A 57671-nucleotide genomic window follows, 5' to 3' on the forward strand; every position below is an offset into this window, starting at 1 on the left:
GCACCGTGCGCACCAGCACATCACCCTGCTCGTTGTTGGGGAAATGCTCATGGTGGATGCCGCCGAAATACGGAAAACCGACCCTGGCGCTATCGTGGCTGGGCGCATCGCCTTCCATCACCGACAGCTTGAGCGTGACCTCGTCGCCGTTGCGGGCTTCCTTGGCTTCCAGATTCCACTGACCGGCGTCGGCACGGCCATCCGGGCCCCAGCGAAAGCCGATGGCGCCGTGCGGCAACACGACCTTGCCTTGCGCGTCGAAGGCGACGGTTTTCCATTCCGGGTTATTGGCCTGGCCCAGTTTGCCGTTGAAGTCGGACGCCCGCACATAACGATCCGGCACCATGACGGTCTCGCCGTTTTCCAGCTGGTGTTCTTTCAGCATCACCAGCATGGGCAGGTCGGTGTAGCGGCGCGCGTAGTCGTCGAAGTAGGCCGAGCGCGGCTTGCCGTTGCCGCCGAAATAAAAGTCTTTCAGAATCACATGGCCCATGGCCATGGCGACGGCGGCGTCGGTGCCCTGCTTGGGGTGCAGCCACAAGTCGGACAGCTTGGCCACCTCGGAGTAGTCGGGTGTGATGGCCACCGTCTTGCAGCCCTTGTAGCGCACCTCGGTGAAGAAGTGCGCATCGGGCGTGCGCGTCTGCGGCACGTTGGAGCCCCAGGCGATGATGAAGCTGGAGTTGTACCAGTCGGCCGACTCGGGCACGTCGGTCTGCTCGCCCCAGACTTGCGGGCTTGACGGCGGCAGGTCGCAGTACCAGTCGTAAAAGCTCATGCAGACGCCGCCAATCAGCGACAGGTAGCGCGAGCCCGAGGCGTAGCTGACCATGGACATGGCCGGAATCGGCGAGAAGCCGATGATGCGGTCGGCGCCGTGCTTTTTGATGGTGTGAATGTTGGACGCGGCAATGATTTCGTTGACCTCGTCCCAGCTTGAACGCACAAAACCGCCCAGGCCGCGCACGCTCTGGTAGTCGCGCCGCTTGGCGTCGTCCTGCACCACGGCGGCCCAGGCTTCGACCGGCGCCAGCGTCAAGCGCGCCTCGCGCCAGTGCTTGAGCAGGCGCGCCCGCACCATGGGGTACTTGACGCGGTTGGCGCTGTACAGGTACCAGCTGTAGCTGGCGCCGCGCGAGCAGCCGCGCGGTTCGTGGTTGGGCATGTCCCAGCGGGTGCGCGGGTAGTCGGTTTGCTGGGTTTCCCAGGTCACGATGCCGCCCTTGACGTAAATCTTCCACGAGCAGGAGCCGGTGCAGTTCACGCCGTGGGTGCTGCGCACGATCTTGTCGTGCGCCCAGCGGTTGCGGTAGGCGTCTTCCCAGGTTCGGTCTTCGGCGGTGGTGACGCCGTGGTCGCCCGAAAACGATTCACGGGGATTGGAAAAGTGGTTGAGACGGTCGAGAAAATGGCTCATTTGATGCTCCAGAAATTCGGTAAGAAGGCGGCGAAACGATGCTTCAGGGGTTCTTGATCTCGGCGCCCGCGCGCAGATAGAACCACCAGTTCAGCACCAGGCACAGGGCGTAAAAAATGGCAAAGCCGTACATGGCGTTTTCAGGCGTTCCGGCCTTGATCTGCACGCCAATCACCACCGGGGCGATGAAAGCGCCATAAGCGGCGATTGCCGAGGTCCAGCCCAGTACCGGACCGGCCTGCTGGCGGTCAAAAATCACGCCAATGGTGCGAAAGGTCGAGCCGTTGCCGATGCCGCTGGCGGCGAACAGCACCACGAACAGCAGCATGAAGATCAGGAAATACTGCTCGGGCGCGGCTGACCGGTAGGCCAGCAGCATGACGTAGCCCACCGCCACCGAAGCGGCGACCATAATGGCGGAGACAACCTGGGTGACGATGGAGCCGCCCACCTTGTCCGAAATCCAGCCGCCTATGGGCCGAACCGCCGCGCCCACGAAGGGGCCTATCCAGGCATAAGCCAGCACCGCCGGCGCGTTCGGGTTGTTCAGCGTGTGCTGCATCACGCCAGCGGCATCGGGCACATGGCTGACGCCAAAGATCACCTTCATGGCCAGCGGCAGCGCCATCGAAAAGCCAATGAAGGAGCCAAAGGTGACGATGTACAGAACGGTCAGCGACCAGGTGTGCTTGTTGCTGAAAATAGCAAACTGCTTGGCAACGTTTTCCTTCATCGGGCCAAACGCCGTGAGCTTGAGCACCATCAGGGTGCTGACGATGATCAGCGGCATGGCCAGCCACATGTTCAGCACACCCAGGCCGCCGGGCTTGGGCAGGTAAAGGTAGAGGCCAATGCCGGCCGGAATAAAAGACAGGGTGTAGAGCCAGATGATCTTGAGGAAGGCGGGAATCGTGCCGCCAATCGCAGGCGAAACCGTCTTGAGGTTGTTCATGCCAAAAAAGCAGATGATGGACAAGGGCAGCAGCGACAGCAGCCAGGTAAAGCCGGCGTTCTGTATCCAGGTGGGCGTGCCGGGAGGAATGGCGCCGAAGATCCAGCCGCTTTCCTTGAGCAGCGTCATCGGCTCTCCGCCAAAGCTGCCAAAGACGCTCACGGTCATGACCAGCGGAATGACGATCTGCATCGCCGTCACGCCGAAGTTGCCCAAGCCGGCGTTGAGGCCCAGCGCCGTGCCCTGCAGCCGCTTGGGAAAAAAGCCGCTGATGTTGGACATGGAGCTGGCGAAGTTGCCGCCACCCACGCCCGACCACAGCGCCATCAGCTGGAAGGACCAGAGCGGCCATTCGGGGTGCTGCAGCACGATGCCTGTGCCAATGGCCGGCGCCAGCAGCATGGCCGTGGTCAAAAAGATGGTGTTGCGCCCGCCGGCCAGGCGGATCAGGAAGGATGCCGGGATGCGCATGGTGGCGCCGGCCAGGCCGGCGATGGCCGTGAGCGTGAACAGCTCGGCCTGGCTGAACGGATAGCCCAGATTCATCATCTGCACGGTGATGATGCCCCACATGCCCCAGATGGCAAAGCCGCACAGCAGGCAGGGGATGGAAATCCAGAGGTTGCGGTAGGCGATGCGCTTGCCGGTGTTCTCCCAGAAGGTCTCGTCCTCGGGACGCCAGTCGGTGATGTCGGCGCCGGAACCTTTCTCGGGCCGCAAGTCGGCAACGCCGACGCTGGAACTGTTTTTTGTGTTCATGGTGATTTTCCGGGGATGAGTTCGAGATCAGGCGTGGGCGCCGGCTGCGTTGCGGCCCATGACTTCGGTGCGGCGCACTTCGGTCCAGTACATCCAGATCAGCGAGACCCAGACCACGCCGTACATCAGCATGAAGGCACTGGAACGGATGCCGGTGAGGTCCATCAGCGCGCCGAACAGGATGGGCAGCACAAAGCCGCCCAGGCCGCCGGCCAGGCCGACGATGCCGCTGATGGCGCCGATATTTTGGGAATAGTCGTCGCCGATGTACTTGAAGACGCTGGCCTTGCCAAAGGCAAAGGCAATGCCGAGGATGAACATCAGCCCCGTGAACGCATAGATGTTCAGCCCGAGATGAAAGGTAGCGGGGCCGTTGACCGTCAGGATCGTGAAGTCAGTCTGCGGATACGACAACAGGAACAGGCAGACCCAGCTGACCCACATCACCCACCAGGTCACGCTGTGCGCGCCAAACTTGTCCGACAGCACGCCGCCGACGGCGCGCAGCACGCCGCCCGGCAATGAAAAACAGGCCGCCAGCAGCGCCGCCGTGCGAATGTCCAGGCCGTATTCGCCGACGTAGTACTGCACCATCCACAGCGACAGCGCCACGTAGCCGCCAAACACAATGCTGTAGTACTGGCAGTACTTGAGCACCTTGGGGTCCTTCAGCGCCTTGAGCTGGTCACCGAAGCTCACATTGCTGGACACCAGATGCTTGGGGTCGCTGTAGCTGAACAACCAGAACAGCACCAGCGTGCCGAGCATGATGACGGCGTACACCTGGGGCACCAAGGCCCAGCCAAATGCCACCAGCAGCACCGGCGCAATGAACTTGTTGACCGCGGCGCCCGAGTTGCCGGCGCCATAAACGCCCATGGCCGTCCCCTGGCGGCTCTTGGGAAACCAGCGCGCCACGTAGGGCGTGCCGACCGAAAACGAGCCGCCGGCCAGACCGACGAAGAGGCCGATCACGATGAAGTGCCAGTACTCGGTGGCGTAGCTCATCAGCCAGATCGCCGGCACGGTGATGGCCATCAGCACCACCATGACGATGCGTCCGCCGTACTTGTCGGTCCAGATGCCCAGCGGCACGCGCACCAGCGAGCCCGTCAGCACCGGCGTGGCCGTGAGCAGGCCGAACTCGGTGGCGTTGAGGTTGAGCATCTTCTTGATCGGGATGCCGATGACGCCAAACATCATCCACACCATGAAGCAGACGGTGAACGCCAGCGTGCTGACGATCAGCACCGACCACGCTTTTCTTGAATTGCTCAACTCAGAGCCCATGTTTCTTCTCCAGGAGACATGGCATGACTGTCGGCGTTTACCCGGGGTTTGACTATCCACCTATGGAACGTCGGAACGCGCCAAAAGAACGAGGGCGGCCCCGGCCGCCCTCGTTCTGAAGAACTAGGCCCGCGTCAATCCGACGGCGGCTTGATCCAGGTCAAAACGGCTCCTGGCCGGCGGCGTACACGGCGGCGTGCACACGCGAGCTCAATTGCAGCTTGCGCAAAATATGCTGGACGTGAATCTTGACCGTCGTCTCGGCGATGTCGAGCTTGCGCGCAATCACCTTGTTGCTGTCGCCCAGCGCGACCAGGTTCAGCACTTCACGCTCGCGGGCGGACAGCAGCGCCAGGCCTGCCGGGGCGGACGGCGCCGGGCACGGGTCAAGCGCCCCGGCCACCGCCGAAGAGGGCGGCGGCGGTGCGGGCTTGCCGCGAAAGGCCGTCACCAGCTTGGTCATCATTTCCGGGCTGACCACGGACTCCCCGGCCAGGACCTTGATGATGAACTCGGACAGGTGGTCCAGCTCCACGGTTTTCAGTAAATAGCCGTCGGCGCCCGCGTGCAGCGCCGCGGCCAGGTCGTCCGCGTTCTCGCTCACGGTGAGCATCAGGATGCGGGTGCCGGGGGCCGCGTCCTTCAGCGCGGCGATGCCGTCCACGCCCAGCACGCCGGGCAGATGGTTGTCCAGCAGGATCAGGTCGGGCGGGCTGTGCTGGAGGCAGCGCAGCGCCTCGCCAATGTCGCCCGCCTGGCCGCTCACCGTGAAGCGATCGTCCTGCGAAAGCAGCGCGATCAGTCCCCGGCGAAACAAGGTGTGATCGTCAACGACCAGCAGCCGGACCGGCGTCATGGTCGCATCCGAGCAAGTTTAATGCTATCAATACTATAGCTATTTGCGCCCGTGTTTAAAGGGCTGGAGTTCTTTTTCATTGAAATTCCGTGTAAATCATGGCCCCGGCGTCCGCCGCCTGCCGCGTGCCCATCACGGGGTGCGCCGACAGCGTCAGCGTGACCGTGCTGCCCTGGCCAGGCGCGGACACGATGTCCACGGTGGCGCCAATGCGCCCGGCGCGCTCGTGCATGATTTTCATGCCCACATGGGAGGTTCCGCAGCCCAGCGCCATGTCAAAGCCAACGCCATTGTCGCGCACGACGAAGCGCCAGCACGCGCCCTTGGCCACCTCCAGGTCAACCTGCGTGGCCTGGGCATGCTTGCGCGCATTGGAGAGCGCCTCTTGCACCACATGCAGCACCTGCACCTGCACGTCGGCGGGCAAGGGCAGGCCCTCGCCGTGGATTCGCAGCTGGGTCGGCAATCCGGTCTGGTGCTGAAACTTCTGCAGCGTCTCCTGCAAGGCCCGCTCGATGTCGTCGGTGTTGGTGCGCGTGCGGAAATGCACCAGCAGCTCACGCACGTCGCCAATGCTTTCGCGCAGCCCGGTGTCCAGCTCGTCAAGCGCCTGGTACATGGGCTCCACCTGCCCCTTCTCGCTCGCGCTGCGCAGCAACTGCAGCTGAATCTTGAGGAAGGCCAGCGACTGGGCAATCGAGTCGTGCAGCTCACGCGCCAGCAGGGCGCGCTCCTCGGCGACGGCCGCCTCGCGGGCCAGGGCAGCGGCGCGCAAGCTCTCCAGGGCGCTGGCCAGGTGGCTGGCCAGCGCGTCGAGCAGCTCGGTTTCGTCCGCGCTCAGCGTGGCGGGGCGGCGAAAGAACAGGTTGAACTCGCCCAGCAAGCGCTGCTGCAGCCGGACAGGCACGCTGACCACGCTTTCATAACCCACTTTGGCGCAACTACGCACCGGCATCTGGTCATGGCTCAGGATGGGAATGACGCGCGTGCGTGAGTCGGGCTGGAGGTTGCCGCAGGCGCAGGCGCCGGCCAGCAGGCTGCGCTCCTCCTCCAGCATGTCTTGCGGGAAGCAGTCCGAGGCCAGCATCAGGTAGCGCTGGCTGGCATCATCCGACCAGCGCACGGCAGCGGCATCGGCCTTCATGATCGTGCGCACGCGCTGGGAAAACCCGCGCGCCAGCTCATTGAGGCTGCCGGCCTGAGCCACGAAGGCGCTGATCTCGTACAGCGCCGCCAGCCGCCCGCGCTGCGCCTCGATGTCGCGCGTCTTCGCCTCGACCTGGGATTCCAGCCCCTGGTAGAGCGACTGCAGGGTGGCTGTCATGTGGTTGAAACCCGCCACCACCTGGCCAAACTCGTCCTCGGTGTCCACCTCGATGCGCGTCGCGAACTCCCCGGCCTCGACCTGGCGCAGCCCCTGCCTGAGCCGGCTCAGGGGACTGATGACATACAGGTAACCGGTGTAGAGCATGACCACCGCCCCCCCTATGGCCAGCGCCATCATGGCGAACTGAAACAGGTTCAGGATCGCCGTCAGCCGGGACAGATGCCGCTCGATGGCGAGCACGAAGTCGTCAATGGCTTCGACGAAATCACCCGCCGACTGCAGCGAAGCCGGCACCGTGGGCGCGGGCTCGCCCAGCCACTGCTGGCGCTGCACCCGCCACAGCGACTCGACGACGGAAAACCGCGCCTGAACCTGCTCATCCCAGGGCACGAAAAGCGGCCGCGACGCGTCGCCCGTGCGCAAGACGGCCAGGCTCTCGTCGAAACGCGCCACCAGGCCTTGCAGCGCCGGCCGCGGCGTGCCGACATGGACCGCGCTGGCCAGCCGCCAGGTCTGCATGCGCATGCGCCCGGCTTCATTGACGGCCGCCGCGCCCCCTTCCAGTTGCCAGGTGACCCACAGCGTCAGCCCAATGGAGGCCAGGGCGACCAGCAGCAGGCCGGCGCCAATGCGGGTGAGCTTTTTGGACAAGGAGGCGGTGTGGGGCATGCCAAGAGCGTAACCCCGATCACGGCGGCCAGCCAGTCCGCCCTGCGCAGCGCCTTACAAGCCTCTTGTGCCGCCCGCCGGAGGGCGCGCGCCGCGGGCTGTCGGCGACGGCGCGGCGCATTGCGCGCACAGCATGCCGGCGAGCCGGTGCAACGCCTGCCAGCCATCGGCAGGCCAGTCGGGCTGCTTCAGGCCCTTGACGATGCCATCGACCTTGTGAGCGGCCTGCAGCAGATTGACCAGGGTGGTCTCGCTGATACCGGGCAGCACGCGTTCGAACAGCTTTTCCTTGGCGCCCCAGACCCGGTTTTCGCGCAGCGCCATGGGCATGGGGCGACCGGCGTTGATCGCGTCCTTGACTCGCTTCAGATTGCGAATGTCCTCGCTCAGCGCCCAGTGCACCAGCACTTCGGCCTCGCCTTCGGCCTGCAGACCGTCCAGCATGCGCTGCACGCGCAAGGCATGACCGCCCAGCACCGCTTCCGAGAGCTTGAACACGTCGTAACGCGCCACATTCAGCACGGCGTTTTCCACCTGGTCAAAACTGAGAACGCCCTCGTTCTGGGCCGGGTACAACAGTCCCAGCTTCTGGATTTCCTGATGCGCCGCCAACAGATTGCCCTCGACCCGGTCGGCAAAGAACTGCAGCGTACGCTGGCCCTCTTCGCCCGCGGCTACGCGCTGGCCCTGCTGCTGCAGGCGCTGGGCAATCCATTGCGGCAGGTTGCGGCGATCTATCGGCTCAAACTTGACGGTGACGCCGTAGCTGTCGAGCGCAGCAAACCAGGCGCCCTTGGTGCTCATGCTGTCCAGCCTGGGCAGCATGACGATGGTCAAGGTGGAATCATCGCCCTGGGCACGCTCGGCCAGTTGCTGCAGCGCCGCCGAACCATCCTTGCCGGGCTTGCCGCTGGGGATGCGGATTTCCACCATCTGCTTGTCGGCAAACAGGCTCAGCGAACCGCCGCTGGCCAGCACCTCGCTCCAGTCAAAGTGCGCGCCGGAGACGGTATGCACGGTGCGTTCGGTGTAGCCCTGCTCCCTGGCCGCGGCACGCAGGGCATCGGCAAACTCCTGCACCAGCAGGGGTTCGTCGCCATGCAGGGTGTAAAGGCTTTTGAGGCCGCGTTTGAGGTGCTCGGACAGTTGGGCGGGTGCCAGATTCATGGGGCCAAGTTTAGCGGCTGGAGCTGGCCCCTCGCTTTACAGCTTGCTGGTAGACAGCAGCAGGCTGGTCTCGGTGTTGGCAATGCCTTCGAGCAGCCGTATGCGCCCGAGTACCCGGTCAAAGGATTCAAGGCTGTCGGCGCGCAATTCGGCCACGATGTCCCAGCGGCCATTGGTGGTGTGCAGCGCGCTCACGGCCGGGTCACCACGCAGCGCGCTGAGCACAAGGTCAATGCGGTTGCCGTCCACCGCCACCGTCATCAGCGCGCGTATCTGGTGAGCCTCGGCCTGCGGCTTGAGCCTGGCGGTATAGCCGACGATGGTGCCGTCGGCCTCCAGCTTGTTCAGGCGGTTTTGCACCGTGCCGCGCGAGACGCGCAAAGCCTTGGCCAGGGAAGCCACCGAGGCCCTGGCGTTGTCGCGCAGCAATGAGATGAGTTGGCGGTCCGTGTCGTCCATGTCACGATTTTATTAACTTAATGACAATTTACTCTGACTATTTGTACAAAACCATCGATTAATTGAACAGTTTGCTGTCTTTTCTTTAGCACCCGTCCTGCCGACAATGGCAGCCAAGCTGCCGGCTCTGAACTGCCGGCACCACATAACAATGCCCACGCGGCGAAAGACACATCATGGTTGATTACATTGGCATTGAAGGCATACAAGGCATCGTCGGGCGCCTGGGACCGGCACGCTTCATTGAGGGCCTGGCTGCGGAAATCGAGGCCGATTACCGACGCTGGGGCGAGTTTGACAAATCGGCGCGCCATGCCATTCACTCGCCGGTCGGCGTGATCGAGCTGATGCCGACCAGCGATGGCCAGATGTACTCCTTCAAGTACGTCAACGGTCATCCGAAAAATACCGCACGCGGCCTGCTCACAGTGACGGCTTTCGGCGTGCTGGCGGATGTGGAAACCGGCTACCCCTTGCTGTTGTCCGAGTTGACGGTGACCACGGCCTTGCGAACCGCCGCCATGTCGGCGCTGGCCGCACGCTGGATGGCCAGACCGGACAGCCGGGTCATGGCCCTGATTGGCAATGGCGCGCAAAGCGAATTTCAGGCGATTGCGTTTCACCACATGCTGGGCATTCGCGAGTTCAGGCTTTTTGACGTGGACCCGCAGGCCACCCAGAAACTGGCGCGCAACCTGCAGGCGCTGGGCCTGCCTGACTTGCACATGACCCTGTGCAGCTCTGCCGCCGAAGCAGTGGCAGGCGCTGACATCGTCACCACCGTCACGGCGGACAAGCGCAATGCCACCATCCTCACGCCCGAAATGATCGCGCCCGGCATGCACCTGAACGCCGTGGGCGGTGACTGCCCGGGCAAGACCGAGCTGCACGCGGATATCCTGCTGCGCGCCGATGCGCGCGTGATCGTGGAGTACGAACCACAGTCGCGCATAGAGGGTGAGATCCAGCAACTGCCGGCCGACTTTGCCGTGACGGAGTTTGCCCAGGTACTCGGCGGCGACGCACCAGGCCGCGCCTCGCCGGCCGAAGTCACGATTTTTGACTCCGTCGGTTTTGCGCTCGAAGATTACTCGGCCTTGCGCTATTTGTATAAACTGCAGAGAGAGCAGAAGCAACCCGAGGAAATCGATTTGATTCCCCATCTGGACAACCCCAAAGACCTGTTTGGACTGCTGAGCACAAGCAGCGTCAACTCCATTGCCGCGCCCTCTTCCGGACGGACTGTGCCTGGCCTTGCCGCAGAAGTGGCGGCCACATGACCCGACAGATTCGCCTCATTGGCGCTCCCACGGACATTGGCGCCGGCACCCGCGGCGCCTCCATGGGCCCCGAGGCCTTGCGCGTTGCCGGCATACAGGCCACGCTGGAAGGTCATGGCCTTTGCGTAACCGACCAGGGCAATCTCAGCGGCCCGGCCAATCCATGGCAAGCGCCCGTTGATGGCTATCGCCACCTGGCCGAAGTGGCCACGTGGAACCGTGCCGTGCACGAGGCCGTACATGCGGCGCTAAGCGGGGGCGAAATGCCTATTCTGTTGGGCGGCGACCATTGCCTGGCCATTGGCTCCATCAGCGCGGTGGCCCGCCACTGTCGGCAAACCGGCAAGACGCTGCGCGTGTTGTGGCTGGATGCGCATACCGACTTCAACACCAATGACCTGACCCCCACCGGTAACACCCACGGCATGCCGGTCGCCGTGCTGTGCGGCCACGGACCGGACGAGTTGACCCACATAGGCGGCACCGTGCCCGCCATGCCGCCCTCGGCGATTCGCCAGATCGGCATACGCAGCGTGGATGAAGGCGAGAAGCGCTTTGTCAGACAGTCTGACCTGCAGGTGTTCGACATGCGCTACATCGATGAAATGGGCATGAAACGCACCATGGAAGCGGCGCTCGCCGGGATCGATGAGAACACCCATTTGCATGTCAGCTTCGATGTGGACTTTCTGGACGCCAGCATTGCGCCTGGCGTAGGAACCGCAGTCAAGGGCGGACCGACCTACCGCGAAGCCCAGTTATGCATGGAGATGATTGCCGACACCGGTCGCATGGCCTCGCTGGATGTGATGGAGCTGAACCCCGCGCTGGATGTGCGCAACGGCACCGCCGACCTGGCGCTGGAGCTGATTGAAAGCCTGTTTGGCAAAAGCACGCTGATGCGGCGCGGCTGATACCGCCGCTTAAGGCGCAACACACCAGGGAGCGGTGTTGTGCGCCAAACCCATCCACAAGGCCCAGCCTGAGGTCAGCGCCAGGGCCAGGCCGGCTAAACGCACACCCCATTCGCCAGTGCCACCACCTCGCAAACGCAGCAGCAACCAGGGCCCCAGAACAAGGGAGACGCTGCTGCCCAGGGCAAACAGCGCCATGGCCAGCGCGCCATCCAGCGGGCCGCCGCTGAGCGCAGCCACCAGCAAGGCGGAATAAAGGAGGCCGCAAGGCATGAAAGCCCAGAGCGCGCCCATGGCCAATGGCGCGCCGCGGCCCCAGGCTACATTGAGCGCCCGAACTTTACGCCAGATACTGCGGGCCGTGTTGTCAAGCCAGACCGGTTGACGGGCCTGCCATAGCAGCATCAGCCCCAGCAGCAATACCGCCGCATGAAATAGCGTCCAGACCGGCCGCATGACGGCAGTTTGTGTGGTCAACCAGCCCAGCCCCTGCACCGAAGCCGCTGCCACGGCGCCCAGCATCGAATAGCTTGCCATGCGGCCGGCTTGAAAGCCCCAGAGGGCGGCGGTTTGGCGCTCGCCCGCCGCCTGGCCTATGCCGGCGCAAGCGGCGCCGCACATGGCGATGCAATGAGGCCCGCCGGCGAGCCCCATGAACAATGCGGTGATGGCCAGCGATGTTTGCATGCAGCGGTTCTAAATGATCTTGGAAAACCGCGCACGGGTACGGTCAGCCTGCAGATAACGATCAAACACCATCGCCACGCCGCGCACAAAGAACCAGCCCATGGCCGTGACCTGAATGCCGGTATCGTCGAGCTCGACCAGACCCTGCTCCTGCATGCCACGCAGCGCTTCCAACTCTGTTGCGAAGTAGTTTTTGAAATCGACCAGATAGGCCAGATCGATGGACTCGAACTGCAGCTGACCCTGGCACATCAAAGCCATGATGATGGCGCGTCGCACCAGATCATCGCGCGAAAGTGCCAGCCCCCTGACCACGGGCAAACGCCCCTGATCGAGATAGTCGCAATACTCTTCCAGCGTCTTGGCGTTCTGGCTATAGGTGGCGCCAACCCGGCCAATGGCCGATACGCCCAGAGCGATCAAGTCACAGTCCGGCTGGGTGCTGTAGCCCTGGAAGTTGCGTTGCAGCCGGCCCTGACGTTTGGCCACGGCCAGCGTGTCGTTGGGCAGGGCAAAGTGGTCCATGCCCACATACACATAGCCGGCGGCCTGAAATGCGGCCAGCGAACGCGACAACATCGACAGCTTGGCGCTTGCCGGTGGCAGCTCGGCAACCATGATGCGGCGTTGCGGCTTGAAGCGCTCGGGCAGGTGGGCGTAGGCATACAGGGCGATGCGGTCGGGTCGCAACTCGCTAACCTGGGCCAGCGTACGGTCAAACGACTCCGGGGTCTGCTGCGGCAGACCGTAAATCAGGTCGACATTGATGGACTCGAAACCCAGGGCACGTGCCGACGCCACCAGCTCAAACACTTGCTCGACCGGCTGGATGCGATGAACCGCTTTTTGCACGGCGCCATCGAAATCCTGCACACCGAAACTCAGTCGATTGAAACCCAGCTCAGCCAACAGGGCAAGCCGCGCCGCATCAACGGTGCGCGGATCGACTTCGATGGAGTATTCCCCACCCGCCGCGAAAGTAAAACTTCGCCTCAGCATGGCCATCAATTCACGCAGTTCACTGTCACTGAGAAAGGTCGGTGTTCCGCCGCCCAGATGCAGCTGACTGACTGACTGGCCAGCCCCCAGATGCGCGATGTGTAGGTCTACCTCGCGGCTCAAATAACGTAAGTAGACTGCGCCACGGTCATGATGCTTGGTGATGATCTTGTTGCAGGCGCAGTAGTAACACAGCGACTCGCAAAAAGGAATGTGCACATAGAGCGACAAAGGCAGCCGCATGGCGGCAGCGCCATCGCTGCGTTGCGCCAGCGCCTGGGCAAACTGCTCTTGCGTGAAGGCCTCGACAAAGCGGTCTGCCGTCGGGTAGGAGGTATAGCGGGGACCCGGCACATCAAAACGGTGAATCAATTCAGGAGAGGGGACGATCGCAGTCGCATTCATGGCGGTTCCTAGACAGGCCAACCCACAATGTCGGGGCCAGCCTGGCCAATGTATCGTGAGGCCCGCGGCGGCTTCTTGACATAGATCAGTGGCCCGCAAGAGCCCCAGCATCCCCGGTGAAATTTCATACCTGAGTCAAGCATTCCCCTTTACCCCGGGGACGGTAGGAAGAAATCACCAGCGATGTCAAAATACACCCATGAATCCACACACCATCAAGGTTGCCTGTTCCAACTGCAACCTGCGCGAACTGTGCATGCCCATGGGTCTGAATAGCGAAGAGCTGAAAAAAATTGACGAAGTCGTCGCGATCCGGCGCAAGATCAAACGCGGCGCAAATCTATACAGCAACGGTGAAAAATTCACCTCGCTGTATGCCATTCGCACCGGCTTCTTCAAGACCTGCATCACCACCGAGGATGGGCGAAATCAGGTGACGGGTTTTCAGATGGCCGGCGAGATCATGGGCCTGGACGGCATCGTGCAAGACCATCACAGCTGCGATGCCGTGGCGCTTGAAGACGCCGAAGTGTGCGTCATGCCGTTTGACCACATCGAGGAACTGTCACGCGAGGTCAATGCCCTGCAGCGTCACATTCACAAAATCATGAGCCGTGAAATTGTGCGCGAGCATGGCGTCATGCTGCTGCTGGGCAGCATGCGGGCCGAGGAACGTCTCGCGGCATTTTTGCTGAACCTGGTTCAGCGCCTGCACGCCCGGGGATTTTCCCAGTCCGAGCTCCTCTTGCGCATGACGCGCGAAGAAATCGGCAGCTACCTCGGACTCAAGCTGGAAACTGTCAGTCGCACCTTCTCCAAGTTTGTGGAAGACGGCATGGTTGAGGTCAAGCAGCGGCACATACGCATACTCGACATTGACGCCCTCAAACTGATCGTGAACAACAACCAGCCACCGTGCGCATAAGGCGCTTGGCAGCGGCAAGACGAAGCTGATTTTTGCCGTCTTGCCAATCCTCCTGGATGGACTTCGACCCTCAGGGTTTTGAAGGTGGGGGCACGCCGGTGGCGGCATGATTTCTGGCCTGCATCGCTGGCGCCAGATGGGCGCCGGAAGCGGTGCCGGTCTCCGGCTTGACGACCGAAGACCGCTGCGCCCTGGGCTCGGTATTGATGACGGGATCGGGGCTGCTGATGGCCAGATACAGGGTGACGAAGGAGGCCAAGACCACAACCGCCGGCCCCCCGAACACCAGCCAGGCATGTCCAAACTTCCACCAGGGCTGCGCTTGCTTGTCACTCATATCAATTCCTTATCTGGGTATCAGGAAAACCGACTTCTCGGTCACGCGTGCCGAAGAGTCTATGGCTTCGATCTCAAAATTGATGGCGTGCGAGCCTGGGCTCGCAGCCTCGTAGGGCAGCTGCAGGGTCACCGCCACCCAGCGCGACTGGGCGGCGTCCACGTCCACCCGGCCCTCGGACGCCAGCACTAGCCCAGGCAGGCCATACGCCGTAATACGGTAGCTCTGTGGGCTCTCGGTGGCATTCATGACCTGCAGGCGGTAAACGTTTTCTATCTTGCCACCGCCGACGATTCGGGCCAGAGAGGCCCGATCGCGGATGACATCTACCTTGAAGGGCGTGCGCAGAGCCAGGCTGAGAAAGAGGCCTATGGTGACGGCGCCCAGGATGGCGGTATAGACCAGCACCCGGGGCCGGAACACCCGGCGCAAGACCTTGGCGTGCCCCCAGCCCTGCGCCACGGCATTCTGGGTGGAGTAACGGATCAGGCCGCGCGGATAGCTCATCTTGTCCATCACCGTGTCGCATACATCTATGCACGCGGCGCAACTGATGCACTCATACTGCAAGCCCTTGCGTATGTCTATGCCCGTGGGGCATACCTGCACACACAGCGTGCAGTCCACGCAAGATCCCAGATTCAGGGCTTTGGGGTCAGCCTTCCTGGAGCGCGAGCCACGCGGCTCGCCACGTGCCGCGTCATAGGTCACGATCAGCGTGTCCTTGTCGAACATGGCGCTTTGAAAACGGGCATAGGGGCACATGTATTTGCACACCTGCTCGCGCATGAAGCCGGCATTGCCATAAGTGGCAAAACCGTAAAAACAAACCCAGAAAGTTTCCCAGGGGCCCATGCCCAGGTTCACAAAACTCAGGCCCAGCTCCTTGATGGGCGTGAAATAGCCGACAAAGGTGAAACCGGTCCATAGCGACACGGCAAGCCACAGCACCTGCTTGCCGGTCTTGCGCGCCAGTTTGTTGAGCGACATGGGACTGGCATCGAGCCGCAAACGCGCCGAACGGTCGCCCTCGGTGAGTTTTTCCAGCCAAAGGAAAATCTCGGTGTACACCGTCTGCGGGCAGGCATAGCCGCACCACTGCCGCCCGGCCACTGCTGTGAACAGAAACAGCGCCAGCGCTGAAATTACCAAAATCCCCGTCAGATAGATGAAGTCCTGTGGGTAGAGCACCAGGCCGAAAATATAAAAGCGCTTGAGCCCCAGGTCAAAAAGCACCGCTTGGCGCTGGCCCCACTCCAGCCACGGCAGGCCGTAAAAAACAAGCTGCGTGAGCAACACCATGGCCCAGCGCCAGCGGGAAAACAATCCCGACACACTGCGTGGATAAATCTTCTTTTGCGCCTGATACAGGGAAGCCATCGTCTCGTCGGCATCGGCAGGCAAGGCCTGAGGCGGTGCGTCCGCGCTCAAAGCGATGGGGATGATTTTTCTGGCGGGTGTTTCGGGTCTATTCACGGCGATGAACCCATGCTGGCGCCCTGGCCGTGGCCCCAGGAAGAAAGCATCACTTCAGTGCCTCGCCCGTCTTGTTGGACAAGCTCCAGACATAGGAGGCCAGGACATGGATTTGAGACTCGGTGAGCTTGCCGTCCTGGGCCGGCATCTGGTTCACCTTGCCATTGTTAATGATGGCCACGATGGCGTTCTCGCCCCATCCATGCAACCAGATGTCGTCCGTCAGATTAGGGGCGCCCAGCGCCTGGTTGCCCTTGCCATCAACGCCGTGACAGGCCGCGCAAGCACCAAACTTGCTCTTGCCCAGCGCCGCCTTGACGGAGTCATGCGGACTGCCGGACAGGCTGAGCACATAGTTCGCCACATTGCGAACCTCGTCCGAGGAGCCCACGGCTGCTGCCATGGGCGGCATAGTGCCGGTGCGCCCCTTGTGCAGCGTCTCCTGTATTTTTTCGGGTGAGCCGCCGTACAGCCAGTCTGCATCGGTCAGATTGGGAAAGCCCTTGCTGCCACGCGCATCCGATCCGTGGCACTGCGAACAATTGTTCATGAACAGACGCTCGCCAATCGCCATTGCCTGCGTGTCGCCGGCGACCTCTTCGGGCTTCATGCCCTTGAACTTGGCATAGAGTGGCTCGACTTCTTTGTTGCCCTTGGCCACTTCCGCTTCGTACTGGCCAACCTGGCTCCAGCCGAACTTTCCGGCGAAGTTGCCCAGGCCGGGGTACATGGCCAGATAAGCCAGGGCGAACACCACGGTGATGACGAAGAGCCACACCCACCAGCGCGGCAAGGGGTTGTTCATCTCGCGCAGGTCGCCGTCCCAGACATGGCCGGTGGTATTGTCATTGGCGGTCATGGCCTTGGCCTTGCCGCTAAACCACAGCAGCAGCAGGCAGGCGAAGATGCCGACCAGCGAAATGCCAGCCACAAAGACCGACCAGAAATTACTGGTGAAGTCGCTCATTTTTTTATTCCTTATCCGGTTCTCTGGCTCGGTCTATTCGTCTTGCTTGAAAGGCAGTTGGGCCGCCTCGTCAAAGCTGGCAGCATTGCGACTGGACCAGGCCCATGCCACGATGCCGGCGAAGACGATGAAGGTCAGCACCGTCACGATGGATCTGAGTAGGTTGATGTCCATGTTTGAGGCTCCGTGTTTTATTTGCGGTGAATACCCAGCACCTGCAGATAGGCGATCACCGCTTCCATCTCGGTTTTCCCCTTGACGTCCTGGGCGGCGCTGGCGATCTGCTCATCCGTATAAGGCGTACCCACGGTCCGCAAGCCCTTCATGTGCGATTGAATCGTCCGCTCATCGACCGTCGTTTTATCCAGCCATGCATAGGCCGGCATATTCGACTCGGGCACCAGGTCACGGGGGTTGTTCAGGTGAATGCGGTGCCACTCATCGCTGTACTTGCCGCCCACGCGGGCCAAATCCGGACCGGTGCGTTTGCTGCCCCACTGAAACGGACGGTCGTAGACGAACTCGCCGGCCACGGAGTAGGACCCATAGCGCAGCGTTTCCGCGCGGAACGGACGAATCATTTGTGAGTGGCAGTTGTAGCAGCCTTCACGTACATAGACATCACGGCCTATCACCTGCAAGGCCGTGTAGGGCTGCAGCCCCTTGATGGGCTCGGTGGTGGACTTCTGAAAGAACAGGGGCACGATCTCTACCAGGCCGCCAATGGCGAGCACGATGAAGATCAGCACGATCATCAGAAAATTATTGGTTTCGACCTTCTCGTGGGAAAGACCACTAGCCGATTTTTGCTTAGCCATATTGTTGTTTTCCTCAAGCGTGGGCCGCTGCAGCCGGAATGTTGACGCTCACCGATCGACCCGCCGTGGCCGTTTTCAGCGTGTTCCAGAGCATGATCAGCATGCCGCCGAAGTACAGCAGGCCGCCCAGCAGACGCAATACATAGAAGGGATAGGTGGCCTTGACCGATTCCACAAAGGTGTAGCTCAAGGTTCCGTCAGGATTGACGGCGCGCCACATCAGCCCCTGCATCACGCCGGCAATCCACATGGCGGCGATATAGATCACTATGCCTATGGTGGCGGTCCAGAAATGGACTTCCACGGCCTTCATGCTGTACATCTGCTTCTGGCCAAAAAGACGCGGGATCAGGTAGTACATGCTGCCTATGGTGATCAGGCCGACCCAGCCCAGCGCGCCGGAATGCACATGCCCTATGGTCCAGTCGGTGTAGTGGGAGAGCGCATTGACGGTCTTGATGGACATCATCGGCCCCTCAAAGGTGCTCATGCCATAGAAGGACAGCGACACGATCAGGAAGCGCAGGATGGGATCGTCACGCAGCTTGTGCCAGGCACCCGACAAGGTCATGACGCCGTTGATCATGCCGCCCCAGCTAGGTGCCAGCAGAATCAGCGAGAACACCATGCCCACCGACTGCGTCCAGTCTGGCAAGGCGGTGTAGTGCAGGTGGTGCGGACCCGCCCACATATAGGTAAAGATCAGTGCCCAGAAGTGAACGATGGACAGGCGATACGAATACACCGGACGCTCGGCCTGCTTGGGGATGAAGTAATACATCATGCCCAGGAAGCCAGCCGTCAGCAAAAAACCGACGGCGTTGTGGCCGTACCACCATTGCACCATGGCATCCTGAACCCCGGCGTAGGCCGAGTAGGACTTCATGAAGTCCACCGGAATGGCGGCGTTGTTTACCAGGTGCAGCATGGCGATGGCAATGATGAAGGCGCCATAAAACCAGTTGGCAACGTAGATGTGCCTGACCTTGCGGGTGCCCACGGTGCCAAAGAATACAAAGGCATAAGCCACCCAGACCAGCGTGATCAGGATGTCGATAGGCCATTCGAGTTCGGCATATTCCTTGCCCTGGGTGTAGCCCATGGGAAGCGAAATCGCCGCGGCCACAATCACCGCCTGCCAGCCCCAAAAGACAAAGGCCGCCAGCTTGTCCGAAATCAGCCTTACCTGGCAGGTGCGCTGCACCACATAGAGGGAGGTGCCCATCAAGCCGCAGCAACCGAAGGCAAAAATCACGGCATTGGTGTGCAGCGGGCGCAAGCGGCCGTAGCTCAGCCAGGAAATGCCCAGATTGAGCTCTGGCCAGGTCAGCTGGGCCGCGATGATCACACCGACCAGCATACCGACCACACCCCAGACTACCGTCATGATGGCGAACTGCCGTACAACGGTGTCGTTGTAGGTGGTGGCTTGTGTATTGGCAAACTTCATTTCTACCTCTTATTCGGATTGGCCAGCCAAGCGTACGGCAAGCTCCCGACCATCCACTTGACCTACATCAATCGTCACGAAGAATGCGCTCGCCCTCGGTGTCTATGTCTTCAAACTGCCCCCGGTAGATGGCCCACCACAATCCAGCCAGAATGAAAAAAACCAACAGAACGGACAGCGGGATCAGCAAAAAAAGAATGTCCATCAATCCTTCTCCAGAGTGGGCAGCGCAGCAGACAGGCGCAGCGCATTGAGCACCACCAGCAGCGAACTCAGGGCCATGCCCAGCCCGGCCAGCCAGGCGGGCAACCAGCCCAGCACGGCCAGGGGCACGCAGACGGCGTTATAGAGGGCGGCCCAGCAAAGGTTTTGCCGCACAATTTTTAGAGTGCGACGGGCTTGCAGAAAGGCCTGAGCCACGCTGCCCAGCCGCTCGCTCAGCACGACAAAATCGGCTTGGGCCTGAGCCAGGGGAACCGCCTGCCCGAAGGCAAACGAGACATGAGCGCCCGCCAGCACCGGGCCGTCGTTCAAACCATCGCCCACCATGACCACCTTGCGCCCCAGGGTCTGCAAACCGCGCAGAAAGACCAGCTTGTCCTGCGGCGTGCAGCCGCCTTTAGCTTGTTGAATACCAGCCTGCTGCGCCACGCGGGCCACTGATTCGGGCACATCGCCCGATAGGAGATGGACTTGCACGCCCTGGGCGAGCAACGCGGCCACGGTGGAGCGGGCATCGGCGCGCAAGTCCTCACGCAGCTCGAAAGTGGCCAGCCAGCCCTGCTCATCGCTGAGGCAGGCGTGCAAGGCGTCCGTGAGCGGCAAGGCCACACCGCAAAATTGAGCCGATCCCAGGCGAGCCGATATCGCCGCGCGTCCTGATCCAACCCAGGCAAGACGTCCCGACAGGCCTTGACCGGCGCTCTCATGCACCGCTTGGGCCAACCAGCCAGCCGGCTGCGCCGCCAGCGCCCGCGACACCGGATGCAGGGAATGCTGCGCCAACGCGGCCGCCATGGCCAGGGCGTCGTCCCGGGTCAGCCCTTCACGCGTGTGCACCTTGTCCAGCACAAAGGCATCGCGCGTCAGGGTGCCGGTCTTGTCAAACACCACCGTGTCGGCAGTGGCCAGGGTTTCCAGCGCCTGCAGGCGGCGCACCAGCACGCCACGACGCGCCAGAGCGCCGGCGCTGGCCAGCATGGCCGCCGGCGTGGCAAGTGACAGCGCACAGGGGCAGGTAACGATCAGCACCGCCACCGCCACCATCAGCGCATGACCCGGATCATGCGACCACCACCAGGACGCAGCACCACCCGCAGCCAGCAACACAAACATCAGGAAAGGCTTGGCGATGCGGTCGGCCAGTTGCGCCAGTTGCGGCTTGGAGGTCGAGGCAGTTTCCATCAAGGCCACGATCTGGGCAAAGCGCGTCTGGGCGCCGGTGTGCTCTACCCGCAGCACGACGGCAGCCGACAGGTTGTGGCTGCCCGCAATCACGGCCTCACCCACGCCGCGTGACAAGGGACGCGACTCACCGGTCAGCAAAGCCTCGTCGGCCAGCGTAGCGCCCTCCAGAATGCGCCCATCCGCCGGAAAAACCTCGCCCGGCAGCACCCTAATGACGTCGCCGGCATTCAGGCGACGCACCGCCACGCGCTCGAAAACACCGTTGCTGGCGCGCCGCTCCACGCTGTCGGGCAAACGGTTCATCAAGGCCTCCAGCGCCCCGGCGGTGCGATCCCGCAGGCGCAACTCCAGCCAGCGTCCCGTCAGCAGGAAAAACACAAACATGGTGAAGGAGTCGAAATACACTTCGGCGCCGAAAATGCCCGTGGGCTCGAAGGTCCCCAGGGCACTCACCACAAAGGTGATCACCATGCCCAGCGCGACCGGCAAATCCATGCTGACGCGGCGCTGGCGCAGATCGCGCAGCGCATTGCCAAAGAAGGGCGCACAGGAAAACAGCAGCACCGGCAGCGACAGCAACCACGAGGCCCAGCGCAGCAACTGCGCCATATCGGGCGCTAGGTCACCCGGCTCGGCCACGTAGGCCGGCCACGCGTACATCATCACCTGCATCATGCACATGCCGGCCACGCCTAGGCGCCACAGCGCCTTGCGCGTTTCGGCGCGGCGCCGGTCATTGGAAAAAGCGTCATTGGCCGGCACGGCCGGATAACCGGCTTGGGCCGCGGCCTGCATCCAGCCCGAGGGTTTGATGGACTGGTCCGACCAGACAATGCGGCCACGGTGGCTGGCCGCACTGACCTCGGCCGACAGTACGCCGGACACACGCCGCAAGGCGTCTTCTATGGTGAGGGCGCAGGCGGCGCAGTGCATGCCCTCAAACACCACGCTAGATTCCCAGCACGCCGGCTGCTCCGGCAGAGGTCGGCTGAAAGCCGACCACTCCTGCGGGTCATCGAGCAAGGCCAGCGACTCGGCCTTGCTGGCACCAGCATCGGACCGGCCGGCTAGCGGCAAGGAAAAAGGAGACGGACCGGCCACTTGCATAAGCAAGGAGCTTAAGGGCTTGATTGCCAGCCCCCCTTGATTTGCATCAAGCTATGGGGCGACAAAACGTCTCAAGTATCCCTAGAGTTCCTTCACCGCCGCTAGCCGGCGCATGACCTGCTGAACCACATCGCTTTGCATGTCACGGTAAAGCAAGCCTTCTTCGGCTTCCTTGGCCAGCACCGCCGACTCGTTAAAGCTGATGTCGCGCTGCAACGCAATCTCGCTCGCCGGAATCAACTCCTTGCCCGCCAGGGTACGCAGCCTGAAGCTAAAGCGCAGCCGCAGCTGGAACTCGCGCACCTGACCGGTGGCATTGAGGCTGAGCACCACTTTCTCGCGCTGATCAGACAAGACCTCAAGAATCACCTGCGCCTCGTTGATCTGGCGCGCATCGGTGATCACCTTGACCTTGCCGGTGGACTGCAGCGATCTTTTCAGCTCCACCCCCAGCGGCGACGATTCGGGCAGGCCGCTGTACAGGGTGGTGAAAGCGAAATTGGGCGCCTTGCGCAGCGCAAAGCCGCAGCCGCTCAAGCTCAGGGCGGCAGCCGATGCCGCCAGGGACAGTAAAGCGACGCGACGCTGCATGGGGAGCCTTATCCTGAGTGATCTCAAACGACGATGTTGACCAGACGGCCAGGCACCACGATGACCTTCTTGGCGGGCGCACCTGCGGCCTGCTTGAGGAAGGCCTCGGACAGCAGCGCTGCCGCCTCAATCGCAGCCTTGTCGGCGCCTGCCGGCACGGTCACCGAACCACGCAGCTTGCCGTTGATTTGCAGCATCAGCTCGATCTCGTCCTGTACCAGAGCGGATGGGTCCACCTCGGGCCAGGGCGCGTCCAGCAACTCGCCAAACTGGGCGGCATAGTCCAGTTCCGACCACAGCGCGTGCGCCAGGTGCGGCGTTGCCGGATACAGGCAGCGCAGCAAAATACCCAGGCCTTCGCGCAGGGCCGCCACGGCCTCGCCGGACAACTCGCCCTTGAAGTCCTCCAGCGCGTTGAGCAGCTTCATGCCACCGGAGACGACGGTGTTGTACTGCATGCGCTGGTAGTCGTAGTCAATTTGCTTGAGCACGTTGTGCACTTCCAGCCTGAGCGCCTTGACTTCCTTGCCCAAAGTGGCTGCAGCGCCCGTCCCACCTTCGCCACCAGCTCCCAAATCAATAGCATTCAATTTCACGCCGAAATTCCAGACACGGCGCAGGAAACGGTAAGAGCCTTCGACGCCGGCATCATTCCACTCCAGCGTGGCTTCCGGCGGCGAGGTGAACATGGTGTACAGGCGCGCGGTATCGGCGCCGTATTTTTCGATCAGGTCCTGCGGATCAACACCATTGTTCTTGGACTTGGACATGGTGCCCACGCCCTCGTAGTCGATGGCGGTGCCCACGGGCAGCTCGCCCACCGCATTCACCAGCTTGGCGCCGATGATCTTGCCGCTCTCGTCGTGCACATGCTCGACGTCATGCGGCCAGAAATACTCCTTGCCGCCCTTGTCGGAGCGGCGCGAGTAGATGTGGTTCAGCACCATGCCCTGGGTCAGCAGCTTGGTGAAGGGCTCGTCGACCTTGACCAGCCCGAGGTCGCGCATCACCTTGGTCCAGAAGCGCGCATACAGCAAATGCAGGATGGCGTGTTCGATGCCGCCTATGTACTGATCCATGCCGCTGCCGCCGGCGGCCTGGTTCTGGTCGCGCATCCAGTAGTCGGTGCCGGCGCCCACCATGGCCTCGCTGTTTTTCGGATCGCAGTAGCGCATGAAATACCAGGAGCTGTCCACAAAGGTGTCCATGGTGTCGGTTTCACGCCGCGCGGCCTTGCCGCACACCGGGCACACCACGCCGGCATGAAAACCGGCGTGCTTGTGCAGCGGATTGCCCGAGCCGTCAGGAATGCAATCCATGGGCAGCACCACCGGCAAGTCCTTCTCAGGCACCGGCACGGCGCCGTGCTCTTCGCAGTGGATGATGGGAATCGGCGTGCCCCAGTAGCGCTGGCGACTCACGCCCCAGTCGCGCAGGCGCCAGGTGGTTTTTTTCTCGCCCAGGCCCAAGGCTGCCAAATCGGCCGCCACCGCCTCTACACAGGCCTTGAATGCCAGGCCGTCGTACTTGCCGGAGTGGATGGCCACGCCCTGCTGTTTGTCGCCATACCAGTCGGCCCAGGCCTCAAGGCTGTAGGCCTGGCCCTTCACATCGGTAACCTGCTTGATCGGCAGACCGTATTTTTTGGCGAATTCAAAATCGCGCTCGTCGTGCGCCGGCACGCCCATGACGGCACCGTCGCCGTAGCTCATGAGGACGTAGTTGCCGATCCAGACCTCGACCTGCGCGCCGGTCAGCGGATGCGTGACGAAGAGGCCGGTGGGCTGGCCTTTTTTCTCCTGCGTGGCCAGCTCGGCTTCGGTGGTGCCGCCGGCCTTGCATTCGGCGATGAAGGCGGCCAGCTGGGGGCTCGATGCGGCCGCATGCAGGGCCAGCGGGTGCTCGGGCGCCACGGCGCAAAAGGTCACACCCATGATGGTGTCGGCGCGCGTGGTGAAGACATACATCTTGCCGTCGCCGATCAGCTGGCCATCGCTGCCCTGGATGGCATGGGTGAAGGCAAAGCGCACGCCTTCGCTCTTGCCTATCCAGTTTTCCTGCATCAGCCTGACGCGCTCGGGCCAGCCCGGCAGTTTGTGCTGCACGCTGTCCAGCAGCTCTTCGGCGTAGTCGGTGATCTTCAGGTAGTAGCCGGGAATCTCACGCTTTTCAACGGTGGCGCCGGTGCGCCAACCCTTGCCGTCTATCACCTGTTCGTTGGCCAGCACGGTCTGGTCCACCGGGTCCCAGTTGACGACCTGGGTCTTGCGATAGGCAATGCCTTTTTCCAGCATCTTCAGGAACAGCCACTGGTTCCACTTGTAATAACTTGGATCGCAGGTGGCGATCTCGCGGCTCCAGTCGATCGCCAGCCCCATCGCCTGCATCTGCTTTTTCATGTAGGCGATGTTGTCGTAGGTCCACTGCGCCGGCGGCACACCATTTTTCAGCGCGGCGTTTTCAGCCGGCAGGCCGAAAGCGTCCCAGCCCATGGGCATGAGCACGTTGTAGCCCTTCATGCGCAGATAGCGCGCCAGCATGTCGTTGATGGTGTAGTTGCGCACATGGCCCATATGCAGCTTGCCACTGGGGTAGGGCAGCATGGAGCAGGCGTAGTACTTTTTCCGGTTCGCGTCTTCGCTCACGCGATAGGCATCGGTAGCGGTCCAGTGGGTTTGAGCATTGCGCTCGACGTCAAGGTGCTGGTATTTGTCTTGCATGGATAGATTGCCCCGGGCTTTCAATCGCCAAGGGCCGTTGATAACGGCGAAAAAACGCAAAAAACACGGAAAAGGACAAAGACGATAGCGCGCTTTTCAGGGCGACTGGTCGTCGTGCTTGGGGCCAATTTTACGGGCCAGTCATAGGCTTGGCCTCGGCCACAAAGCCGATGCGGTTCAAGCCGGCTTTTTGCGCCGCGCCCATCACCTCCACCACCCGGCCATAAGGCACGGCGGCATCGGCCCGCAACTGGACTTCGGTGTCGGGATTCTGGCGCGCCGTCTCGCTCAAGCTCAGGGCCAGCTCTTCAGACTGTACCGGCTTGTCATTCAAAAAAGCCTGGCCAGTCTGATCGACCACCAGGGTGACGAACTGGCGGGCATCGACCGGTTTGGCCGCATCGGTTTTGGGCAGCTCCAGCCTGATGGTGCTGGCCAACAAGGGCGCGGTGATGATGAATATGACCACCAGCACCAGCATCACATCGACCAAGGGCGTCACATTGATGTCGCTCATGGGCCGCGGCCCCTGCGTGCGTTCCAGCCTGCCGAAAGCCATATCAGATTGCCCCCACGCCTAGCCCTGGTGCGCCAGCAATTCGCGCAAATCGCGCGCAAAGCCTTCGAGGTCGGCTTCAATGCGGCCAATGGTGCGGCCAAAAACGTTGTAGGCCAGCACGGCGGGAATCGCCACCACCAGGCCGGCGGCCGTCATGATGAGCGCCTCACCGACCGGCCCCGACACCTGGTCTATCGTGACCTGCCCCGAAGTCGCCATGCCGGTCAAGGCATGGTAAATCCCCCAAACCGTGCCCAGCAGGCCCACGAAAGGCGCGGTGGAGCCTACCGTGGCCAGCAAGACCTGGCCAAACTGCAGCTTTTGCAGGACGGCGTGCAAGGCATCACGCAGCATGCGGGTGAGCTGCTGCGCCCTGTCGCCGGCCAGGGCCAGCGTGCCCTCGCCGGTGATGCGGGTCGCGGCAATCAGCGGCAGCACCAGCGCTTCGCGGTCAAAGGCGGCGACCTTTTCGCGGGCCGACTCGACCGAGGGCGATTGCCAGAACGCGGCCGTGCTGCGCGCCACGTCGCCCAAAGCCCGCCGCAGCAGCCAGCCCTTCCAGAAAATCACCACCCAGCTGGCCACTGACATGGCCAACAACAACACCACTACCCCCTGGCTGATCAGGCCACCTTGCGTGATGAGGGTCAGCAGACTCATGCCCCTGTCACTTCAAATTCAACACATCAAACATGTCAAACAGGCCGGTCGCGTGAGCATCCAGGAAACGGGCGGCACGCAAGCTGCCCTGGGAGTAGCCGGCCCGATTCGATGATTTGTGGCTGATCTCTATGCGCTCGCCGGTGCCCAGGAACATCACGGTGTGGTCGCCCACGACGTCACCACCGCGCACGGCGGCAAAGCCGATGCTGGACGGGTCGCGCTCGCCGGTTAGGCCCTCGCGCCCATAGACGGCGCAATCTTTCAGATTCCGGCCCAGGGCGTCGGCAATCACCTCGCCCATCTTGAGCGCCGTGCCTGAGGGCGCGTCCACCTTGTGGCGGTGGTGCGCTTCGATGATCTCTATGTCGTAACCGGTGGCCATGGCCTTGGCCGCCATCTCCAGCAACTTGAACGTGACGTTCACGCCCACGCTCATGTTGGGTGCCATGACGATGGCAATGTCCTTGGCGGCGGCGGCAATCTCGGCCTTTTGCGCCTCCGAGAAACCGGTGGTGCCTATCACCAGCTTGACACCCAGTTCGCGGCAAACCGCCAGGTGCGCCAAGGTGCCTTCTGGCCGGGTGAAATCAATCAGCACGGAGGAGTTCTGCAGGCCCTGGCGAATATCCGACTGGATCAGAACACCGCTGGCGCGACCGGTAAAGCCGTTGGCATCGAGGCCTATGGCCGGGCTGGTGGCCACATCCAGCGCGCCCGTCAGTTGGCAGTCGTCGCTGGCATTGAGCGCTTCTATCAGCATCTGGCCCATACGGCCACTCGCGCCCGCGATGGCAATCCGGTGAGGGCGCGCTTCTGTCATGAGTTGTCCGTTCATTGCTTGGGGCTTTCCAGCGGCGGGTAGGCCGTAGGGGCGGCTGGCTCACTTGCGGCGGCAAGGCTTGGGCTTGGCGCGGTGGCCGGCGCCTTGGCCGCCGCCTTGTTCAGTTGCTCTTCGGTCGCCTCCAGGGGTGGCACTGCGCCCAGCTTGCGTTGGTTGGTCAGCTTGGAGATGAACTCCGCCTCGCTAGGCATGGCATCGCCCTCAAAGCGCTCCAGCTGGTCGGCCTTGAAATACACCGTGTATTTGAAGGACTGGGGCTCGACGCCTTGACGCTTCAGGGTGAACACATAGTCCCAGCGGTCGGCGTGAAACAGGCTGGCCATCAGGGGCGTACCCATCAGCGCCTTGACCTGATCGCGCGTCATGCCAGCCTGGAGTTGCTCGACCTGCTCTTTGGAGACGAAATTGCCCTGGATGACGTCGACCTTGTAGGGGGTGATCCAGTTGACCGGATTGACGGCGCTGCTGCTCATGCCGCTGGTCACACTGCTGCAGGCCCCCAGCATCACACATGCGATGACGATGAGAGCTTTTTGGACGCCGTAATGATGATTTGCAGACATGGCAGGCATAGTAGGAGGTGTAGCGATATGATTGACCATTGTAGCGGCTGGGTGCATCCCGGCCCGCTCCCACACCGCACGGGGCCGCAGCCCATTTCCCCCGGAGAGATTCCCATGAGCAATATTGACGAACTAAAAAACACCGGCCTTAAGGCGACCTTGCCGCGCCTGAAGATTCTTGAGATTTTTCAAGCGGGCAAACAACGCCACATGACGGCAGAAGACGTGTTCCGGGTCCTGCTGGAAGACCGCTCGGATATCGGCCTGGCCACGGTTTATCGGGTTCTGACCCAGTTCGAGCAGGCTGGCCTGCTCAATCGCAGCAATTTCGAGTCCGGCAAGGCCGTTTATGAAATCAATGAAGGCCAGCACCACGACCACCTGGTCTGTCTGGACTGCGGCAAGGTCGAGGAGTTTTACGACGCCGAGATTGAAAAACGCCAGCATGCGGTCGCCGAAGCCAAGGGTTTCGCCATCGCCGACCATTCACTGTCCATGTATGCCAATTGCACCAAGGAAAACTGCCCGAACCGGGGCGGCGTACCGATACGCCACCATCACAGCTAAAACCTAATAAAAACCGGCTTCAGCCCAATTACCACGGGCGGATGCAGCTATTTATTCAGTAGCAGATAGCCGCAAGGCCCAAGCTCAGTCGTCCTGCTCCATCGCCCGGCGGTGGCGCTCGACAAACTCCTGATAGGTGTTGATGCCGCGCAGCTGCAAAATGGCATTGCGCACCGCGGCCTCGACCAGCACGGCGATATTGCGGCCAGCCTCGACCTGAATGATGACCTTGCGCACCGGTATTCCCAGCAAATCCTGCGTCAGCGGTTCGTAGGGAATGCGTTCGTAGTCGCGCTCCAGCGTCTCGCGGCGCACCAGGTGCACGATCATCTTGAGCCGCATCTTGCGGCGCACCGCCGTCTCGCCAAAAATAGCCTTGATGTCCAGCAGGCCTATGCCGCGCACTTCGAGCAGGTTTTGCAGCAGATCCGGGCAGCGCCCCTCAATCGTGGTCTGGTTGATGCGAAACAGGTCCACCGCATCGTCGGCCACCAGGCCGTGGCCGCGCGAGATCAGCTCCAGCCCCAGCTCGCTTTTCCCCAGGCCAGACTCGCCGGTAATCATCACGCCCATGCCCAGAATGTCCATGAACACGCCGTGCATGGAGGTGCGATCGGCAAAATGCTTGGACAGGTAGGCCCGCAGCACGTCGATCACAAAGGCCGCCGAATCCGGCGTGGCAAACATGGGCAATTGCGCGCGTTCGCACATCGACAGCAGCGTATCGGGTGCCGTCTGGCCATCGGCCACCACCAGCACCGGAGGTTCCAGCGTGATGATGCGCGAGATGCGGCGGGCACAGTCCTCGGCACTGCCATTGGTGAGGTAGGCGACTTCGCGCTCGCCCAGAATCTGCACCCGGTAAGGATGGATGTAATTGAGGTAGCCGACCAGATCGGCCCCAGAGCGCGCCGCGCGCACCGCCACCTCGTCAAAGCGCCGCTCTGAAGCGCCCAGACCGGCGACCCACTCCCATTTCAGGGCGGCACGGTGGTCTTCAAACAAAACGTCCGCACTGACAACTGTAGGTTTCATGCAGACTTGTTGCTCAAGAGCCGGAGGAGCTGATTTCGTGGGCCGAATGCCAGGAGGCAATCAGCTGGTGCAGCAGCGCCGCATCGGTACTGGTCTTGAGCTGCTCGCGCAGCGTGCCGTCACTGAGCAGCTCGGCAATTTCAGAGAGGATTTCCAGGTGTTTCTGGGTCGCGGCTTCCGGAACCAGCAAAAACACCAGCAAGGTCACGGCCTGTTCATCCGGCGCATCGAAACCGATGGCCGCCTGCAACTGGAACACGGCGGCCATGGGCGCCTTCAGGCCCTTGATGCGGCCATGCGGAATGGCCACGCCATGACCCAGCCCGGTGGAGCCGAGGCGCTCTCGGGCAAACAGGCTGTCGGTGATCAGGGCGCGATTCAGACCATGCTGATTTTCGAACAGCAGGCCCGCTTCTTCAAACGCGCGCTTTTTACTCGTCGCTTCAACGCGGACCAGTACTTGGGAGGGGGGCAAAATTTGCGAAAGACGGTTCATAACAATCTTGAGTCGCCGAATTATGCACTTTGCAGCGAATCAAGGTGAAAAGGCATAAAAAAACCGCCTGACAATGCAAGCGGTTCGCGGAAAAACGAATCAACTCAAGTCACGCTTAAAACTCGTGGCACAAAGCGCTACGCCTAGACGTCGCGTTTGGCAGTTGCGTGATGATGATCCTGGACTTTTGTTTTGTAGCGCCCTACCTGTCGATCCAGCTTGTCAGTCAACTCATCGACGGCGGCGTAAAGATCAGCGTGCGAACTTTCGGCAAACAGGTCACGGCCTTTGACATGGACATTGCACTCGGCCCGCTGGCGTCTTTCCTTTTCCTGCGTGTTGTCCACTGTCAAGAGAACTTTCACATCCACTACCTGGTCGAAATGCCGGGTAATACGATCCAGCTTGCTCGTCACATAGCCACGCAGTGCGGGGGTAACTTCAAGATGGTGACCGCTGATCGTCAAATTCATAAAGGAACTCCTTTTCCAAAGTAGGAACTGGTTGAAAACACCGCCATCCCAGCGATGGTGAGGCGGCAGACGGGGACACTCTCTTGACTTCACTATGCGCCCGAAACCCTGTATTTGCAAGGCATGCGGGCGGCATTTAATGCAACGTTTAGCAAAACTCCATAACCTGAGCCGCACCCCGACAAGAGCTTGAAAATTGGCTCAAAAAAAAGAGCGCCTTAGCGCTTGATTTACTCTTTGCCTACCCATATCTGGCGTAAATTTTTAGGCCTTTCCGGCTACTGTCGCGGCCCGCTGGCGTGACTTTCACCCAAGACCCCCCACCTCACCCGAGCGCGTTTAGCGCGCCTATGGGCAACGCCGCAGGCGCTGCCGGGGGCCACAAGTTGCCGACTTTTCGACACCCGCCAACGCCGCGTCGGCGCTAGATAAAGCCGGGTTGCAATGCCATAATCGCGGCTTATTCATTATGGAGAAATCCTTGGAAAGCAGCCCCAGTCGCTAGCTTTCAGCACCACAGACTGATGCCCATGGCGCCAGGAAGGGAGTTGAAAGCGATGCCACCATCCCCCCTCTCCTTCTCGCAACCAGGCCCCGACTCATGCCTGGTGCGGACCCTTGGACATTGATAGGCCGTCAGTCATGCTCAATATTTTCACGCTTGCCAACGGCAGGCTTTTCCAGGAAGAAATCGAGTCCCTGGAAGAACTCTCCAAATTCCAGCCCATCTGGGTGGACCTGGAATCCCCGACGCCCGAAGAAAAACGCTGGATCAAGCAGTATTACGGCCTGTCCATTCCCGAAGATGCGATGGACGAGGACATCGAGGAGTCGGCCCGCTTTTACGAAGAAGACAACGGCGAGCTGCACATCCGTTCCGACTTCCTGATTGCCGATGATGTTGAGCCCCGCACGGTGCGCGTGGCCTTCATCCTGAATCTGGTGAATGACGACCTCAAAAGCAAGGGCGTGCTGTTTTCCATTCACGATGAGGATGTGCCGGTATTCAGGCTGCTGCGCATGCGTGCGCGGCGCGCGCCAGGACTGCTTGAAGACGCCAAGGAAGTGCTGCTCAAGCTGTTTGACGCCGATGCCGAATATTCCGCCGACACCCTGGAAGGCATTTACGTCGAACTCGAAAAGGTCAGCGCCCAGGTGCTGTCGGGGGACGTGACCGATGCCCTGGCCGGCGAAGTGCTGGGCGCCATTGCCCGCCACGAGGACTTGAACGGCCGCATACGTCGCAACATGATGGACACGCGACGCGCCGTCAGCTTCATGATGCGCAGCAAGATGCTGAACGCCGAGCAGTTCGAGGAGGCGCGGCAGATTCTGCGCGACATCGACTCGCTGGACTCGCACACCGCCTTCCTGTTCGACAAAATCAACTTTTTGATGGATGCCACGGTCGGTTTCATCAACATCAACCAGAACAAGATCATCAAGCTGTTCTCGGTGGCCAGCGTGGCGCTACTGCCGCCCACCCTGGTGGCCAGCAGCTACGGCATGAACTTCGACTTCATGCCCGAATTGAAATGGGCCTGGGGCTACCCCCTGGCGCTGCTGCTGATGGCCGTCAGCGCCCTGGTGCCCATGTGGTACTTCAGAAAACGCGGCTGGCTCAAGTAATCAACCAAAATATTTAGCGAAATACGCCTCTGACCCTTTATACAAGGGCGCAAGACGCTATTTTATTTATAGCGTTTTTAAAAACTGTTCGACCATCAGGCGCGCATAGCGACTGGCCACCTCGTCGACAAAGCGAGGGAAATCGATATGAGCGCTGTCATCGGCGCGGTCTGAAATGGTGCGCACGGCGGCAAAGGGCAGGCCGTAGTCCTGACAGACTTGCGCCACTGCCGCGCCCTCCATCTCCACCGCCAGCACGGGATGGCCGGCAGCCATCAGGGCATCGCGCAACACCCTGGACTCTTCTGCCCCAGAGACAAAGCGATCACCGCTGGCAATCAGGCCCTGATGTACACGGGCGCCAGGGAAGCTCTGGACTGCCCCAGCCTCCTGGCCCCCGGAGGGCTCACTTGCCAGCGCGGCGCAAGCCGCCTTGAACAGCAGGGCCGTCAGCGCCGCGTCCGCCTGGAAGCGGGTCCGGCCATACAAGGGCACTTCGTAACGCGGAAACAGCGGCGAGGCATCCAGGTCATGCTGCACGAAATCAGTGGCGACCACCACATCGCCCACACTCACGCCCTCACCCAAGCCACCGGCCACGCCGGTAAACACAATGCGCTGCACGCCCAAACGCTCTATCAAGGCGGTGGCGGTGGTGGCGGCAGCGACCTTGCCAATTTTCGACAATGCCAGCACAACAGGCTGGCCATGCAGTTCGCCCAGCCAGAAGTCACGGCCAGCATGGCTGAGCTTGCGCGGCTGCTGCAACAAGTCGATCAGGCCATGCTGCTCCTGGGCGAGGGCACTGAGAATGGCGGTAGGCGCGGTGGCAGGCTGGAGGTGAAATGACATCGGCTGATTTTGCCGCCAAAGCACTTGTCGGCAAGGCATAGGCAAAAAAAGAGGCGACTCGCGTCGCCCCTGGAAAACCTTTTCAGGCTCTAAAACTGTTGTCTTGCGATTGCGTTAAACGCTCACTTCTTGTCGCGCAACTCCCGACGCAGGATTTTTCCCACTGGCGTTTTGGGTAGGTCGGCACGAAACTCGATCAACTTGGGCTGTTTGTAGCCGGTGAGATTGGCCCTGCAGTAGTCACGCACCTGCGCCTCGCTCAAGTCGGGATTCTTCTTGACAATCACCAGCTTGACGGCTTCACCCGTCTTCTCGTCGGCCACGCCGACGCAGGCGCACTCCATCACGCCATCCATCTTGCCCACCACGTCCTCGATCTCATTGGGATAGACATTGAAACCGCTGACCAGAATCATGTCCTTCTTGCGATCCACGATCTTGAAGAAGCCGTTGGCATCCTGCACGCCGATGTCGCCGGATTTGAAATAGCCATCGAGCGTCATGACCTTGGCGGTTTCATCGGGACGCTGCCAGTAGCCGGCCATGACTTGCGGGCCCTTGATGGCGATCTCGCCAGGCTGGCCGGGCGGCACTTCGTTGCCGTCGTCATCCAGCAGCTTGAAGTAGGTCCCGGGAATCGGCACGCCAATGGTGCCGGTAAAGGCCTTGCTATTGGTCGGGTTGCAGCTGGCCGAAGGCGAGGTCTCCGAGAGGCCATAGCCCTCGCAGACCGGGCAACCGGTTTTCGCCAGCCACAGCTTGGCCACCGCGCTTTGCACAGCCATGCCGCCACCCAGAGAAATTTTCAGATGCGACCAATCCACGGTATTGAAGTCCGGGTGATTGGCCAGGCCGTTAAACAGCGTGTTGACGGCCGGAAAGCTGTTGACCTTGTGCTTGGAGAGCTCCTTGAGCACCGCCGGAAGATCACGCGGGTTGGGGATCAGGATGTTTTTGCCGCCGGTACGCATGCCCAGCATCATGTTCACGGTAAAGGCGAAGATGTGATACAGCGGCAGCGCGCAGACATAGACCGGTTGCACACCGGCCGGCATGCTGGCCATGGCCGGGCCGTTCCAGGCCTCCGATTGCAGCACGTTGGCAATCACGTTGCGATGCAGCAGCACCGCGCCCTTGGAGACGCCGGTGGTGCCGCCGGTGTACTGCAGCACGGCCACGTCGTCGGGTTTGATGTCGGGGCGTTTGAGCGTGCCACGGGTGCCCTGAGCCAGCGCCTCGTTAAAGCGCACCGCGCCCGGCAGGTTGAAAGCCGGCACCATCTTCTTGACGTTGCGCACCACATAGTTGACCAGCGTGCCCTTGAGCAGCCCCAGCTGGTCGCCCATGGCGCACAGCACCACATGCTTGACCGGCGTGCTGGCAATGCACTGCTCCAGCGTGTTGGCAAAATTCTCGATGATGACAATGGCCTTGGCACCCGAGTCCTTCAACTGGTGCTCCAGCTCGCGCGGCGTGTAGAGCGGATTGACATTGACCACCACATAACCGGCACGCAGTATGGCGGCGACAGCCACCGGGTACTGCGGCACGTTGGGCATCATGATGGCGACGCGGTCGCCCTTGGCCAGACCCAGGCCTTGCAGGTAGGCGGCAAAGGCGAGCGACAGGCTGTCGATCTGGCCGAAGCTGATCTCCTTGCCCATGAAGCTGTAAGCCACGCGGCTGCCATGCTTCTTGAAACTCTCCTCCATCAAGGCCACCAGCGACGGGTACTGTGACGGGTCTATATCCGCGGGAACGTCCGCGGGATAGGCCTTGAGCCACGGGCGGTCAATGGTGGATGCATTCATGCTTGTCGTCTCCATTACGTCTGCTTACTGCTCCGCATTCTCAGGGCAGACCCATGTCATGACTATTACGTTTTCCCTAGGAAGCCGAAGAAATCCAAAGAGAGACGCCTCTAATCGAAGCGCGCCATGGCTGAAAACCAGCCAGGCGCAGGCCGCCCGATTATTCGATCGCCTTGCCCATGTCTTCAATCACCTTTTTGGCGTCGCCAAACACCATCATGGTCTTGTCCATGTAAAAGAGTTCGTTGTCCAGACCGGCATAGCCGGCCGCCATGGAGCGCTTGTTGACGATGACGGTCTTGGCCTTGTAGGCCTCCAGAATCGGCATGCCGTAAATCGCGCTGCCCTTGACATGCGCAGCCGGGTTCACCACGTCGTTGGCGCCCAGAATGATGGCCACATCGGCCTGGCCGAACTCGGCGTTGATGTCTTCCATCTCGAACACCTGGTCATAAGGCACTTCGGCCTCGGCCAGCAAAACGTTCATGTGGCCAGGCATGCGGCCGGCCACCGGGTGAATCGCGTACTTGACTTTCACACCCTTGTGGATGAGTTTTTCGGCCAGCTCGTTGACCGCATGCTGGGCTCGCGCCACCGCTAGGCCGTAGCCCGGCACGATGATCACGGTCTCGGCATTGCCCAGGATGTAGGCCGCGTCGTCGGCCGAACCCGACTTGACCGGGCGCTGCTCTTTGGCCCCGGCCGTAGCTGTCGCGGCTTCACCGCCAAACCCCCCCAGGATCACGTTGAAGAAGGAGCGGTTCATCGCCTTGCACATGATGTAGGACAGGATGGCGCCCGACGACCCGACCAGCGAACCGGCAATGATCAACATGGCGTTGTTGAGCGAAAAGCCGATGCCGGCCGCGGCCCAGCCCGAGTAACTGTTGAGCATGGACACCACCACCGGCATGTCGGCCCCGCCTATCGGAATGATGATCAGAACACCCATCACGAAGGCCAGTGCCAGCATGGCAAAAAAGGCCGGCCAGCTTTCAGTGAAAACAAACACCAGCCCCAATGCCACCATGGCCAGGCCCAGCACCAGGTTGAGCATGTGCTGGCCCTTGAACTGCACCGGCGCGCCCTGGAACAAGCGGAACTTGTACTTGCCCGACAGTTTGCCGAAAGCGATCACCGAACCACTGAAGGTGATGGCGCCTATGGCCGCTCCCAGAAACAACTCCAGCCGGTTGCCCGCCGGAATCGGGAAGCGCGCCAGGCCTTCAAACACCACCGTGCCCACGGGCGTGCTGGCGCCCAGCAAGGCGGCGATGGGCTTGCCGGTGATGCCAAAGGCCCAGGGCTCGGCCACTGCGGCCACCGCGATGAACACCGCCGCCAGGCCGATCATGCTGTGCATGAAGGCCACCAGCTCAGGCATCTTGGTCATCTCGACGCGTTTGGCCATCAAGGTGCCGGCACCACCACCAACCACCAAGGCCGCCAGCACGTAAACCATGCCCTCGGCCTTGCCGCCCGAAGTCTCCACGATCAGCGCGCCCGTGGTCAGCACGGCGATCGCCATGCCCAGCATGCCAAATACATTGCCACGAATCGAGGTGGTCGGATGCGACAGGCCTTTAAGCGCCTGGATGAAAAAAACCGAAGCCACCAAGTAGAGCAGCGTAACGAGGTTCATGCTCATTTGGCCGCTCCTTCTACCGCGCCTGGCGTGACGGCTGGGGCTTTCTTTTCCTTCTTCCTGAACATCTCAAGCATCCGGCGCGTCACCAGAAAGCCGCCGAAGACGTTCACCGCCGCCAGCGCCACGGCCAGCACGCCCATGGTCTTGCCCAGGCCAGTTTCAGTCAGTGCCGCGGCCAGCATGGCGCCGACGATGACGATGGCCGAGATCGCGTTGGTCACCGCCATCAGCGGCGTATGCAATGCCGGCGTGACGGTCCAGACCACGTGGTAGCCCACGTAAATGGCCAATACAAAAATAATCAGGTTGATGATGGTGGGTGACACGACATCCATGGTCTTCTCCTCTTGTCCGTAAAGGGCGGCGCTGGGCTGGCCCCGAATTGATTTATTTCTTTTTGACTTCGCCGTTTTGCGTCATCAGACAGGCCGCCACGATATCGTCCTCAAGATCGATAGTGAGCGCACCGTCCTTGCTGATGATGAGCTTGAGGAAGTCGAGCAGGTTGCGTGCGTAGAGCGCGCTGGCATCGGCCGCCACCAAAGCCGGCAGATTGGTCTCGCCGATCAGCGTCACGCCGTTCTTGATCACGGTTTTCCCGGGCTCGGTCAGCGGGCAGTTGCCGCCTTGCGGCGCCGCCAGGTCAACAATCACGCTACCGGGCTTCATGGACTTGACCATCTCTTCGGTCACCAGCACCGGTGCGGCGCGGCCGGGGATCAGTGCGGTGGTGATGACCACATCGGCCTGCGCCACGCGCTTGGCGACTTCCGCCTTCTGGCGCTCCAGCCAGCTGGCCGGCATGGGCTTGGCATAACCACCCACGCCGACGGCGGCTTCGCGCTCTTCATCGGTTTCATAGGCCACGTCAATGAACTTGGCGCCCAGCGATTCGACCTGCTCCTTCACGCTGGGGCGCACGTCGCTGGCTTCAATCACGGCGCCCAGGCGCTTGGCCGTGGCAATGGCCTGCAGGCCGGCCACGCCAACACCCAGGATCACCACGCGGGCGGCCTTGACCGTGCCGGCGGCCGTCATCAGCATGGGGAAGAAGCGCTGGTATTTTTCGGCCGCCATCATCACGGCCTTGTAGCCGGCGATGTTGGCCTGCGACGACAACACGTCCATGCTTTGCGCACGGCTGGTGCGTGGCGCGGCTTCCAGCGCAAACGAAGTCAACTGGGCCGCGGCCAGCCTTTGCAGACCGCTCGCATCAAAGGGGTTGAGCATGCCGACCAGCACGCCGCCGGAGCGGGCCAGCGCCATTTCACTGTCCAGCGGGCAGCGCACCTTGAGCACGATGTCGGCGGCATAAGCGCCTGCGGCATCGGTGATCTCGACACCGACCGCGGCATAAGCCTCATCGGTCACGCTGGCTGCGACGCCGGCTCCCGACTGAACCCGGACCGTATGGCCCTGGGATTTGAGCTTCTTCGCGGTTTCGGGCGTCATAGCGACGCGTGTTTCTCCAGCCGTGATTTCGGCGGGTACCCCAATCAGCATGGGTGTCTCCTCAGTATTTTGTTTTTTTGGAGGCTCCAGGTGAGCCGCGTTTGCATTTTCAGCTGGCTTGGAGCTTACATGAGTTTCATCAACTCTTCTCAAAGCAGACTGGCTTCCATGACTACAGGGCAAGCCCAAAGACAGCAGCCCCATCAGCCGTGCTTGCCGGCTGATGGGGCTGCGTCTGAAATGTCGGTGCAGACTGCTGTTCGTGGCCCTTACTTCGCCGTCGGCATCACGAATTCGGCACCCTTGCCTATGCTTTCGGGCCAGCGCTGCATGATGGATTTTTGCTTGGTGTAGAAGCGAACACCCTCTTCGCCATATGCGTGCATGTCGCCGAACAGACTCTTCTTCCAGCCGCCGAAACCATGCCAGGCCATGGGCACAGGAATGGGCACATTGATGCCGACCATACCAACCTGAATGCGGCGACCGAATTCCCGGGCCACGTGGCCGTCGCGGGTAAAGCAGCTCACACCGTTGCCAAATTCGTGGGCGTTGATCAGGTCAACCGCCTGTGCGAAGTCCTTCACCCGCACGCAACCGAGCACCGGTCCGAAGATCTCTTCCTTGTAGATGCGCATCTCGGGCGTGACATGGTCAAACAGCGTGCCGCCCATCCAGAAACCGTTGTCGCAACCCTCGCCGGCGCTGGCGCCCTTGAACGTGCGACCGTCGACCAGCATCTTCGCGCCTTCCTTGACGCCCTGCTCGATGTAGCCGGTGATGCGCTCATGTGCCGCACGGGTCACGATGGGGCCCATCTCAGCGGCCAGGTTCTCGCCGTTCAGCACTTGCAGCGTCTTGGTGCGCGCTTGCAGCATAGGCACCAGTTTGTCCGCCACGTCACCGACCAGCACGGCGACAGAAATCGCCATGCAGCGCTCGCCGGCAGAGCCATAACCCGCGCCGATCAAGGCATCCACGGCTTGCTCCAGATCGGCATCGGGCATGACGACCATGTGGTTCTTCGCGCCACCCAAAGCCTGCACGCGCTTGCCGTGGTGGGCGCCGGTTTCGTAGATGTAGTTGGCGATGGGGGTTGAACCGACAAAGCTGATGGCCTTCACGTCAGGGTGCACCAGCAAGGCGTCCACGGCCTCCTTGTCACCCTGCACGACGTTGAACACGCCGTGCGGCAATCCGGCCTGCGTCAGCAACTCGGCCATGAAGAGGCTGGGTGTCGGATCAATCGGGCTGGGCTTGAGCACAAAGGTGTTGCCCGCGGCAATGGCCACCGGAAACATCCACATCGGCACCATGACGGGGAAGTTGAAAGGCGTGATGCCGGCCACCACACCAAGCGGCTGGCGCAAGGTCCAGTTGTCTATGCCCGTGGAGACCTGATCGGTGAAGTCACCCTTGAGCAATTGCGGAATGCCGCAGGCAAATTCGACGATGTCTATGCCGCGCGCGACTTCGCCCTGCGCATCGGTGAACACCTTGCCGTGCTCGGCCGTGATCATGTGGGCCAGCTTGTCCTTGTTCTGGTTCAGCAATTCAAGGAACTTGAACATCACACGGGCGCGGCGGATGGGCGGCGTGTCCGCCCAGGCCGGGAAAGCCGCTTGCGCCGACGCGACCGCAGCCTGCACTTCGGCCGTGCTGGCCAGAGCCACCTTGGCAGAGACCGCGCCGGTGGCGGGATTGAAAACATCCTGGCTACGGCCAGCTGGCGGCGTGACGGTACGCCCCTGGATGTAGTGACCGATGGTGGCGAGAGAAGAAGACATGACGGGCAATCCTTTGAAATGGCGGGGGCAACAGGCCCCATCAACTTGGCAAACTGCAGTCTAGGCGCCACCGAGGCAATTGATAATGCCCATTTTTCCGATTACATTGTTCACTTTTCTGAACAATCAAACCTTTCTCACCTTATCCCTAAGGGGTCCCGTCCGTGTCTTCCGACCAGCTCTCTCCCCTGATCGCCGACCTGCACCTTCTCACGGTGCTGGCCGCCACCCGCAGCTTTACCGAAACCGCGCGCCGCCTGGGTGTTTCCAAGGCATCGGCCAGCATGCGCATCAGCGAGCTGGAGCGCGCCGCCGGGGTCTTGCTGGTGCGCCGCACCACGCGCTCGGTTGGCCTGACCGAGGCCGGCCAGCAACTGGTCCATGAAATGCAGCCGGCCTTCAACCGCATCAGCGAAAGCTATAACGCGGCCCGCGACCTGGTCGGCGCACCGCGCGGCCTGGTCCGGGTGACGGCACCGGTCGCGCTGGGGCGCCAGCACCTGGCGCCTTGCGTGGCGGCCTTTTTGCAACGCTTTCCCGACATTCACATCGAGCTGGAGCTGACCGACCGTTTCGTCAACCTGGCCAACGAAGGTTTCGATCTGGCCATACGCCACACCAACACCGTGCCCGAGACCCATGTGGCCTGGGTGCTGTGCGAAACCCGCGCCAGCCTGATGGCCAGCCCGCAGTATCTGGCGCGGCGCGGCATGCCCATGCATCCGTCCGAGTTGAGCGCGCACGACTGCCTGCTCTACCTGCGCGACAGCCATGCCGGCAACTGGACCTTTGTGCGCCAGCTGGCGCGCAAGGGCAAGCGCCAGTTCGCCGAGCCGGCGCTGGAGCGCCTTGGCGTCAGCGTCGCCGGCACGCTCAAGGTCAACAACAGCGAGGTGCTGCGCGACGCCCTGCTGGCCGGCCTGGGCATAGGCCTGCTGCCGGACTTCAGCATGCCGCTGGACATGGCCCCCACGCTTGTCGCTGCGCGTACTGCGCTGCCCCCCGAGGGGGCTGGCCTTGCTTGGGGCGGCCCGGCGCAGCGGCCTATGACCCCCGCGCTGTCCACCTGCCAGACGCTGGTGCCGGTCTTGCCCGACTGGCAGGTGCAGGGCTTTTTCGGCGAGCGCATTTACGCCCTGCGGCCCTGGTCGGCCCAAGTGCCCAAGGCGGTGCAATGCCTGGTCGAGCATTTGCGCCAGAGCTTTGCCCAGGGGTTCGGTGCCGCGATGGCGTCGCCCGCGCCTCGTTAAGGCCGGTGTCATGAAGGACACGGATAATGCGCGCGATGAATACACGATGGAAACCCAACGTCACTGTGGCTGCGGTCATTGCTCGCGACTTCGACGGCGTCCAGAAATTCCTGCTGGTCGAAGAGGCTACCCGGGATGGCTTGAAGCTCAACAACCCCGCTGGTCACCTCGACCCCGGCGAAGACCCGATACACGGCTGCCGTCGGGAAACGCTGGAAGAAACCGCCTTTCATTTCACGCCCACGGCGCTGGTTGGCGTCTATCTCTCGCGCTTCGAGCGACTGACACCCGGCCATGAAGCGCCGCAAGACATCACCTATCTGCGCTTTGCCTTTTGCGGCGAACTGGGCGAACAGGTCGCCGGCCAGCCGCTGGACCATGGCATTGTGCGCACGCTGTGGCTGAGCGCCGACGAAATCAGAGCGTGCACTCACATGCACCGTTCGCCTTTGCTGCTCAGCTGCATGGAAGACTACCTGGCCGGTAAGCGCTACCCGCTGGAGCTTTTGACCACCGACCCCAGCGTGTACCTGGCCAAGCCTTGAGATAAAGACCCGAGACGCTGGGCGCCTGAGCATAAAACCTAAAATGGTGCCATGCAAAAGCAAGCGAACAAGCAAAGAATCGTCGTCGGTCTGAGCGGCGGCGTGGACTCCGCCGTGACCGCGCACCTGCTCATACAGCAGGGTCATGAAGTCATAGGCATCTTCATGAAGAACTGGGAAGATGACGATGACAGCGAGTTCTGCTCGTCCAATATTGATTTTGTCGACGCCGCCGCCGTCGCCGACGTGATCGGCATAGAGATAGAACACGTCAACTTCGCCGCCGACTACAAGGACCGGGTGTTTGCCGAATTCCTGCGCGAATACCAGGCTGGCCGCACCCCCAATCCCGACATACTGTGCAATGCCGAGATCAAATTCAAGGCCTTTTTAGACCACGCGATGCGCCTGGGCGCCGACAAAATCGCCACCGGCCACTATGCCCGCGTGCGCCAAAACGAGGCCACCGGCCTGTACGAGTTGCTCAAGGGGCTGGATCCGGCCAAGGACCAAAGCTATTTCCTGCACCGCCTGAACCAGGCACAGCTGTCCCAAACCCTGTTTCCCGTTGGCGAGTTGCACAAGACCGAGGTGCGGCGCATCGCCGACGAGATCGGCCTGCCCAACGCCAAGAAAAAAGACTCCACCGGTATCTGCTTCATAGGCGAACGGCCTTTTCGCGATTTCCTGAACCGCTACATCGCCAAGGCGCCAGGCCCCATCAAAAACGACAAGGGCCGCATCCTGGGCGAGCATGTGGGCCTGAGTTTTTACACCCTGGGCCAGCGCCAGGGTCTGGGCATTGGCGGCGTGAAGGCCAGGGGCGCCGACCTGAAGGCCGCGCAGGCGCGCGGCCAGCGCGGCGTCGGTGAGCACGAGCCCTGGTTTGTGGCGCGCAAAGACCTGGAAAACAATACCTTGTGGGTAGTGCAGGGCCACGACCATCCCTGGCTGCAATCGACTCAGCTCAGCGCGCAGGACTGCAGTTGGGTCGCCGGCACGCCACCGACCACCGGGGCCATGGCCGCCAAAACGCGTTACCGCCAGTTTGACGCAGCCTGCGAGCTGCGCCAGGTCACGGCAAGCGGCTGCGAGTTGGTATTTTCCGAGGCCCAGTGGGCCGTGACGCCCGGGCAATCGGCCGTGCTCTACCAGGGCGAGGTCTGCCTGGGTGGCGGCGTGATTGCCAGCAGCAATGTGCAGAACCTGCCGGCCAAGTCCTGACTGGCCTGCTCACGAAATTTAAGAAAAATAAGGCTCTAGCCCAATCAGGGCAAGCGTAAACAGCTATTAATTAGATAGTAATAAACCCCTTGGATCGCCTTAAAGCGCCGTCTCCAGATAGGTGTAAATGTAGTTGGAGCCGCCGTTGACATTGCCCAGCAGACGCGAGGAGCCAAAAAAGCCGGAACGGTGCGACACACCGAAACCGATATAGGTTTCCTTCAGCGCCCGCGAACCGATCAGATCGCCCAGGCTGACGTCAAGCGTCGGGTCCAGAAAGTTCAGCATGCGTGACGAGGTTTTACCGTTGGCCGCCGCACTGGAGGCTTCGATATACGGCACCCGCTGCGCCATGGAAACGCCCGCGCCCAATCCCAGTCGCGTCTTGACTTTATGGCTCCATGGAAAGCCCGAATAAACGGCCTTCATGAACAGATCCAGTTGCAGGCCGTTGGCCTGCAATCCACGCTCGTTATGGTTGGTCAGGCCCACGTAGCCGACAAAGTCCAGGGGCCAGCCATTCAGGCTCTGGATAAAGGGCTTGCCGACCTGAATGCCGGTGATGCTGGTCGGCTGTTTTTTGTCCGTGGACAGGCACTGGGCCGTCAGTATCTTCATCAGGTGGCAGCCATCTTCGGTGGACTTGCCATAGAGCAGCTTGAAATAAGTCGGCGAATCGTTCTGCGCCCACTCCCGCTTGTGGCCGCCGAAGTCATAGGCCGCGCCCACATAGACAGCGGGCAACACGCGCTTTTGCACGATGGGGCTGTCGCTGACCTTGCGGTCCAGCACCGTGGCCGACACGCCGGCCAGCAGGCGCCAGCGCTGCGATAGATCGTAAGAGCCATACAGGCCGAGCGAGGTATTGAGGCCTGCGCCGGGGGCATAAGCCGCACGGTCGGCGACGGCTTCGCTGGCCTGCACGCCATAGTAATAGTTGTTGAGCTTGGCATCGCGCAGACCCAGGGTCAGGCTGGGCCGCAGCGTCCACGGGCCGGAGCGCCAGTCATAGCTATAGCCAAGGCGAAACTCGCTGCCCTTGTAGGTATTGCCGATGTCGTGCACCAGCTCGGCCTTCAAGGTGCCCCAGGGTTGGCGGTAGCGGTAGGACAGACCCAGGTCCATGGCGGTTTCGCGCGTCGCCATGCCTGCCAGACTGGCAGGCACACGTTCGGCCGGATAGCCTTCCAGGCGCTGCTCCACAAACAGGTCCAGCCCCTGCTCAGCGCCGTTGAGCAACTTCACGCCACCACGATTGGCACGCAGGAACAAGCGCTCGCCTTCGTACAAATAAAGCGGCACCAAGTCAAAGCGACTGCCCGCATCGCGATAGGGTGAAGTCTCCACCCGCGTCACAAAGCCCAGCCCGGCGCTACCCGACTCGGACAGGATATGCGTGAATGGCTCCAGCTCGCCAGTCGCGCGGGCCGGGCTCATGGCTGACAAACCGGCCGACAGCAAAGCCGCACAAAAAACCGAGCGCGACAGGAAAAAACGGGAAAGTAAAAAACTGTTCATCTTTGACTTGTATTTTGAAAACTCTGCGGCAAAGACCAAAAGCCGGAATCCGACCAGTTCCTGAGGCCGGTGCAGCAGGCACCCTGCATGCGACCCATGATCCATCTCTTTAGCCGACTCGATTGGCAAATAGGGCTAGCTTGAAAGCGCCAGGGAAGGGCCCGTTTCGACGCATTGATCAACGGACTTGCTCCTTGCCTTTCAAGAATAACGCATAAATCCCATATGCAGCAGCCACAAGACGCTACCAAATTAGTAGCAAGCCAGTTCAAACTCCCGACAATCATCGGAAGTTGATATCTGGAATTGTTTCACACGACGGTGTGAGCGACCGAATTTGGCTGCGGGAGGTGTGCAAGCTGTGAGTGAAACCGGTGCGTCCAGTGCCGATGCGCCTGGACCCCACCTCGCCCCTTCACTGAAGCAGCGAATCACGAGATCGCGAATAAGCTGATGTGGATCTCAAGGCACAGAACTTGGCCTAGACATTCGGCCATCACGCTGAAAACCGCGTCCCAAGCATCACCGCCGTGTATAAAGTCGTCGCGACTACAACGCGCAAAGGCAGCGGCCAGGCCCCTGATCCGCTCAATCCACCTTGGGATCCAAAGCGTCGCGCAAACCATCGCCCAAGAGGTTGAAGGCGAGAACCGTTAAAAATATAGCGAGGGCAGGGAATAGCGCCACATGCGGGGCCAGCACCATGTCAGCGCGCGAGTCATTGAGCATGGCGCCCCACTCAGGGGTCGGCGGCTGCGCCCCCATGCCCAGGAAAGACAGGCTGGCCGCCGTGATGATTGACGTGCCAATACGCATGGTGCCGTACACGACAATGGGCGAAATCGTGCTGGGCAGGATATGCCGAAAGATAATGGTCATGTCCGATGCACCAATGCTGCGTTCAGCCTCGATGTAAGTCATGTTCTTGACCGACAAGGTGCCGCCACGCACCAGGCGTGCAAAAGCCGGCACACTGAAGACGGCGACGGCAATGATCACATTGACCATGCTGGAGCCCAAAATGGCAACAACGCCAATGGCCAGCAACATGCCCGGAAAGGCAAACAGCATGTCAGAGAAGCGCATGGTGATGCGCTCCCACCAGCCGCCATAGTAGCCCGCCATCAAGCCAAAAAATGTACCCACGATGGCACCGAGGAACACCGAAATCAAGCCAGCCGACAGCGAGATGCGCGCACCTACCAGAATGCGGCTAAAAATATCACGCCCCAAGGAATCCACGCCCATCCAGTGACGCCACGTAGGCGGTGAATTCAGGGCATCGTAATCAAAAAAATACTCCGCATCATAGGGCGCGATATGAGGCGCCAACACCGCGATGACCATCAACATGAGCACGAAAATTCCGGCCAGCAGCGCCATTTTTTGCTTTAAAAATTTGCGCTTGAACTCCCCAAAAGGCGTGCTGACAGGGCCATTGTTCTTTTCGACAGTACTGGCGAGGCCTGGCGCCTGGGCCATAGCCAAACTACTTGTTTTATTCACGGCTACATCCATTTTTTATGCGTTCTTCGGCTACTTGTATCGAATGCTTGGATTGATGACGCCGTATAGCAGGTCAACCACCAAATTGATCAGCAGAAACTCCAGTGAGAACAAAAGTATCAAGCCCTGGATCACGGGATAGTCACGCATATTGACGGAGTCTATGAGTAGGGTTCCCATGCCCGGCCAGCCAAAGACGGTTTCCACCACAATGGAGCCCCCCAGCAAAGTACCAAACTGCAAGCCCAGCATGGTGACCACCGGAATCAGGGCGTTGCGTAGCACATGCTTGAGGATGACATTGGTTTCCGAAACGCCCTTGGCACGCGCGGTTCTGACAAAGTCTTCCTTGATCACTTCCACAAAGGAGGCGCGCGTGAAGCGTGCCGTCACCGCCGCCACACCGGCCCCCATGGTCAGGGAGGGCAAGATGTAGTTCTGCCAGCCATCAGCGCCAATCGATGGCAACCATCCAAGGTTCACCGAAAACAGCTGAATAAACAGCATGCCCAGCGCAAACGAGGGAAACGAGATGCCCGATACGGCCAGCGTCATGCTCAACTGGTCCGGCCACTTGTTACGCCACACCGCAGCAATGACCCCGCTTAGCAAGCCAAACACAACGGCCCACGACATGCTGGTTGCCGTCAGCCGCATCGTCGGCCCGAATCGCTCGGCGATCACACTGGTGACCGCGCGATTGCTGCGCAGGGACACGCCCAGATCGCCCTGCGAAAGATGCGTCACATAACGAAAAAACTGCTGGGGCAATGGCAGGTTCAAACCCATTTTTTCACGCACCAACTCGATCGCTTCCTGATCGGCATCAGGTCCCGCCACCAAGCTGGCGGGATCGCCGGGCAAGAAGTGAACGAACATGAAAACCATCACCAATACGAGCATCAGGGTTGGAATCATCCCCAGCAGTCGCTTCAATCCGTAAATAAGCATTTTTGATCCATGTAGAAGGGCCTTGACCCTTCTGTCTAATTACCAATTGACCGCCAGAATTACTTCATCTGAATTTCAGAGTAATAAAAGTTTCCGTCTGGCATCACATGCACACCCGACAGGTCTTTGGCGTGGACATAGACGTTGTTGCGAGTCACCAGAAAGGCCCAGGGCGCATCCTTCCAGATCTGCTCTTGAGCCGACTTATAAAGGCTGTGCTTTTTGGCCTCGTCCGTGGTCAGGAGAGCATTCTTGACGGCATCGTCCACCACGGGATTGGAGTAATAAGCGGTATTTTCAAATGCAGGAGGCCAAGCCGAAGTAGCCAGCAGAGGACGCAGTACCCAGTCCGCTTCACCGGTGGACGATGCCCAGCCGATGTAGTACATGCGGATGCCCGCATCTTTGGGATTTGGCACCTGCTTGACGCGCTGAACGCGCTGCCCCGCTTCGAGCATCTCAACTGACAACTTGACACCGACCTGGGCCAATTGCTGTTGCACAAATTGCACCACCTTGGTCGCCGTGCTGTCGTTGTAGCCAGACCAGAGCGTGGTGGAGAAGCCGTTCGGATAGCCGGCCTCTTTCAACAACTCTTTTGCCTTGGCAGGGTTATGGGGCCATGGCTGCATCTTCACGGCGTACTCCACGCCTTGAGGGATAACGCCTTCCATGGGTTTGGCATAGCCAGAAAACGCGACTTTGGCCAAGGCTTCCTTGTTGATCGCGTAATTGATGGCCTGACGAACGCGCACATCGTCAAACGGCTTCTGCAGATTGTTCAGCGAAATATAGGTGTCGGCCACCGAGGGACCGTTGACCACGACTACCTTGGGATTATTTTTCAGGATGTTGGCCTGCTCATACGGAACGGGAAAGGCGAACTGCGCCTCACCGGTCTGAATCACCGAGGAGCGCGTGTTGTTGTCGGTCACAAAGCGGAAGGTAATGCCATCCACCTTGGGATAGCCTTGACGCCAGTAACCGGCAAACTTCTTGACCTTCACGTACGACGACGGATTCCACTCGGTGAATTCAAAGGGGCCAGTACCCACTGGATGAAAGGCAATATCCTTGTTGCCGAACCTCTTCACCGCCGTCGGCGACATCATCATCGCTGCGGCATGGGCCAGCGTGCTGACAAAAGCCGAGAAGGGCTCGCTCAGGGTGATGGTGACCGTATTGGCGTCTACCACGGCTACGTTCTTGATGCGGTTGAACTGGCTCCAGCGGGACAGGCCATTACTCTTGTCCAGCACGCGGTCCAGCGTGAACTTCACCGCCTCGGCATTGAAGTCCGTACCGTCATGAAACTTAACACCCTTGCGCAGCTTGATGGTGTACACCGTGCCATCCGAGTTGACGGTATAGCCAGTCGCCAGCAAAGGCTTGATTTTCAACTTCTCATCGAATTCAAAAAGCCCCTCATAAAACGCCTTGGTCACCGATCGCGTGATGGAGCTGTTGGCGTTGTAGGGATCCAGCGAATCCACGGTGGAGGAAATCGCCATGGTGACCTGCTTCGCATCAGCCATGGCAAGCTGAGGCACGGCCATACTGAACGCCAGACTAGCCGCGACAAGGGATAGCTTCGAATTCAAAAACTTCATTTCATCTCCTATTAATAGCAAAAATCAAGCGGCAACATAGTGGTCGTCACCGACCTGAACCAGTTTCAAAATATCCGGGGGGTTGCCGATGTTCCGGATCGGACTGGGAATCTCACCGGTCAACAAATCGCGGTCTTTTCTGCGCGTAGGATCCGCAACCGGCACGGCGGACATCAACTTGCGCGTGTAGGCATGTTGCGGACTTTCAAAGATGGCACGACGACTGCCTATTTCCACAACCTGACCCAGATACATCACCGCCACACGGTGACTGATGCGCTCAACGACCGCCATGTCGTGTGAAATAAAGATGTAGGAAATTCCCAGCTCGGCCTGCAGGTCCATCAGCAGGTTGACGATCTGCGCTTGAATCGACACGTCCAGCGCAGAAACGGATTCATCGGCGATGACTACCTTGGGATTGAGCGCCAGGGCTCGCGCAATGCAGATGCGCTGGCGCTGACCGCCCGAAAACTCGTGCGGATAGCGCATGGCTGCGGAGGCCGGCAAGCCCACACGCTCCAGCAGCTCCATCGTGCGCTGCTGTGCCATCTGCCTGCTCAGGGTTTTGTGAATAAGCATGGGCTCCATGATCGAATAACCCACGGTCACGCGCGGATCCAGCGAGGCATAGGGATCTTGAAAAATAAACTGAATATTTCGGCGCAGACCCTGCAGTTCCGAGCCGCTAACGCCCGTGATGTTCTTTCCCTCAAAGAAAATATTCCCAGCCTGGGAATTCACCAGCTTGAGCAATGAGCGCCCCGTGGTGGACTTCCCGCAACCGGACTCACCCACCAAGGCCAGCGTTTCCCCGGGATAAAGATCAAAGCTGACCTGCTCTACGGCATGCACTCTCTGGGTCACACGACTGAATAAACCGGTGCGAATATCAAAACTGGTTGTTAGTCCCTTGACACTCAAAATCGGCTTGGCGTCAGGCTCAGCAATTTTCGCCACCGGCGGCTGAGCGACTTCGTGCGCAGCCCCAGCCAGCAAGGTGAAAGGCTCGGGGTCGTTCTTTCCCGTCATGGCGCCGAGTCGCGGCACGGCGGAAAGCAGCAACTGCGTGTAGCTATGAGCAGGATGGGCAAACAAGGTCTGAGCGGAGGCTTCTTCCACCATTGCGCCGCGATACATCACCAAAACTCGGTCAGCCACCTCCGCCACCACGCCCATATCGTGGGTGATGAAAATCACGCCCATATTCATTTCTTTCTGCAACTCACGGATCAGTTGCAGAATTTGCGCCTGTATCGTCACGTCCAGCGCCGTGGTCGGTTCGTCGGCGATCAACAGTGCCGGTTTGCAGGCCAGCGCCATGGCAATCATGACGCGTTGGCGCATGCCGCCTGACAACTGATGTGGAAAGCGGCCGGCCACTGAATTCGCATCGGCAATACGTACCAGATCCAGGATTCGCAGCACCTCGGCATAGGCCGCTGAATGACTCAAACCCTGATGCAACTGCAGCGACTCGGCAATCTGTCCACCCACCGTGAACACCGGGTTCAGCGAGGTCATGGGCTCCTGAAAAATCATCGCCATATCGGCACCACGAATGCTACGCATGGTCTTGACGCCTGCGGACTCGAGGTTGATCAGGCTTTGGTCATGCCGGCGCAAGACCATATTGCCGGAACTGATCTTGCCGCCGCCATGCTCAACCAGACGCATCAAGGCCAGGGACGTTACCGATTTTCCCGAACCAGACTCGCCCACAATCGCCAGCGTCTCGCCACTGTCCACATGAAAGGACAGGCTATGCACCACGGACCGGACTTCGCCAGACTTGTTGAATTGAACCGACAGATTTTTGACGTCCAGGACTCGGCTGATTGATTTATTCACGACTCGATCTTCCAGTTAGCTTTTGTCTTTGATCCGCTTAACAAGCGCAGGCCGACTGAATGCTCCGCACCACCCGGTCCAGTTGCGAGTCGCTATGCCCCAGCCAATCGTTCAACGTTGGCGACATGAAGACGTCGGGATAAATGCCTGCCCCTTCGTATAACTGACCGCTCTTCTGGAACGACGCCATCGTGGAAATCATCACCTCGACGCCACTATTGGCCAGCGAGTAGGGCTTGGAGTTGCCACTGCGTCCATTTGTCGGCATGCCGCAAACGGTCACGTTCGCACGGTCTTTGAAGGTGGAAACGAAGATGTCTCCCGCACTGCCCACGCCCCAATCCACCAGCAGGTACACCGGCTTGCCGTAACAGTAGGCTTGCGGCGAAGGCTGCATTGCCATGTAGTACCAATCCGTGAACTGAGCGTCTGGCACCAGCCACTCCGCGGTGAAATCACAGATAAAGGCTTCGAGGGCGGATTCCACTTCAGGGTCAATCCGTGCATCGCGTCGATAGGGAACTTTTTTATCCCAAACATCGAGCTTGCCGATCGGATCAAAGTCCTCGGCCTTGCCGCTGGACTTGGGTATCTTCAGTTTGCAAAGGTTGGCGATGTAAGGGCGCTCCCCGGCCGCCATGAAGTAAGGAAACAAGGCCATCAGGTTGTCCCTCACGCCGCCACCGCATTGACGAGCATCAATCACCAACGCCTGCGTGTCAGCAAACTTGGCCATGAGGCCGGGCAACTGAGCGGTCAGTTCTGCATTGGACTGAGAATGAACTCTCAAATACCCGATGTTTCCTGGCAGCAGCCGACTTTCTTGAGGCAGGTATAGCGGCAGCGGCGCCTTGCACAAATCGGCCTCAATCGTGAGCTCATGCACGAGACGATGTTGAGAGTCGTCGCTGACCAAGCCCAACTTCACGACCGGAAGCAGCGGCAGACCCAGCTCAAGGCGCAGATAGTTGACGTAGCGCAAGAGTGGCAGCGCCCGGTTAATTTTCGAGGAATCCGAGCCGTAAGGCCCCGCAGACAACTCGGCGGCAATCTTGTACCACTCGATGACAGGTACGCCATCAATTGACTCGACATACGGAAATCCGGGATTCAGCAGGACGCGATCAAGAGGGTCGTAGACGAAGTAGCGGCGCCCCTCCAGCCCGAATGCGCAAGAGACATAGCCGGGCGGCAAAAAAGACTCGTAGTTAGTCACCTTGGCGTGGGCATCGCCAATTTGCTGCACCAGCTTTTGAATCGCCATCGCCAGGCTGGCAGTACTGGTCGAAGCGCCCAATCCATCTATCAAGCGATCAATGACCTGCGCATACGGGTAAGTTACCGACAAGGCATAAGACGACACATCATCAATGATGACTTGCAGCGCCCGCAGATCGGCAATGACGCCCTCCCGGGAAAGCTGACGGCCATGGCCAGCGTCGAATTTCAACGAACTCCCGACAAAATCGTAGCCATAGCTCATGCCCACATTACCCACTCATGTTTATTGGTCACCGGTCAAAGCACTCTGGCGTTACTGGAAAGATTCAGTGCTCATGCTGACCGGTACAGCACGGCAAACGCCCAACCGACCAAATCCAGTTCCCTAAATTTGGTACCCGCCAAAGATAAGCAGCTTGACCCATTAACTCAAATGCTATTTGGCGCTCACTCTATTCAAATTTGATATACCTCTTGTGCGACTGCAAGACATCCACGGTCCAGAGGATGCTCAGCGACGCCAGGCAGGGGCTAAAGCAAGACTCCAGGGCTAGGCCTTGATACCGTCGTAGAAGGACGCGAGGCGCGCAAGAAGGCCCGTCTATGGACGCGATCGACTCAATGACAAGCCATGCCTTGTTCGCCGCCCGACCTTGTACGGCAACAACAGCGTCACCTCCGGGCCGAAGGAGGAACGTTCACCTTGCCGGGCCATGGCTCGGATGTGCTGATGGTGATGAGCAATGGCGCCTTAGCTGCCAACGTCGGCAAAGTCTGCTCGACGAACATCAAATGAAAAAAGGCCCGCGTCCCTAGGGAACGCGGGCCTTTACCCACAAAAAGACGTTTTTTCGTATTTAGAACGGGATATCGTCATCCATATCGTCAAAACCGCTGGCTGCCCGGGGAGCCGGCGCCTGACGGGGTGCGGGCGCCGGCGCGCGAGGCGCCATGGGGGCTGCGGCCCGACGAGGCGCTTCGTAGCCACCGCCATCATCAGCAGCGGGGCCGCCCATGCCTTGGCGGCTGCCCAGCATCTGCATCTGGTCGGCACGGATTTCTGTGGTGTATTTCTCCACGCCGCTCTGGTCGGTCCACTTGCGGGTGCGCAGGCTGCCTTCGACATAGACCTGCGAACCCTTGCGCAGGTACTGGCCGACGATTTCAGCCAGCCGGCCGTTAAACACCACGCGGTGCCATTCGGTGGCTTCCTTCATTTCGCCGGTTTGCTTGTCCTTCCACTTGTCGGTGGTGGCAATGGTGACATTGGCGACCTGGTCGCCACTGGGAAAGCTGCGCATTTCCGGGTCTTTACCCAAATTGCCGACGATGATGACTTTGTTGACGGATGCCATGACGATTCTCCTGAACTGTGTAAAGGCAATTAAGAATGCCGTGGAGACAATTTGTTTACCGCCACAACATGAAAAAGACAATTAAGAATGCCGCCACGGGCAAAAAAGACCATTAAGCGTACCGTGGCGCGCGGGACCATACAAACGGACTTGAAGGCCTGGATTGGTCGATTTTAGCGGAAAGCCTGCCTTAATCGGCCTCGATAGCGCCGTTCGGCTTAGCTCAGGAGGGCTCGCGCGCACCTTGCACTGCCGGGCACTATATTGCATAGTTATGCAAATGAAAGACGACGCTCGCATAACTTTGATCGTTTCTGCTCTGCGACGCCACATGGACCGCAACCAACTTTCGCAAGTCAAATTCGCTGCCGATGCGGGGGTAGATCAGTCTCAGTTGCCTCGAATCCTCGCGGGAAAGAGCAAACGCATCCGCAAGAATATGCAAATTCTTATGGAGCATGCGGGTGTCGGTTGGGATGTCGCCCGAGCCCGCCCCCCGGTTTCACACCACCCTCTCCTGTTCGCGGCAGTGAACGCCGCCTGGGACGGGTCCTCGAGGGGAGGGAACGCCTTGGCGAGGTTGATTGATGCTGCGGCCGAATTCCAGAAGGTACATGCGCGGTGAAGTCTCGTCAGCCTCACGAAGCCGCGATCCGCAGGTTGATTCGGCAGAAGTATGGGCAAGGCGAGTTCGCTGGCTACAAGCCCTGGTTCTACGTGCGGGATGTGCCTTCCAAAGGCCGGTCAACCATGGTGCACTCTTCAATCACGGGCCGGGTTCACCACTACCTGTCTGATGGCGAGGAAGGCATTCATTTGCTCGCTGAGTTCGCAACGGACACGGTAGACATCCGGGAGCAGTACGCACTACTTCCTTGGGAAGAGACGCAAGAAATTGCCAAGCGTCTTGGCCTGATCCATCCCCGCATACCAAACACCGGGGTGCCGGCGGTCATGACCACCGACCTCGTCGTTTTCAAGCGGCACGAACTCGGCCTCCAGATCGTCCCAATCGCTGTCAAAACCGCTTCCGAACTAACGGGCGAAGGCAGTGATCGCGTGCACGAAAAATTGGTGATTGAACGCGAGTATTGGCGGGCCAGAGGTTTACGCAGATTGCTCATGACGGAGGACTCAGTACCGAAGTCGAAAATCCATAACTTGAGGTTTTTCCACCCGGGAATGAACAGCCGCGTTTCAGAACAAATCGATCTCGCTGCCTTTTGCGAGATGTTTCTTCAGATCTGGACGCCCAAAGCGCCCCTGATTGACCTGTTGAAGGTTATAAGCTCCAAATTCGCCGTCAGCAATGACGTGTCGATCAAAGCACTTGGCTGTGCCATCTGGCGACGCGAGCTTCAAATCGATTTTTCGCATGCTGTGGATCATCGCAGGCCCCTGAAACTTATCGTGCAGGATGCCCATGTTTAAGATTGGTCAAGTCTTCAATCTAACGTCTCCTGTAAGCAAAGCAACTGGGCTCGTTCGAGTCGTGGGCGCAGATGTGAGGCTGGGAGTTGCGCTGGTTCTCCTCGATAAAGCCCGCGCCAGTGACCCGATCACCGTCAAATACGACAGGTGGATCGACTTGGTCGAGGTCGGGTCAGCAAGCGCTGCTCCAGATCCCTACATAGGTCTGACCAAACCGCCGCAATTGAGCGATCCAGTCAAAAAACGGATGACGCTTGTGGAATCCGCGGTTGCGGAGCTTCTAAACGTACGGGAACTGATTTTCTTTCCGAGCCGCGGCAACGAACTCTTCGAGAAGTTATCGATAAAAAGCGACGTCAGCAAAGACACCGTGCGCCGGTGGTGGAACGAATACCTGCGCTGTGGCACAACCGCAGCGATGTGCCGCACGTACACAAGGAATTCGACCCAAGATACCGCGGGAGGAAAGCGCGGCCGAAAGCCGCATGACCCCGCCTACAACAGCGGCGTCGCCCGGCACAACGTTCAAGAGACGCTCGAGTCCTGTTACGTCGCACTCGTCGTTACGCGGAAATTGAGTTTGTGGAGCGCCTATTCCGAGATGCTGCAAACTAAGTTCGACATTCCCGAAGAAATTTTCAGTCGAGCTGGAAAAGGTCTCCTTCGAACCCCTGAACTGATTGCAAAGTATCCGCACCCATCATTTCGACAGTTCGATTACGCGGGCCGTGTCTACTGGAAAAAGCACCCGCCCGCCGACAAACCACCTGCACGAGGTAGCCGGGGAAAGGTCGTGGATGAAGCCTTCGCACCCGGTGATTTTGAAATCGACGGTACAAAAATACAAATTCAGTTGGTGTCTCGATACACGCGATCGCAGCTGGTTGGTGTGCCATGCGTTTACCTGATCATTGACAAGTTTTCTACAGCCATCTGCGGATACGCCATCTCACTAGACAATTTTAGTTGGGCGGCCGCAGCGCTCGCATTGGACAACTGCTTCTCGGACAAAGAAGCGATATTTTCTCGCTTGGGCCTTTCCTACATTTCATCGGATTGGCCGGTTAATCATCTGCCCAGATCACTGACGGCAGACCGCGCCGAGTTGGTGAGCGACATGGGTCAGCGATTTCCCATCTCAGGCATCCCGGTCAAAGTTACGCCCTCAATGTGTCCGATTGCCAAAGGCACCGTTGAAGGAACGCACTCCCACGTCAAACATTTTAAGAAAGATGAAATAGATCTGCCGGGTCTTTTTGTGAAATTCAGGCAACGGAGGGAGGCTGATGGGAAAAAAGATGCTGCTCTAACCCTTGAGGAATTTGAGTTCATTTTGGTTGAGATCATCATGAGCCTCAATCGAAGTCCAGTGCGGTCGGGGCGCTTGCCATTGGAGGTACTCGACGCTGACCGTGAGGCCGTGACCCGTATAGGACTTTACGCGTGGGGGCTCGAAAACCGCCCAGGATTCACCCGCGAAGTACCACCGAATTTCGCGCACGATTTTCTTTTGACCCACGGTACGGGATCGTCGCACAAGCTTGGCATTTTGTACGACGGCGAAATCTACAGATCAGATGTCCTGCAGACCAGCGCTTGGGTTGCGGCAGTGAGCAAAGGCACGGTGAAAATCGACGTTGTCTATCACAACAACAACGGCGGAGTGATTTACTTCAAGCACGCCGACAACTGGCAGACGGCGTACCTTTACAGCATTGACTTCCCTCACGGTGAAGAGGCCGCGAGTCACGGAATTTCATTTTCAGAACTTAAAGAGATCCGAGGCAGCAAGAAACGAGCAATCGACCAAGCAAACCTTGATCGTCAAAGAATCGACAAGCCCAAGCTGGCACAAATTCAGCACATCACCAAGGAAGCTCGCAGCGCTCGCCGGGCCTCTGACCGAATCAACAAAGAGGCCAAGATTGTGCCGTTGCCGACCATCGAGGCCAGACGTATTGAGCGCACTGCCAACCGCGCTGCCGAATCGGCCGCTTTTTCCGCGGCGGTCATCGCGCCCCTCACTGTCGTTGGGTCCGCCACCACGAAAGACGAATCGTCCAGGTCGGCCGGCACCCAAAAAACGAAGGCTCCGGAAATCAGGCCAGCAAACCCAGATGCCTTTACGGTCATGGATTTGTGGGACGAAGAGTAATTAAAGCGAGTTGACGATGTACACAAGCTATGAGCGTGCCACGTACCGAGCGAACCCTCTCATCAGTGCTTTGCGGCCAATCCCTGACTCCGACAGGGCTGCAGCCAAAAGGCTGATTTTGAAGCCTAAGTTCGACGAGAGTGAGCGGGAGCATGACACCCAGCTGAGGATCGGCTACCTCACCCAGCTTAGAAACTTCTTCGTGCCCTCGCTGGAGCACCTCGACGTTTACCAGACGCTCGCAGCCGAGATCATGGCCGGTTACGAGACTCGCAACCCCCTTACTCCTGAAGGTCAAGCGATGCTGTACGGAACTGCGGCTCCTGGGCACTCGGCGCAGTCCTCTGCGCGTATCTCGGTGGTCACCGGTCTTTCGGGCATGGGCAAATCGGCACTGGTGTCGCGCATCCTTGCTGCCATTGGCGAGTTGACAATCCGGCACACGTCGTTTCAGGGCATCCCTTTTCCAGAAACGCAGCTGCTTTACCTCCGAAGAAACATACCCCACCGCTGCACACCCAAAGATCTGTGCGCTTCGTTTGGCAGTGCAGCCGACCTCGCACTCGCGATTCCGAAGTACGCGTCGATGTTTGCACGCGGCAACGCCAACACACGTCAGTTGCTTCAAGCACTTCGTACCATCATCGTAAATCACCACGTGGGCTGCCTCATACTCGATGAATTCCAGAATTTGAGACTCGTCGGAATCGGCGCAGATGCAGTTATTTCGATGCTCATCAATTTGTGCGACGAATTTCAGATCCCTATCTTCATCGTCGGCACGTACGCAACCTTCGACCTGGCACAACGCAGCCCGGACCTTGCACGTCGCATCGGCCATCGGTTCTACGACATGGCAAGACCGAAAAGCGCAGACAGTCAATCTTGGCAAGACCTCTGTGCCACGGTCTGGAAAAACCAATGGGTGAAGGACCCGAAACCATTCGATAGCAAGTATTCGGACGCACTCTATCAATGCAGCCAGGGAGTCACGGGCATCATGCTGTCCATTTTCGAAGCGGCACAGATCATCGCCATGCGCGACAAAGGCGATGACCGCGAAAGCGTGACTGAGAAGACCATCGCTCAGGCTTACGAGCAGCGTGGCAAAGCGGTGCGTCCTTTGATCGAAATCCTCAAGGCCAACGATCCTCGGCTGGTGTCCAACTACGAGGCGCTGTACGCCATGAACCTGAACCCGACTGCATCCCAGGACGTCACCCCGCGGCGTGTAAGCATCCCGAAGCTTGGTGGCATTGACGTCGCCCAGCTTGACCCAACGGTGCCTAAGCGCCGGGCTCGGTCGGGCGCTGACAAAGCAGCCGCTGCGCCAGACTCGATTGGCGGTCGCGTTGTCGACGACGTCGCAACGCCGACTGAAGTGCTCGACGCCCTCGGCTGATCAGGCGCTCGCAATGAAGAAGCTTTCGCCTGTTGCTCATCGAAGATTGGACTTTTTCCCAACGCCGGTTCCAGATGAATCGGTGACGTCCGTCCTGTCGCGGTATGTGGCCCGTTCGCCGGGAGGCGCGCGAAACGTTCTCAGATCACTCGGCTTGCCAAATCTGCGGCCCGACAATCCGATGCCGCCGATAGCCCCCTTTCTTTCCTTGCTCCCCCTTGGGCACCCATGGGTCAGCGTGCGTGATGTGCTTGCAACTCACACAATAGTCCCTTCCCTGCTCTTCTTTACGGCGAC

General features: G+C 60.3%; 51 protein-coding genes (2 of these 51 cut by a window edge). 12 read left to right on the forward strand and 39 right to left on the reverse strand.

Going from position 1 to position 57671, the window contains the following annotated elements; translation table 11 throughout:
* The 7 genes from BM160_RS11495 to BM160_RS11525 all read right to left on the reverse strand — a co-directional run.
* Window positions 1-1417, reverse strand: partial view of a nitrate reductase subunit alpha gene (locus BM160_RS11495; protein ID WP_092005176.1) — the 5' end (the start) only. 2402 nt of this gene lie to the left of the window's left edge; only the first 1417 of its 3819 coding nucleotides appear in the window; the start codon lies at window positions 1415-1417; its stop codon lies off the left edge, out of view.
* 43 nt (window positions 1418-1460) lie between these two features.
* A complete protein-coding gene (locus BM160_RS11500) occupies window positions 1461-3128 on the reverse strand; it encodes an MFS transporter (protein ID WP_092005179.1) in 1668 nt (555 codons plus the stop codon).
* A 27-nt stretch (window positions 3129-3155) separates the two neighbouring features.
* Entirely contained in the window at window positions 3156-4418 is a 1263-nt protein-coding gene (locus tag BM160_RS11505) for an MFS transporter (protein WP_092005182.1), read from the reverse strand.
* Between the two features lie 160 nt (window positions 4419-4578).
* Complete coding sequence (locus BM160_RS11510) at window positions 4579-5274, reverse strand: response regulator (RefSeq protein ID WP_092005185.1); 696 nt, start codon at window positions 5272-5274, stop codon at window positions 4579-4581.
* A gap of 76 nt (window positions 5275-5350) precedes the next feature.
* Window positions 5351-7270 (reverse strand): type IV pili methyl-accepting chemotaxis transducer N-terminal domain-containing protein, encoded by a 1920-nt coding sequence (locus BM160_RS11515; protein WP_092005188.1) that lies wholly within the window; start codon window positions 7268-7270, stop codon window positions 5351-5353.
* 54 nt (window positions 7271-7324) lie between these two features.
* Window positions 7325-8437 carry a DNA polymerase III subunit delta gene (gene holA / locus BM160_RS11520; protein WP_092005191.1) on the reverse strand — a complete coding sequence of 371 codons (1113 nt, stop codon included), beginning with the start codon at window positions 8435-8437 and terminating at the stop codon, window positions 7325-7327.
* A 36-nt stretch (window positions 8438-8473) separates the two neighbouring features.
* Window positions 8474-8896, reverse strand: a complete 423-nt coding sequence (locus BM160_RS11525; RefSeq protein ID WP_092005194.1) for an Lrp/AsnC family transcriptional regulator — start codon at window positions 8894-8896, stop codon at window positions 8474-8476.
* Window positions 8897-9072: 176 nt separating this feature from the next.
* Between BM160_RS11525 and BM160_RS11530 the strand changes: the two genes are divergently transcribed.
* Together BM160_RS11530 and rocF are read left to right on the forward strand one after the other, a co-directional pair.
* Entirely contained in the window at window positions 9073-10176 is a 1104-nt protein-coding gene (locus BM160_RS11530; protein WP_092005197.1) for an ornithine cyclodeaminase, read from the forward strand.
* Window positions 10173-11090, forward strand: coding sequence for an arginase (gene rocF, locus BM160_RS11535; RefSeq protein ID WP_092005200.1), 918 nt, complete (start codon window positions 10173-10175; stop codon window positions 11088-11090). The genes BM160_RS11530 and rocF overlap by 4 nt, the downstream gene beginning before the upstream one ends.
* Window positions 11091-11099: 9 nt before the next feature.
* Here the strand turns inward: rocF and BM160_RS11540 are convergent, their stop codons facing one another.
* Together BM160_RS11540 and hemN are read right to left on the reverse strand one after the other, a co-directional pair.
* A complete protein-coding gene (locus BM160_RS11540) occupies window positions 11100-11777 on the reverse strand; it encodes a sulfite exporter TauE/SafE family protein (protein ID WP_092005203.1) in 678 nt (225 codons plus the stop codon).
* Window positions 11778-11786: 9 nt separating this feature from the next.
* A complete protein-coding gene (hemN, locus tag BM160_RS11545; RefSeq protein ID WP_092005205.1) occupies window positions 11787-13181 on the reverse strand; it encodes an oxygen-independent coproporphyrinogen III oxidase in 1395 nt (464 codons plus the stop codon).
* A 199-nt stretch (window positions 13182-13380) separates the two neighbouring features.
* On the opposite strand from hemN, the gene fnr reads away from it, so the two are divergent.
* A complete protein-coding gene (gene fnr, locus BM160_RS11550) occupies window positions 13381-14106 on the forward strand; it encodes a fumarate/nitrate reduction transcriptional regulator Fnr (protein WP_092005207.1) in 726 nt (241 codons plus the stop codon).
* Between the two features lie 70 nt (window positions 14107-14176).
* Here the strand turns inward: fnr and BM160_RS11555 are convergent, their stop codons facing one another.
* The 14 genes from BM160_RS11555 to BM160_RS11620 all read right to left on the reverse strand — a co-directional run bounded on the left by BM160_RS11555 (window position 14177) and on the right by BM160_RS11620 (window position 27605).
* Window positions 14177-14443, reverse strand: coding sequence for a nitrogen fixation protein FixH (locus BM160_RS11555; RefSeq protein ID WP_092005210.1), 267 nt, complete (start codon window positions 14441-14443; stop codon window positions 14177-14179).
* Between the two features lie 9 nt (window positions 14444-14452).
* Complete coding sequence (gene ccoG, locus BM160_RS11560) at window positions 14453-15919, reverse strand: cytochrome c oxidase accessory protein CcoG (protein ID WP_369821776.1); 1467 nt, start codon at window positions 15917-15919, stop codon at window positions 14453-14455.
* A 49-nt stretch (window positions 15920-15968) separates the two neighbouring features.
* The gene (ccoP, locus tag BM160_RS11565) at window positions 15969-16886 is read right to left on the reverse strand and encodes a cytochrome-c oxidase, cbb3-type subunit III (RefSeq protein WP_092005212.1); all 918 of its coding nucleotides are present in this window, start codon (window positions 16884-16886) and stop codon (window positions 15969-15971) included.
* A 33-nt stretch (window positions 16887-16919) separates the two neighbouring features.
* Window positions 16920-17060 (reverse strand): cbb3-type cytochrome oxidase subunit 3, encoded by a 141-nt coding sequence (locus BM160_RS11570; protein ID WP_092005215.1) that lies wholly within the window; start codon window positions 17058-17060, stop codon window positions 16920-16922.
* Window positions 17061-17077: 17 nt separating this feature from the next.
* Complete coding sequence (ccoO, locus tag BM160_RS11575; protein ID WP_092005218.1) at window positions 17078-17704, reverse strand: cytochrome-c oxidase, cbb3-type subunit II; 627 nt, start codon at window positions 17702-17704, stop codon at window positions 17078-17080.
* A 13-nt stretch (window positions 17705-17717) separates the two neighbouring features.
* Window positions 17718-19154 carry a cytochrome-c oxidase, cbb3-type subunit I gene (ccoN, locus tag BM160_RS11580; protein WP_092005221.1) on the reverse strand — a complete coding sequence of 479 codons (1437 nt, stop codon included), beginning with the start codon at window positions 19152-19154 and terminating at the stop codon, window positions 17718-17720.
* Window positions 19155-19221: 67 nt separating this feature from the next.
* Window positions 19222-19359 carry a cbb3-type cytochrome oxidase assembly protein CcoS gene (ccoS, locus tag BM160_RS11585; protein ID WP_092005224.1) on the reverse strand — a complete coding sequence of 46 codons (138 nt, stop codon included), beginning with the start codon at window positions 19357-19359 and terminating at the stop codon, window positions 19222-19224.
* Window positions 19359-21668, reverse strand: coding sequence for a heavy metal translocating P-type ATPase (locus BM160_RS11590; protein ID WP_092005227.1), 2310 nt, complete (start codon window positions 21666-21668; stop codon window positions 19359-19361). Before BM160_RS11590 ends, ccoS begins: the two co-directional genes overlap by 1 nt.
* An 81-nt stretch (window positions 21669-21749) precedes the next feature.
* Window positions 21750-22259: an LPS-assembly lipoprotein LptE gene (gene lptE, locus BM160_RS11595; protein ID WP_092005230.1), complete on the reverse strand. Its 510-nt coding sequence runs from the start codon at window positions 22257-22259 to the stop codon at window positions 21750-21752.
* 23 nt (window positions 22260-22282) lie between these two features.
* A complete protein-coding gene (gene leuS / locus BM160_RS11600) occupies window positions 22283-24979 on the reverse strand; it encodes a leucine--tRNA ligase (protein ID WP_092005233.1) in 2697 nt (898 codons plus the stop codon).
* A 130-nt stretch (window positions 24980-25109) separates the two neighbouring features.
* The gene (locus tag BM160_RS11605) at window positions 25110-25538 is read right to left on the reverse strand and encodes an ExbD/TolR family protein (protein ID WP_092005236.1); all 429 of its coding nucleotides are present in this window, start codon (window positions 25536-25538) and stop codon (window positions 25110-25112) included.
* Window positions 25539-25556: 18 nt separating this feature from the next.
* A complete protein-coding gene (locus BM160_RS11610; protein WP_092005239.1) occupies window positions 25557-26198 on the reverse strand; it encodes a MotA/TolQ/ExbB proton channel family protein in 642 nt (213 codons plus the stop codon).
* Window positions 26199-26205: 7 nt separating this feature from the next.
* Window positions 26206-27021, reverse strand: a complete 816-nt coding sequence (dapB, locus tag BM160_RS11615) for a 4-hydroxy-tetrahydrodipicolinate reductase (protein WP_092005411.1) — start codon at window positions 27019-27021, stop codon at window positions 26206-26208.
* 11 nt (window positions 27022-27032) lie between these two features.
* Window positions 27033-27605, reverse strand: coding sequence for an outer membrane protein assembly factor BamE (locus BM160_RS11620; RefSeq protein WP_092005414.1), 573 nt, complete (start codon window positions 27603-27605; stop codon window positions 27033-27035).
* Window positions 27606-27719: 114 nt separating this feature from the next.
* Here BM160_RS11620 and fur point away from each other — a divergent pair, with 114 nt between their 5' ends.
* Window positions 27720-28172: a ferric iron uptake transcriptional regulator gene (gene fur / locus BM160_RS11625; protein ID WP_092005241.1), complete on the forward strand. Its 453-nt coding sequence runs from the start codon at window positions 27720-27722 to the stop codon at window positions 28170-28172.
* An 84-nt stretch (window positions 28173-28256) separates the two neighbouring features.
* Here the strand turns inward: fur and hprK are convergent, their stop codons facing one another.
* The 3 genes from hprK to hpf form a co-directional block, all read right to left on the reverse strand.
* On the reverse strand, window positions 28257-29207 hold the full coding sequence (gene hprK, locus BM160_RS11630; protein ID WP_092005244.1) for an HPr(Ser) kinase/phosphatase: 951 nt from the start codon (window positions 29205-29207) through the stop codon (window positions 28257-28259).
* A gap of 13 nt (window positions 29208-29220) precedes the next feature.
* Complete coding sequence (locus tag BM160_RS11635) at window positions 29221-29703, reverse strand: PTS sugar transporter subunit IIA (protein WP_092005247.1); 483 nt, start codon at window positions 29701-29703, stop codon at window positions 29221-29223.
* Window positions 29704-29846: 143 nt separating this feature from the next.
* Window positions 29847-30176 (reverse strand): ribosome hibernation-promoting factor, HPF/YfiA family, encoded by a 330-nt coding sequence (gene hpf, locus BM160_RS11640; RefSeq protein ID WP_092005250.1) that lies wholly within the window; start codon window positions 30174-30176, stop codon window positions 29847-29849.
* 642 nt (window positions 30177-30818) lie between these two features.
* Between hpf and corA the strand changes: the two genes are divergently transcribed.
* Entirely contained in the window at window positions 30819-31805 is a 987-nt protein-coding gene (gene corA, locus BM160_RS11645; protein ID WP_092005253.1) for a magnesium/cobalt transporter CorA, read from the forward strand.
* Window positions 31806-31871: 66 nt separating this feature from the next.
* Here the strand turns inward: corA and BM160_RS11650 are convergent, their stop codons facing one another.
* The 6 genes from BM160_RS11650 to BM160_RS11675 form a co-directional block, all read right to left on the reverse strand.
* Complete coding sequence (locus BM160_RS11650) at window positions 31872-32657, reverse strand: 5'-methylthioadenosine/adenosylhomocysteine nucleosidase (RefSeq protein WP_092005257.1); 786 nt, start codon at window positions 32655-32657, stop codon at window positions 31872-31874.
* A gap of 122 nt (window positions 32658-32779) precedes the next feature.
* Window positions 32780-34468 carry a long-chain-fatty-acid--CoA ligase gene (locus tag BM160_RS11655; RefSeq protein ID WP_092005261.1) on the reverse strand — a complete coding sequence of 563 codons (1689 nt, stop codon included), beginning with the start codon at window positions 34466-34468 and terminating at the stop codon, window positions 32780-32782.
* Window positions 34469-34628: 160 nt separating this feature from the next.
* Window positions 34629-36116: an NAD(P)(+) transhydrogenase (Re/Si-specific) subunit beta gene (locus BM160_RS11660; RefSeq protein WP_092005264.1), complete on the reverse strand. Its 1488-nt coding sequence runs from the start codon at window positions 36114-36116 to the stop codon at window positions 34629-34631.
* Complete coding sequence (locus tag BM160_RS11665) at window positions 36113-36451, reverse strand: NAD(P) transhydrogenase subunit alpha part 2 (RefSeq protein WP_092005267.1); 339 nt, start codon at window positions 36449-36451, stop codon at window positions 36113-36115. Before BM160_RS11665 ends, BM160_RS11660 begins: the two co-directional genes overlap by 4 nt.
* Window positions 36452-36503: 52 nt before the next feature.
* Window positions 36504-37619 carry a Re/Si-specific NAD(P)(+) transhydrogenase subunit alpha gene (locus BM160_RS11670; RefSeq protein WP_092005270.1) on the reverse strand — a complete coding sequence of 372 codons (1116 nt, stop codon included), beginning with the start codon at window positions 37617-37619 and terminating at the stop codon, window positions 36504-36506.
* A 218-nt stretch (window positions 37620-37837) separates the two neighbouring features.
* Window positions 37838-39355 (reverse strand): CoA-acylating methylmalonate-semialdehyde dehydrogenase, encoded by a 1518-nt coding sequence (locus BM160_RS11675; RefSeq protein ID WP_092005273.1) that lies wholly within the window; start codon window positions 39353-39355, stop codon window positions 37838-37840.
* Between the two features lie 164 nt (window positions 39356-39519).
* On the opposite strand from BM160_RS11675, the gene BM160_RS11680 reads away from it, so the two are divergent.
* From BM160_RS11680 to mnmA, 3 genes are read left to right on the forward strand one after another with little or no spacing between them, the layout of a single operon-like run.
* A complete protein-coding gene (locus tag BM160_RS11680) occupies window positions 39520-40605 on the forward strand; it encodes a LysR family transcriptional regulator (protein WP_092005276.1) in 1086 nt (361 codons plus the stop codon).
* A 35-nt stretch (window positions 40606-40640) separates the two neighbouring features.
* Window positions 40641-41150, forward strand: coding sequence for an NUDIX hydrolase (locus tag BM160_RS11685; RefSeq protein WP_092005417.1), 510 nt, complete (start codon window positions 40641-40643; stop codon window positions 41148-41150).
* Between the two features lie 51 nt (window positions 41151-41201).
* On the forward strand, window positions 41202-42374 hold the full coding sequence (mnmA, locus tag BM160_RS11690; protein WP_092005279.1) for a tRNA 2-thiouridine(34) synthase MnmA: 1173 nt from the start codon (window positions 41202-41204) through the stop codon (window positions 42372-42374).
* Window positions 42375-42473: 99 nt separating this feature from the next.
* Here mnmA and BM160_RS11695 read toward each other — a convergent pair whose 3' ends face one another.
* The 7 genes from BM160_RS11695 to ssb form a co-directional block, all read right to left on the reverse strand.
* Complete coding sequence (locus tag BM160_RS11695; protein WP_092005282.1) at window positions 42474-43892, reverse strand: MipA/OmpV family protein; 1419 nt, start codon at window positions 43890-43892, stop codon at window positions 42474-42476.
* Window positions 43893-44480: 588 nt separating this feature from the next.
* Window positions 44481-45374 (reverse strand): glutathione ABC transporter permease GsiD, encoded by an 894-nt coding sequence (gsiD, locus tag BM160_RS11700; RefSeq protein ID WP_092005285.1) that lies wholly within the window; start codon window positions 45372-45374, stop codon window positions 44481-44483.
* Window positions 45375-45428: 54 nt separating this feature from the next.
* The gene (gsiC, locus tag BM160_RS11705) at window positions 45429-46349 is read right to left on the reverse strand and encodes a glutathione ABC transporter permease GsiC (protein ID WP_092005287.1); all 921 of its coding nucleotides are present in this window, start codon (window positions 46347-46349) and stop codon (window positions 45429-45431) included.
* Between the two features lie 59 nt (window positions 46350-46408).
* Entirely contained in the window at window positions 46409-47959 is a 1551-nt protein-coding gene (gsiB, locus tag BM160_RS11710; protein WP_092005290.1) for a glutathione ABC transporter substrate-binding protein GsiB, read from the reverse strand.
* 24 nt (window positions 47960-47983) lie between these two features.
* On the reverse strand, window positions 47984-49825 hold the full coding sequence (locus BM160_RS11715) for a dipeptide ABC transporter ATP-binding protein (RefSeq protein ID WP_092005292.1): 1842 nt from the start codon (window positions 49823-49825) through the stop codon (window positions 47984-47986).
* 22 nt (window positions 49826-49847) lie between these two features.
* Complete coding sequence (locus tag BM160_RS11720; RefSeq protein ID WP_092005295.1) at window positions 49848-51293, reverse strand: S41 family peptidase; 1446 nt, start codon at window positions 51291-51293, stop codon at window positions 49848-49850.
* Window positions 51294-51888: 595 nt separating this feature from the next.
* The gene (gene ssb / locus BM160_RS11725; protein ID WP_092005298.1) at window positions 51889-52386 is read right to left on the reverse strand and encodes a single-stranded DNA-binding protein; all 498 of its coding nucleotides are present in this window, start codon (window positions 52384-52386) and stop codon (window positions 51889-51891) included.
* Between the two features lie 621 nt (window positions 52387-53007).
* Here ssb and BM160_RS11735 point away from each other — a divergent pair.
* The 4 genes from BM160_RS11735 to BM160_RS11750 form a co-directional block, all read left to right on the forward strand.
* Window positions 53008-53817 carry a TnsA endonuclease N-terminal domain-containing protein gene (locus tag BM160_RS11735; protein WP_092005304.1) on the forward strand — a complete coding sequence of 270 codons (810 nt, stop codon included), beginning with the start codon at window positions 53008-53010 and terminating at the stop codon, window positions 53815-53817.
* Window positions 53810-55972, forward strand: coding sequence for a hypothetical protein (locus tag BM160_RS11740; RefSeq protein ID WP_143093236.1), 2163 nt, complete (start codon window positions 53810-53812; stop codon window positions 55970-55972). Before BM160_RS11735 ends, BM160_RS11740 begins: the two co-directional genes overlap by 8 nt.
* Before the next feature lie 118 nt (window positions 55973-56090).
* Complete coding sequence (locus tag BM160_RS11745) at window positions 56091-57374, forward strand: ATP-binding protein (protein WP_218156609.1); 1284 nt, start codon at window positions 56091-56093, stop codon at window positions 57372-57374.
* A gap of 13 nt (window positions 57375-57387) precedes the next feature.
* A protein-coding gene (locus BM160_RS11750; RefSeq protein WP_092005312.1) for a TnsD family Tn7-like transposition protein crosses the window boundary here: on the forward strand, window positions 57388-57671 show its 5' end (the start). 1675 nt of this gene lie beyond the right edge of the window; only the first 284 of its 1959 coding nucleotides appear in the window; its start codon is at window positions 57388-57390; its stop codon lies beyond the right edge, outside the window.

Source organism: Polaromonas sp. OV174 (genome assembly GCF_900112285.1).
Taxonomy (GTDB): Bacteria; Pseudomonadota; Gammaproteobacteria; order Burkholderiales; family Burkholderiaceae_C; genus Polaromonas.

Coding starts and splice junctions, on each gene's coding strand:
- BM160_RS11610 (WP_092005239.1), bottom strand. CDS start 26,198: ATGAGTCTGCTGACCCTCATCACGCAAGGTGGCCTGATCAGCCAGGGG.
- BM160_RS11570 (WP_092005215.1), bottom strand. CDS start 17,060: ATGGACATCAACCTACTCAGATCCATCGTGACGGTGCTGACCTTCATC.
- mnmA (WP_092005279.1), top strand. CDS start 41,202: ATGCAAAAGCAAGCGAACAAGCAAAGAATCGTCGTCGGTCTGAGCGGC.
- fur (WP_092005241.1), top strand. CDS start 27,720: ATGAGCAATATTGACGAACTAAAAAACACCGGCCTTAAGGCGACCTTG.
- BM160_RS11695 (WP_092005282.1), bottom strand. CDS start 43,892: ATGAACAGTTTTTTACTTTCCCGTTTTTTCCTGTCGCGCTCGGTTTTT.
- hprK (WP_092005244.1), bottom strand. CDS start 29,207: ATGAAACCTACAGTTGTCAGTGCGGACGTTTTGTTTGAAGACCACCGT.
- holA (WP_092005191.1), bottom strand. CDS start 8,437: ATGAATCTGGCACCCGCCCAACTGTCCGAGCACCTCAAACGCGGCCTC.
- ccoS (WP_092005224.1), bottom strand. CDS start 19,359: ATGGACATTCTTTTTTTGCTGATCCCGCTGTCCGTTCTGTTGGTTTTT.
- BM160_RS11720 (WP_092005295.1), bottom strand. CDS start 51,293: ATGAGCTATGGCTACGATTTTGTCGGGAGTTCGTTGAAATTCGACGCT.
- BM160_RS11500 (WP_092005179.1), bottom strand. CDS start 3,128: ATGAACACAAAAAACAGTTCCAGCGTCGGCGTTGCCGACTTGCGGCCC.
- hemN (WP_092005205.1), bottom strand. CDS start 13,181: ATGAATGCGACTGCGATCGTCCCCTCTCCTGAATTGATTCACCGTTTT.
- BM160_RS11620 (WP_092005414.1), bottom strand. CDS start 27,605: ATGTCTGCAAATCATCATTACGGCGTCCAAAAAGCTCTCATCGTCATC.
- BM160_RS11685 (WP_092005417.1), top strand. CDS start 40,641: ATGAATACACGATGGAAACCCAACGTCACTGTGGCTGCGGTCATTGCT.
- leuS (WP_092005233.1), bottom strand. CDS start 24,979: ATGCAAGACAAATACCAGCACCTTGACGTCGAGCGCAATGCTCAAACC.
- ssb (WP_092005298.1), bottom strand. CDS start 52,386: ATGGCATCCGTCAACAAAGTCATCATCGTCGGCAATTTGGGTAAAGAC.
- ccoO (WP_092005218.1), bottom strand. CDS start 17,704: ATGGCTAAGCAAAAATCGGCTAGTGGTCTTTCCCACGAGAAGGTCGAA.
- BM160_RS11540 (WP_092005203.1), bottom strand. CDS start 11,777: ATGCAAACATCGCTGGCCATCACCGCATTGTTCATGGGGCTCGCCGGC.
- rocF (WP_092005200.1), top strand. CDS start 10,173: ATGACCCGACAGATTCGCCTCATTGGCGCTCCCACGGACATTGGCGCC.
- BM160_RS11510 (WP_092005185.1), bottom strand. CDS start 5,274: ATGACGCCGGTCCGGCTGCTGGTCGTTGACGATCACACCTTGTTTCGC.
- ccoN (WP_092005221.1), bottom strand. CDS start 19,154: ATGAAGTTTGCCAATACACAAGCCACCACCTACAACGACACCGTTGTA.
- BM160_RS11670 (WP_092005270.1), bottom strand. CDS start 37,619: ATGCTGATTGGGGTACCCGCCGAAATCACGGCTGGAGAAACACGCGTC.
- BM160_RS11655 (WP_092005261.1), bottom strand. CDS start 34,468: ATGAATGCATCCACCATTGACCGCCCGTGGCTCAAGGCCTATCCCGCG.
- BM160_RS11525 (WP_092005194.1), bottom strand. CDS start 8,896: ATGGACGACACGGACCGCCAACTCATCTCATTGCTGCGCGACAACGCC.
- lptE (WP_092005230.1), bottom strand. CDS start 22,259: ATGCAGCGTCGCGTCGCTTTACTGTCCCTGGCGGCATCGGCTGCCGCC.
- ccoP (WP_092005212.1), bottom strand. CDS start 16,886: ATGAGCGACTTCACCAGTAATTTCTGGTCGGTCTTTGTGGCTGGCATT.
- BM160_RS11635 (WP_092005247.1), bottom strand. CDS start 29,703: ATGAACCGTCTTTCGCAAATTTTGCCCCCCTCCCAAGTACTGGTCCGC.
- dapB (WP_092005411.1), bottom strand. CDS start 27,021: ATGACAGAAGCGCGCCCTCACCGGATTGCCATCGCGGGCGCGAGTGGC.
- corA (WP_092005253.1), top strand. CDS start 30,819: ATGCTCAATATTTTCACGCTTGCCAACGGCAGGCTTTTCCAGGAAGAA.
- BM160_RS11590 (WP_092005227.1), bottom strand. CDS start 21,668: ATGCAAGTGGCCGGTCCGTCTCCTTTTTCCTTGCCGCTAGCCGGCCGG.
- BM160_RS11555 (WP_092005210.1), bottom strand. CDS start 14,443: ATGAGTGACAAGCAAGCGCAGCCCTGGTGGAAGTTTGGACATGCCTGG.
- BM160_RS11675 (WP_092005273.1), bottom strand. CDS start 39,355: ATGTCTTCTTCTCTCGCCACCATCGGTCACTACATCCAGGGGCGTACC.
- BM160_RS11665 (WP_092005267.1), bottom strand. CDS start 36,451: ATGGATGTCGTGTCACCCACCATCATCAACCTGATTATTTTTGTATTG.
- BM160_RS11505 (WP_092005182.1), bottom strand. CDS start 4,418: ATGGGCTCTGAGTTGAGCAATTCAAGAAAAGCGTGGTCGGTGCTGATC.
- hpf (WP_092005250.1), bottom strand. CDS start 30,176: ATGAATTTGACGATCAGCGGTCACCATCTTGAAGTTACCCCCGCACTG.
- gsiC (WP_092005287.1), bottom strand. CDS start 46,349: ATGCTTATTTACGGATTGAAGCGACTGCTGGGGATGATTCCAACCCTG.
- gsiD (WP_092005285.1), bottom strand. CDS start 45,374: ATGGCCCAGGCGCCAGGCCTCGCCAGTACTGTCGAAAAGAACAATGGC.
- BM160_RS11605 (WP_092005236.1), bottom strand. CDS start 25,538: ATGGCTTTCGGCAGGCTGGAACGCACGCAGGGGCCGCGGCCCATGAGC.
- BM160_RS11650 (WP_092005257.1), bottom strand. CDS start 32,657: ATGTCATTTCACCTCCAGCCTGCCACCGCGCCTACCGCCATTCTCAGT.
- BM160_RS11515 (WP_092005188.1), bottom strand. CDS start 7,270: ATGCCCCACACCGCCTCCTTGTCCAAAAAGCTCACCCGCATTGGCGCC.
- gsiB (WP_092005290.1), bottom strand. CDS start 47,959: ATGAAGTTTTTGAATTCGAAGCTATCCCTTGTCGCGGCTAGTCTGGCG.
- BM160_RS11530 (WP_092005197.1), top strand. CDS start 9,073: ATGGTTGATTACATTGGCATTGAAGGCATACAAGGCATCGTCGGGCGC.
- BM160_RS11660 (WP_092005264.1), bottom strand. CDS start 36,116: ATGAGCATGAACCTCGTTACGCTGCTCTACTTGGTGGCTTCGGTTTTT.
- fnr (WP_092005207.1), top strand. CDS start 13,381: ATGAATCCACACACCATCAAGGTTGCCTGTTCCAACTGCAACCTGCGC.
- BM160_RS11740 (WP_143093236.1), top strand. CDS start 53,810: ATGTTTAAGATTGGTCAAGTCTTCAATCTAACGTCTCCTGTAAGCAAA.